We start from the raw sequence: 56,936 nt of genomic DNA, 5'->3' as shown, positions 1-56,936 counted from the left end.
GCAAAGCACAGAAGCTCAACATCACTCTGCCGGGGCACTTGCTCAATCGCATTGATGAGTACGTGTTACATCATCCTGAGGAGAAAAGCCGATCGGGGTTTCTGGCTTCGGCGGCGTTGAAGGTCTTGCAGCAGGGTTAAAAAATTCTTACTGCCCAACCGGCTCTCAGTCGCCGGTTTTTTCATGTCTGACGTTTGGGGAAATTCTCGCTCTGCTGATTGAAAAGTATGAGGAGCAGCATTTTCCGATGCCGCCCTCTGATCCCATTGAAGCCATCAAATTCCGTATGGATCAGCAAGGCTTGACGCCGCGGGATCTCGAGTCCTTTATTGGCACCAGTGGCCATGTTTCGGAAGTATTGAACCGCAAGCGCAAGCTGAGTCTGGCAATGATCAAACGTCTGCACGATGGCTTGCGTATTCCTTAGCAGACCGGTAGGAAGTCCAAAACCCGGCGCACCCGAGGGTGCCATGCGCACAGCCACCATCAAGTGCAGGCGAAGCCTGACTGGAAGGTACATGTGCAACCGTTGGTCAATCCTGGCCGGGCTGCTAAACCCGATCACTGGAAATCAGTGACGCGAACCAAGTTACCGACCGCCCGCCAGCCGCACAAGCAGGCGGATTCTGGCGTACCGGTAGGCAGCGGCGCAAGGATTTGTAGGCATCGGGACGTAACGCGATTCGACTTTAAACAGCCATGGCGCACCACGTGTAAAAGCCTGGAAAACAGAAGGAAATTTCCGACGAGTTCAGGGTGAACGAGTTGAAAGGATGCCAGAGGACGATGATGGTGGCGGTGCAGCGGTGATCGGATTTGCATGCGCCAAGAGGCCCCTCACCCTAGCCCTCTCCCGAGGGAGAGGGAACCGACCGGATTGCTTTCAAGGGATGCGCCGACCTGAGATAACGTGGCGAACTCCAGAAAGTTAGAGGCGTGATTCAGCGAGTCGCAACAATAAACAAACGTGGAAACGGCAACAGCACCGAGCCGTCAGCCAAGGCCGGATAAGCCTTGGCAACCTCCGCCAGATACCGCTGCAGATACTGCGCCCGTTCCTCCTCGGTCAATGGGCTCAGGAATGGAATCAACCCGCTGCCCTTGAACCACTCCACCACCCCCGCCGCACCATCACGAAGTTGGTGATGATAGGTGGTGCGCCACACATCGACCCGCGCGCAGTGCGGGCGCAGCATTGAAAAATACCCACTGGCACTGGCCATGTCGGTACGCTGCCCCGCAGCGTCTGCCAGCTTGCTCGCCCACGGCCCATTGGCGGCGACTTCACGCATCAAGCGGTGGGACGGTTCGTTGAGGTTGTCCGGCATCTGGATCGCCAGGCTGCCACCATCTGAAAGCTTGCTCGCCAAGGCTGGCAGCAACGAAGCGTGATCAGGCACCCATTGCAACACTGCATTGGCGAAGACCACATCGAACGGGCCTTCATCGGTCCACTTGTCGATCTCGGCCACCTCGAACTGCACATCGGGCAAGCGCTTGCGCGCGGCGGCGATCATGTCCGCCGAACTGTCCAGGCCACTGACCCGGGCCTCGGGAAAACGCTGCACCAGCAACTCGGTGGAATTGCCCGGCCCGCAACCGATATCCACCACCGCCCGGGCGTGCGCCGTGGGTATCGCCGCCAACAGATCACGGGCCGGGCGGGTGCGTTCATCTTCGAAAGCGACGTATTGCTGGGCAGACCAACTCATTGCGTTCTCCTGTTGGGGTTTTCTGTCGACTGTCGACACGATACCGCGATCTACGCCGTACGCCTTCCCTACCAAAGTCCTGCACCGAAACTTGTAAACAGAATTTTCAGCGCAACGCCGATGTCTGAATTTCAAGCTCCCAAAACAAGGACTCCCATCATGAAATTCGCAAAAATTGCCCAAAAACTTGCCCTGTGGGCCGGTAGCCCGAAGACGTTCATGGGGGCGTTGATCCTGATCGGGTTGTGGGGGTTGAGCGGGCCGATTTTTGGTTACAACGACACTTGGCAACTGATCATCAATACTTCGACGACGATCATCACGTTCCTGATGGTGTTCCTGATTCAGAACACGCAGAACCGCGACACCGACATTCTGCACTTGAAACTCGATGAGCTGCTGCGGGTGAACAAGGAAGCGCAGAACGCGATGCTCGGGCTGGAGGCGCTGGATCTGAAGCAGCTCGAAGCGCTGCGCCGGCATTATCGCGCGCTGGGTGAGAATCAGGTGTTTGATCTTGAGGGGCTGGGCGACAAGAGCAAGCCAAAGCAGGATTTGAATGAGTGCTGAGCAAGTAAACACACCCTGTGGGAGCGAGCCTGCTCGCGAAGAGGGAGGGTCAGTCAAAACATCATTGACTGACACACCGCTTTCGCGAGCAGGCTCGCTCCCACAGGGCAAGCATCGCTTTTCAACTCAAGATTTCGTTCGCGCTGAACAATACGGCGAAGTTAGCGACTGGCCTGCAACGCGCGGGCCTTCTCCAGATGGCTTTGCAGTTTCGGCAAAGTCTCATCGGCGAACGCTTTAATTTCCGGCACGTCGGTGGTCTGTGCCTGTTGCTCGATCTGGGTGATGGCCTCTTCGGTCGCCTTGACCTGACTGGCAGCGTAAGCCTGATCGAAGGTCGCGCCATCCTTTACTTCTGGCATCAACTCTTTGGCCTTGTCGGCGAGTTCTTCGCGAGGTGCGACCGGCAGGTCGAGCTTCTTGGCGATTTTCGCCAAATGCTGGTTGGCCGTGGTGCGGTCGTTGATGACGACAATGGTGTAATCCTTGACCTCTTTGGATTCGGTCTTGCCGTGGGCCAGACGGCTGGCTTCGATGTCGGCCATGCCTTTGGCGGAGGCATCGTTGATGAATTCGGCAGGCGACTGGGCGAACGCAGTGCTGGCGCACAGGCCCAGCAGAGTCGCAAAACTGGCATTACGTAAACGGGTGGCCATCCGGCTCATGGTCGCGCCCTCCTTCGTTGAAAATTCAAGCGGGCCGTGATTCGCCCGCTGCTCAAATAGTCGCGGCGGACAATTGTCCGCCTCAGTTAAGAAGGCTTTGGCGTTCAAAGGTTTAGAAAATCTGCCGAGGCCGCGACGAACGGTGCGCTCGCTTCAGATGCCCAAGGCCCGATGATTCAGGCGTTTGGCCGCATACATGGCTTGATCGGCATGCCGAAACAGTTGCTGTTCTTCTTCACCGTGTTCAGGGAAACGCGCCACGCCGATGCTCGGTTCGATACGCAGGTCATGGCCGTCGAGGCGCATGGGCTGCGCCAGCACCAAGCGGATTTTTCCGGCGACGCTGTCGGCATCTTCGGCGGCATGCACGCTATGCAACAGCACGACAAATTCATCGCCACCGATACGCGCCACGGTGTCGGTTTCACGCACGCAGCCTTTCAGCCGATTGGCCACGGTTTGCAGGAGCATGTCACCGACGGCATGGCCATGGGTGTCGTTGACCTGTTTGAAGCGATCCAGATCGACATACAGCAGCGCCATGTGTCCGTGCACGGTTCGCGCATGGGCCAGCGCAGCCCTGAGCCGGTCACGCAGCAGTTCGCGGTTGGGCAGTTGCGTCAGTTGATCGTATTGCGCCATGCGCTTGAGCCGCGCATGCAGTTGCTGTCGTTCGATGGCCGTGGCGACTTGTGCGCAGACGTATTGCAGCAGTTCCTTGTCCTGCTCGGTGTAGCGTTCGCCGCCAGCGAGGCTTTTGACGATCAAGGCGCCGATGGTGCCGTTTTTTGAGCTCAGCGGTACGCCGAGCCAGCAAGGCGCGTTCTGCTCCGCCACCAGCGCAGCGAAGTCGGGCGTGGCATCGGCGCTGTCCGGGGTCAGCAACATTGGCTGGCCGCTGCGGATCACTTGCGCGCAAAGCCGTCCGATGACCGTGCCGGGCTGCTCGGGCTGCAATTCGTGATCGTCGACGTGATAGGGAAAACTCAGCTGCGCGCAGTGTTCGTCATACAGCGCCACGGAAAAATTCAGCGCCGGCAGCCATTCGCCAATGAGCAAATGGACCCTTTTGAACAGCGCCAGCAAATCTTCCGCCGCATGCGCCGCCTCGGAAATTGCGTACAACGCCGCTTGCCGCGACTCGGCCTGCTTGCGCTCGGTGATATCGCGGGCGACGGCGATGCGCAGTTGGTCGACCTCCGACCAGCGCGCCGACCAGGAAATATGCGCGACGCTGCCGTCCTTGCGCAGGTAGCGGTTCTCGAAATTGTGCTTCGGGTCGCCGCCCATGATTTCGCCTGCGGCCGCGAGGGTGCGCTGGCGATCGGCCGGGTGCACCAGCTCGATCATCGAGCGGCCGATCAGCTCGTCAGGCGTGTAGCCGAAAATCCGCTCGCAGGCAGCGCTGACAAAAACGAAACGGCCCTGTTTGTCGACCGCGCAAACGGCGTCCAGCAACAGGTCCATGTAGCTCGCCAGCGGCGCAGGGTTAGGGCTTTGCATGGTTCTACGGGATGTCCGCACAGTGCAGCGATTTCAATCGTCCATGATCGTGATTGCGCGTCCCTGCCCATTTCATCAAGTCTTGTTCGGCAGCAGCCCCGGCAGCGCGTGCATCAACGCATTGATGGCGAAGCCGATAAACATCACGCCGCATAAACGGGTGATGAGCAGCTCATGCCGCTGATACACCATGCGCACTCGCTGTGCGCCGACCACGCCGATGAGGATAGCGTAAGCCAGCGCACCGCCGATAAAGCTCAGGGCGATCAGCGCCGGCAGCATCGACCAGTTAAGCAGTTCGGCGCGGCTCGACAGCAGCGCCGTAAAGGTCGCCACCGCCACCGGATAGGCCTTGGGATTGGTCAGGCCGAAGACGATGCCGTGCCAGAACGGCTGCCGCGCCGCGCCTTGCGCCTCGTCGCCGCTACGGCGTTGGGCACGCACCGCACGCCAGCCGAGCCAGAACAGGTACACCGCGCTGAGCACGCCGAGCACATCGAACGCGGTGCTGCCGATTTCCCGCGCACCGACAATCGCCACTAGCGCGGTGCTGCACCAGATCACATCGCCGAGCAGATGCCCACACAGAAACCCCGCCCCGGCCCGCCGGCCATGGGCCGCGCCAATCCCGAACACCGCCAGCACGCCCGGCCCGGGCGTGATCCCGTAGATGAAACCCGAAGCCAGAACGGCCAACAGCAATGATGGAGTCATGAGAAACCTGCAAGCGCCAGAACACGTGGCGCAGAGTCTATATCAACAAGATTGAAGCGGATCAGGGTTCGTCGCGGAAACGCATGCCGGGGTACGGTTTCTGCCGACACGCAGCGAGCCGCGACTGCAAATCGCCGACGTGGACCTTCAGCTTGTGCCCGTCGGGATCGAGGAAGTAGAACGACGCGCCTTCAATAGCCTCTCAGATTTTCGGGAACGAAATATTGCTGTCCGTCATAGCGCAACGTGTTCAGCACCGGCTTTTCGTGAGTGGTCTTCGACTCGCAGGTGCCGGGTGGCCCCTCACCGACCAGGCCCGTGGTGACTGAGCGGACAATGATATCTGCGTAACCATGGGAACTGGTTTTGCCCATCTCAAGCGTACGCACCGTCTCCGAGCGCTCTCCGGCGCAATTGCCATCCCATTCGCCACTGAAGCTGTAGACGATCAAGCGATCCAGCACCGGGCGCAGTTTGTCGCCTTCTTTCACATAAAGCGAAAGCAAGATTTCATCCAGCGGATTAACGCGTGACGAGCCTTTGAAATGAGCGCGAACGCCGAAGGCACGGAGGTCGGGCGTGAGTTTATAACGCGCCGTATCCAGCTCCAGACTCTCCAGCGCGATGGCATCGGAGAGAAACGCCGACTGCTGATGATAGGTCGCCAGCGGCTTGGGGCTGCCAGCGGTAGTGACGGCCAGAGCCAGATCGTATGAACCCACCCTGCCGTCCTGGCCATAGACCGGATCGGGCACGAACGTCGATAGCGCGGTAATCGTCAGCGACGGATAAGCCGGCCAGTCCTTGCACAAAGAAAAGTCCGCTTCGCCACTGACCGCAGGCGGCGTGCAATCGGCCCACGCCTGCCCAGCCACCAACCACCCGCAGAGCGCCGCAGCGCTGATCCATATGGACTTCATTGTCACTTCCCGCTCCTTGAAGATATTTCCAGGCGCGCACTATCCCTTTCTGCATCGGAGGATTCAACAGATCTGGCCAGCGAATCTTCTCATGTGTCTGAAGTCGGAATTCGCGAGCAGGCTCGCTCCCGCAGGAAAGCCGCATTCCAAAGTGGGAGCGAGCCTGCTATCGCCGACGCAGCAAATCTCAATACTTGTCCAGCGTGCGCAACTTCTGCGGCAAGCCCCACAGCAGCAGCGCTGCGGCGATCAGCGCGGCGACGCCGATGACGTACAGCGCCGGGGTGGTGCTGCCGGTGAGGTCCTTGATGCGTCCGACCATGACCGGGCTGACAATCCCACCGAACTGCCCCAGGGTATTGATCACCGCGATCCCGCCTGCCGCGCCGGCACCGGCGCCCGCCAGCAGTTTCGGTGGCAGGGTCCAGAAGCTCGGAATCGAAGCGATGATGCCGGCGCCAAGCAGGCCGAGCGCGACGATCAGGAAGGTCGTGTGGCTGGCAAAGATTCCCGCGCTGAAAAAGCCGATCGCGCCGACGATCACCAGCCCGGCGACAAACTTGCGCCGTTCACCGGTGGCGTCTGACAAGCGCCCGATCACGACCATGCTGATCGCCCCGCAGATATACGGAATGGCGGTCAGCAGGCCGATCATCACCGGGCTTTCGGTGCCGGCGCTGCGGATCAATTGCGGTGCCCAGAAATTCAACCCGTAGGACGCGACCTGAATCAGGAAGTAGATCAAACCCAACGTCAGGAATCCGGGGATTTTCAGCGCCGCGAGCAATGAGCCGCCGCTCTTGTGTGGCTCGTGATGGGCGATGCGACTGGAGAGCAATTTCTTCTCGTCAGCCGTCAGCCAGTGCGCATCCTCGATGCGGTCCTTGAGCTGGGTCAGCACCAAGAAACCGAGGGCGATGCACGGCACGCCTCCGAGCAGGAACAACCAGTGCCAGCCGCGCATCTGCAACACGCCATCGAGGTGTTGCAACACAAGGCCCGAGAACGGCGCGCCGACCAGCCCGGCAAACGCCGAGGCAAGGAACAGCATCGAGGTGATGCGGCCACGGAAGTGCTGCGGAAACCACAGGGTCAGGTAATACAGCACGCCCGGAGCAAACCCGGCTTCCATCGCGCCGATCACGAAGCGCAGCGCATAGAACTGCCATTCGCTGTTGACGAAGACCATCGCCGCCGTCGCCACGCCCCAGGACATCATGATCCGAGCAATCCAGCGCCGTGCGCCGACCTTGTACAGCATCATGTTGCTCGGCACTTCGAACAGCACGTAACCGACCACGAACAGCCCGGCGCCCAAGCCATACGCGGTGTCGCTCAGGCTCAGGTCCGTCTGCAGCTGGAATTTGGCGAAGCTGATGTTGATGCGATCGAAGAAGGCGAACAGGTAGCAGACCATGATCAGCGGCATCAGGCGCCAGGCGACTTTGCTGACCAGGGCTTTTTCGGCGTCGTGATCGACGGACGGATTCACGCCCGCCTCCATTACGTTGAGGCTCATAGATTTTCTCCAGGCGGACTGCCGATGGGCGTCCGATTGTTTTTGTTGTCTGGTTACTGCTGAATGCTTTTGAACTGTGGGAGCGAGCCTGCTCGCGAATGCGCCAGATCAGTCGATACCGATGTTGAATGACACACCGCGTTCGCGAGCAGGCTCGCTCCCACAAGGGTTTTGTATCTTCAGATGGGCATCGGATGCAGATCGCAATTGCGCCCGGCCTTGACAAGTTGGCCGGGGACATCGTGGCCCAACAGCGCCGGCAAGCCGCGCGAAAGTTTCAGCAGCAGCGGCAAATCGATGCCCGTGGGAATGCCGACTTCATCGCACAGATTGACCAGATCTTCGCTGCAGATATTGCCCGACGCGCCCGGTGCGAACGGGCAGCCACCGAGGCCACCCAGCGCCGCATCGAAGCGCCGCGCGCCGGCCTCGTAAGCGGCCAGCACATTGCACAGGCCAAGGCCGCGGGTGTTGTGGAAATGCAAAGTCAGGTCAGCCGGCGAAACCCGTTGCAAAACGCGCCGCACCAAGCGATCGACCTGACGCGGATTGGCCATGCCGGTGGTGTCGGCGAGGCTGATGCCCTGAATGCCGAGTTCCTGATAGGCGTCAACGATCTGCAGCACACGATCCTCATCGATCCGGCCTTCGAACGGACAACCGAACGTGGTGGCGATGCTGCCGTTGAGGCGCACACCTGAGCCGCTGACAAACGCAACAATGTCAGCGAATGCCGCCAGCGACTCTTCGCAACGCATGCGCATGTTGGCGAGGTTGTGGGTCTGGCTGGCGGACATCACCAGGTTCAACTCATCGGCATTCGCCGCCAGTGCCCGTTGTGCGCCTCTCAGATTAGGGATCAACGCGACATAAATTACCCCTGGCTGGCGCTGAATGCCGTTGAACACTTGCTCGCCGTCACGCAGGGCCGGAATGGCTTTGGGCGAGACGAACGAGCCGGCCTCGATGCGGCTGAATCCGGCCTGTGACAACTGATTGATCAGAGCGATCTTGTCAGCGGTTTCCACCCACGTCGGCTCGATCTGCAAACCGTCGCGGGGTGAGACTTCCTGGATGATCAGGGTTTGCGAATAGTCAGTGATCATTGCACCACCCCTTGGTTTTTCAGGCGTTCGATGTCGAGTTCAGTCAGGCCAAGATTGGCGAGAATAGCGTCGGTGTGCTGGCCCAGTTTCGGCCCGGACCAGTTCACTCCGCCGGGGGTCTCCGAGAGTTTGGGGACAATGCCGGGCATCTTCACCGTTGCGCCACCGGGCAACTCGGCATCGAGCAGCATGTCCCGCGCCTGATAGTGCGGATCGGCGACGATGTCAGCCACCGAGTAGATGCGCCCGGCCGGCACTTCGGCAGCTTCGAGAGCAGCCAGTACCTCGTCGATCGGCAGGCTGCTGGTCCAGTGTGTGATGGCCGCATCGAGCAAACCGCTCTGCGCCGCGCGGCCGTCGTTGTGGGCGAACTCTTCTGCCTCGGCCAGATCAGCACGGCCGATGGTGTGCATCAGACGCTTGTAGATCGGGTCGCTATTGCCGGCAATCACCACGTAGGCGCCGTCGGCCGTGAGGTAGGTATTGGAGGGCGCGATACCCGGCAGGGCACCGCCGCTGCGTTCGCGGACATGGCCAAGCATGTCGTATTCCGGGACCAGACTTTCCATGACGTTGAACACGCTTTCGGCCAGCGACACATCGACGATCTGTCCACCGCCCTGCCCGGTCTTGACCCGCAACAGCGACATCAGCGCACCAATAACCGCGTGCAACGAGGCCAGCGAATCGCCGAGGCTGACGCCGACTCGCGCCGGTGGCGAATCGGGATTGCCGGTGGTGTAGCGGATGCCGCCCATGGCCTCGCCAATCGCACCGAAACCGGGCCGGTCACGGTAAGGGCCGGTCTGGCCGTAGCCGGAGATACGCACCAGGGTCAGGTTCGGATTCAGCGCATGTAGCACGTCCCAACCCAGACCGAGTTTTTCCAGCGCACCGGGGCGCAGGTTTTCAATGATCACGTCGGCGTCGCCGGCCAGTTGCTTGACCAGTTCGATGCCTTCAGCGGATTTCAGATTGAGCGCCAGGGATTTCTTGTTGCGCGATTGCAGGTACCACCACAGCGATGTGCCTTCGTGCAGCTTGCGCCATTTGCGCAGCGGGTCGCCCTGACCCATGGCTTCGATCTTGATCACCTCGGCGCCGAACTCGGCAAGCATGCGCGCGGCAAACGGCGCGGCGATCAGGGTGCCGATCTCGATCACTTTGATTGCACTCAAAGGGGCAGTCATCGCGGGTACCTCTTGTTCTTGGAATATGTCGCCAAGGCTAGAGGAACGATGATCGGAGAATCCAGCCGTCTCTCGGCAATGGGCGTTCGCGAAATGCGAATGCTTCAGCGATGTGGTGAATTCGAAGCCGCTTTCGCGGGCAGGCCCGCTCCCACAGGGTTCAAAGTCAGCCGCACAATTTGCATACACGCTGGAAACTGTGGGAGCGGGCTTGCCCGCGAAGAGGCCGGCCCATTCAATAGAGATTCAGGCGCCCTGCCCGCGCAAATGCTCAAACAACATCCGGCTCACCGGCGACAATCCCGCCTCATCGCGCACCACCACAATCAGCGCGCGATCGGACCAGTTGTCGGTCAGCGGCACCGCACGCAAGCCCAGTGCCTGACCAAACAACTCATAGGCTCGCTGCGGCAGAATGCCGATGCCCATGTTCGCCTGGACCATCCGGCACACCGCATCGAATCCCGGCACATGAATGCGGATGCGCAGGACTTTGCCGGCCTGCCGCGCCGCCGCATGGGTACGCATGTTGATCGAACTGGCTGCGTGCAAGCCGACGTAATCGCTGTCGAGAGTTTCATCAAAAGTCACGGATGCGCGCGTAGCCAACGGATGCTCCGGGAGCATCACCACCACCAGTTTGTCCTGGCGGTACAACACGCTGTGCAGGCCTTTGGTGTCGCTGTCGTCGGAGCAGATGCCGAGGTCGGCGACGCCATCGAGCACGCCCTGAATCACCCCGGCGCTGGGGCGTTCTTCAAGGTCGGTCTTGACCTGCGGATGCCGCGCGGAGAAGTCGCGCAAGTCTTCGGGCAGGAACTGAATGATCGCCGAAAGATTGGCCAGCATGCGCACGTAACCCCGCACACCATGGCTGTGCTCACCCAGCTCCAGGCCCATCTTTTCCACATTGAAGAGCATCTGCCGGGCGTGGTGCAGCAGGGTTTCACCGGCCGGCGTGAGGATCATGCCTTTGGCCTGACGCACGAACAAAGCGATGCCCAGCGCCTCCTCCAACTCCATCAGGCGCTTGCTCGCCGCCGACACCGCGATGGCCTCGCGCGCAGCCGCACGGGTCAACGTGCCTTCCTCGTGGACGGCGACGAACAGTTGCAGAGTGATCAGGTCGAGACGGCGGATCAGGCTTTTTTGCAGCATGGTGGGCTCGAAGGCAGGGTTCATCCGAGCCGGCAGGATAGCCCGGTTTTACCGCTGACTGCTCAGTTGCTCATGCTGGCGCGCTGTTTTGTGACAGGCGCGGTCAGCAAGCGAACCAGCTGCGCGCTGTCGTCCCTGCGACCTAAGACCAGGATCGAAGAGCCTTGCAGGCAGGCATCGATGGCTGGCCATGAAATGTCCTTCGCGCCCTCGTCATCAAACGAATCATCCACTGCGCCATCGACCAGAAAGCCTGCCGTCAACAAGCCTCGTGCGCTGCCCGAGGTCTGTCCGACCGCCACAATACGTTTGCCAGCGATGTCATCCAGCGCAAACCCTGCTTGCCAACCTCTCAGGTCGAGTTCATGCGCCGTCGGGCTGAGGACAGGGTTGTTGAACGCGTTATCCATTTGGCCAGCGTAGGTAATACCACTGATGAATCCATGTTGCAGTTTCGTGTCTTGCGTTGACTCGACCGCCGCACCGAGCAAAAGCAGGCGCTGCGTCGTTTGCACAGCGATGTTGGTCACGTGGCTTTCGAGCGTCTTGCCATCCCGTTTAATGTTCAACAGCAACATGCCCTGATCGCCGAACGCTTGTGCAACTTTCCCGTTGTGGTCGAACGCCATGACCAATCCCTGATTGGTTACTTCCGTTTTGCCATGCAGCAGGATCCTCCCACCGTCGAGCTGGATGATCCCGGACAGCGAAATGGCCACGCCTGGCAGCGACAGGGGCAGCCAACCGTTGCTGGCGAACGATAAATCGTCCGAGCCATCGAGATTGAATCGCGTCAACAGGCCACTGCCCTTTTGCGCTGTCACAAACAGCAGCCTGTCCGGCTGCGCAAGCTGCGGATCGGATTTCGCCAGCAGCAGTTGCCCATGGGTCGCCCCAAAAAGTGCCGGAATCCGCATGGGCACAATCCGGTAGCCATTCCTGTCGCCGCCGAACTCGATATCCGGCGAACCGTCGGGCAGAAACCGCGCGATAACTTGCTGGTATTCAAGAGCCTGGTCTTTGACGACGCCAATCACACCGCACATCCAGATCCGCCCGAGCGCATCAACGATCAATGGCCCGCCTTGGGTGAGCGAGCCTGTGCCGAACCGGCCGCTGAGATATCCGCCGGTGCCGAAATCCGGGTCCGGATTGCCATCGGCATCCAGGCGCGCAAGGCCGTAGTACGAATGGCCCGATTGCTCGACGGTAGCGCTGACCATGATTTGCCCCGAAGGCGTGATCGCTACGCCTTTGGCAATGGTCTTGGCAGCTCCGGGAAATTTCAGCGCTCGCAGACCAAACAGAGCGTCCAGTTCCCCGGCTGACTGCGCGGTTGGGGGCAATGGCGCGGTGGATTCCGGCATGTTCGTATTCTCCTGTGGGATCGACATCGATCCCCTCGCTGAGAGCATTCGACCCGAAGAAGCCACGCCGGACAACTGACACAAATGACAGTTTTTTAGAAGAAAACGAAATTGATCACCGTGCAAAAAAGACTGGAGGGCTGGTAGTTCTTACAGGTTCGAATTCAGGCACGTCATGCCAACCTCAGCGTTCAAATCAGCCATGGACGAGAAGAACGATGAGCACTCGCGACGAGCATATGCCACAACCGGCCCCGGCCCCGACCATCACCTACCCCGAGGAGGCCAGCACGACGGGACCTGCGACATTGTTGCTCGGCAGCGGCATGCCCGATGCGCTTGTACAGGTCTGGAACATTGAAAACACCCAGTCGCTCGGTGCAGGGCTGGTCAGCGCAAAGGGACGATGGGCGTTCAGCATCAGCGGCGCCCAGGCTCCAGGCCAGCAGAAGATTCACGCCCACCAGACGTATGCAGGCATCACGTCTGAATGGAGTGACGAGCGCGGATATGAGGTGCGACTGCGGCCCGAAATCGACGTCCCGGGCGTCTTCGTACCGCTTGAGGGAGCGGAGGTAAATGCGCCTCTGTTGTTGTCGGGAGATGTCACACGGGCCGAGGGTTTCGTCAGTGTTTTCGATCTGGACACTGGCCTGGAGATTGCCAGGGCAGCGGTCGAAAGCGACCGGAAATGGCAAACACCGGCTGCACACTCATTGGCAGTCGGGCAGTACCGTATATCCGCCGTTCACAACATCGCCGGCCAGGTTTCAGACTGGGGCCGTGTGCGGACATTTACCGTGGTCGCAGAAGCAAGCGAAGGACTGTTCGACTTCGCTCGCCTTCGCGCCTTCATTCAAAACGCGTTGCGGAAAATTTCCTCGATCTGGCGCTGATCTGCCGCCCGTGGATTGGTCAGTCCGCACGCATCCTTCAAAGCATTGGCGGCGAGCACCGGGATATCGCTGAGTTTCGCGCCCAGCTCACGCAGTCCTCCGGGAATCTCGACGTCTTTGGCAAGGTTGCGAATGGCATTGATCGCCGCCTGCGCGCCCTCCTCTGCGCTGAAACCACGAATATCCGCGCCCATGGCGTGGGCGACGTCCCTGAGTCGGTCAGCGCAGACCAGCGCATTGAAGCTCTGCACATGCGGCAACAGCACGGCATTGCAGACGCCGTGGGGCAAGTCGTAGTAGCCGCCCAGCTGATGCGCCATGGCGTGGACAAATCCGAGCGAGGCGTTGTTGAACGCCATGCCGGCGAGGAACTGCGCGTAAGCCATGTTCTCCCGCGCCGCCAGGTCGCTGCCGTCGCGCACAGCCAGACGCAGGTTGCTGCTGATCAGGCTCATCGCTTTAAGCGCGCAAGCATCGGTGATCGGGTTGGCGGCAGTAGAGACGTAGGCTTCGATGGCGTGGGTCAGTGCATCCATGCCGGTGGCGGCGGTGAGGCCTTTGGGCATCGCGACCATCAGTTCCGGATCGTTGACTGACAGCAGGGGCGTGACGTTGCGGTCGACGATGGCCATTTTCACGTGGCGCGATTCGTCGGTGATGATGCAGAAACGGGTCATTTCGCTGGCAGTGCCGGCGGTGGTGTTGATAGCGACCAGAGGCAATTGCGGCTTGCTCGAGCGGTCGACGCCTTCGTAATCGCCAATCTGCCCGCCATTGGTTGCGCACAGGGCGATGCCCTTGGCGCAATCATGTGGCGAGCCGCCACCCAGCGACACGACGAAATCGCAACGGCTTTCCTTCAACAGCCCCAGACCCGATTCGACATTGGCCGTGGTCGGGTTCGGTCTGGCGCCATCGAAGATCACCGAATCGATGTCCTGCATCGCCAGTTTCTCGGCGATCATTGCGGCCACGCCCGCCTTGGCCAGCCCGGCGTCGGTGACAATCAGCGCCTTGCGAAAACCATAATTGCGAATCGCGACCATGGCTTCGTCGAGGCAGCCGCTGCCCATGATGTTGACCGCCGGAATGAAGAAGGTGCTGCTCATCGTGTGTCTCCTGACTGAAGCCGGATCGACTGCCTCGATTCGGCGGGTGCACACAGGATCGACCGATCGGTCACGAGCAATGTTGATCTGGCTCAATGTCCGCTCGTGATAAAGTCGCCGTCCATCTGCCCTTTGTTTTGAGACCGCCCACGCAATGACCGATTTTCTCGATGTCGACGCCACCCTCGAAAACTGGAATGCCTTGCGCGCCGCGAACGATTTTCAGGGTTTGCTGGTGGGCAATGGCGCCAGCCGCGCGGTATGGGATGACTTCGGCTACGACTCGCTGTTCGAAAACGCCCGTACGGTCGAAGAGAAACCGCTGAGCCCATCGGAACTGGCGGTGTTCGACGCGCTGCAAACCCGCAGCTTCGAACAAGTGCTGGGCGCCCTGAAAACCACCAGCCGGGTCAACAAGGCGTTGGCGGTCAGCTCGGCGGCGCCGCGCAATCGCTATTACGCAATCAAGGAAGCGCTGATCAACACCGTGCACGCGGTGCACATCCCGTGGCGGCTGGTGCAGCCTTCGACACTGACGGTGCTCAATGCTGAACTGGCGCGCTATCGCACGGTGTTCACCACCAACTACGACCTGCTTAATTACTGGGCGCTGCAACACCCCGGCGAGGCCATCGACGATCTGTTCAACGGCGCGGACGCAAGTTTCGATCTGAGCCAGAGCGCCACCGACAAACCGCGCCTGCTCTACCTGCACGGTGGTCTGCATCTGGTGCGCAATCAGGACGGCACCGCACGCAAACTGACCTCGACCGAGGGCACCCTGCTTGGCAGTTTCGCCATCAACAATACGATCAAGACGCTGGACGACGTGCCGCTGTTCGTCACCGAAGGGCCGAGCGCTGACAAGCTCAAGACCATTCGCAGCTCCGATTATCTGTCGTTCTGCTACGAGCAATTACTGGCTCATGGCGACAGCCTGTGCATCTTCGGCCATGCGCTGGGCGAGCAGGATGCGCATCTGGTGCGCGCGTTGCGCCTGGCCCGACCGAGATGCGTGGCGATCTCGATTTACCCGCGCAGCGCCGCATTCATTCAGCATCAGAAACGTCACTACGCCAAGGTGTTCGACGGTACCGGCGTTGAGTTGCGGTTCTTTGATGCCAAGAGCCACGCCCTGGGCGATCCAAAATTGTCGGTACCGGTTGAGGTTTGATATTGGCCGGGCTGACGCCTTCGCGAGCAGGCTCGCTCCCACAATGGAATGCGGTCACCTGTGGGAGCGAGCCTGCTCGCGAAGACGGCCGGTCAGCCAATACAAAAGGTGACTGGAACACCGCTTTCGCGAGCAGGCTCGCTCCCACAGGTTGATGTCGGGTTTCAGAGTACCGGCAGGGTCTTGTCCTTGATGGTTTTCGTCGGGCCGTTGGCCTTGACGCTGGCGATGCCCTTGTCACACGCGCCATCCGATGAATACGACTCGCTGCTGCCGATGATCTGGTGATTGGCCGCCTTGAGATTGAAGTACGGGTGGCCATCCTTGGTCGATTTTTTCTCGTAACGTTCGTCCAGCGGGCTGTTAGCCTGCACCGAGGCAATGCCGCCGTCGGCACCGGCGCGGGTGCTGTAGAGCTCGCTGGTCAGAATCGTTTCGGCGTTCGCTGCTTTCAACACGAACCTGAATTGGCCGTTGCTGCTTTTGCTCACTTCGTACCATCCGGACATGTCTGTTTCTCCTGGGGGCGATTGAGAGATTTCGCGCTTCAGAGTAAAGACCAGCGTCTGCGATCTGTCGCCTGCCTCGACTACAAGGTGATTTTCGTACCGAGCAGACCGAGGAAACCGGCCAGCCATTGCGGATGCGCCGGCCAGGCCGGAGCGGTGGCGAAATTTCCCTGAACATGGCCGTCGGTCACCGGTATGTCGATGTAGGTGCCGCCCGCCAACCGGACTTCCGGGGCACAGGCCGGATACGCGCTGCACTCACGCCCCTCAAGCACACCTGCCGCAGCGAGCAGTTGCGCACCATGGCAGACCGCTGCGATGGGCTTGCCGGCGTTGTCGAACGCGCGCACCAGCTCGAGGACTTTGTCGTTCAGCCGCAGGTATTCCGGCGCACGACCGCCGGGAATCAGCAGCGCGTCGTAATCGGTTTCGCTGGCCTTGGCGAAATCGAAATTGAGCGCGAACAGGTGACCGGGTTTTTCGCTGTAGGTCTGATCACCTTCAAAATCATGAATCGCCGTGCGCACGGTGCTGCCGGCGGACTTGTCCGGGCACACGGCGTGGACCGTGTGGCCGACCATCTGCAGGGCCTGGAACGGCACCATCACTTCGTAGTCTTCGACGTAATCGCCGACCAGCATCAGGATCTTTTTCGCGGCCATGGGAAAACTCCTCGGGGAAAGGTCTGGGGAGTATTCAAGGTAGACCCAAATCGCGCAGAGGGTTAACGATCGACCGCGTTAGCATTCTTCGCGAGCAGGCTCGCTTCCACAGGGTCAGGCCAGATAGCCGTCAGCGCGCAGCAGGGTTTCCAGGCAGTGTTCGCTGATGTGGTAGAACGCCTTGAGCTCTGCGATCTTCGCCAACAACTGCGTCGGATCGACCGGTTCGGCGCGTTTCACCGCGAGAATCATCTTGTTCTTGTTGGTGTGTTCCAGCGAGATGAACTCGAACACCTTGGTCTCGTAACCACAGGCTTCGAGGAACAACGCGCGCAAGCTGTCGGTGACCATTTCCGCCTGCTGGCCGAGGTGCAAGCCGTATTGCAGCATCGGCTTGAGCAGCGCCGGGCTCTGGATCTGCAGGCGGATCTGCTTGTGACAGCACGGTGAGCACATGATGATCGACGCACCCGAGCGGATGCCGGTGTGGATCGCGTAATCGGTGGCAATGTCGCAGGCATGCAGGGCGATCATCACGTCCAGTTCGCTCGGCGCCACCGTGCGCACGTCACCGCACTTGAACACCAGCCCCGGATGCTCAAGCTTGCTCGCTGCGGCGTTACACAGGTTGACCATTTCTTCGCGCAGCTCGACGCCGGTGACTTCGCCCTCGGCCTTGAGCGTATTGCGCAGGTAGTCGTGAATGGCGAACGTCAGGTAGCCCTTGCCCGAGCCGAAATCGGCGACCCGCACCGGTTTGTCCAGCGCCAGCGGCGACGAGGTCAGGGCATGGCTGAACACTTCGATGAACTTGTTGATCTGCTTCCACTTGCGCGACATCGCCGGGATCAGCTCGTGTTGCGCATTGGTCACGCCCAGATCCTTGAGGAACGGGCGGCTCAGTTCGAGAAAGCGGTTTTTCTCGCGGTTGTGCTCGGCGGACGGCGCTTCACGCAATTGCTGAGGCTTGCTCTTGAACAGCGAACTCTTGCCCTTTTTGCTGTATTCCAGCTGCGCTTCGTCGCTCAGCGCCAATAAATGCGCATTTTTGAACGAGGTCGGCAGCAGACCGGCAATCAGCGCAACGCCTTCGCTCAGCGGCAGGTTCTTGGTGATGTCGCGGGTCTTGTAGCGATAAACGAAGGAGAGACACGCCTGCGCCTTGACCGTCACCGGTTTGATGATGACCCGTTGCAGATCCGCCTCTTCACCGACGTATTTGGCCAATACCAGTTTGATGAAACCGCTGTCGTCGAGGCTGGCTTGCAGCAGCTCGATGAACTGGGCGTGGTGATCGGCGGCCGGTTTGGCGGACGGCGCGGAAGAAGCGGAAACAGACATGGACAAACGGCCTCGGACGGGCGGAATCGGGAATGGCGGGTATTTTAGGGGGGATGGGGGTTGGGGACACCCTCTTATTTACCCAACGGTCCAGAAGCCCCTCACCCCAGCCCTCTCCCGGAGGGAGAGGGGCCGACCGAGGTGTCTTGCGCTCGACATCGACCTGAACGACCGAGTCGGCTATGGCTGTCAGGATTTGATTTCGACTCGGCATTTCAGGTCGGCGGAACTCGACAGAACACCCTGGTCGGCTCCCTCTCCCTCTGGGAGAGGGCTGGGGTGAGGGTTTTTCAGCCCAACACCACCAACCGATTCGGCAATTCATTCCTCACCTGCGTCACCGGCACATGCACCTTCAACAACTCGCCACACGCCTCCACGCACGTGACAAACCCTTCCAGCGTGCGCCCCTGCCTGACCTGTTCGGTAAACGCCGCGACAATCGCGTCCCAGTTGCTGTTGTCCAGCCGTTTGGAAATTCCCTCGTCCACCAGAATTTCCACATAGCGCTCAGCCTCGCAGACAAAAATCAGCACGCCGGTGCTGCCCACGGTGTGGTGCAGGTTCTGTTCGAGAAACTGCCGCCGCGCCAGGTTGGAGGCGCGCCAGTGGCGCACACGGCGCGGGACCAGATGCGTGGTGATTTTCGGCAGACGAAACAGCAGGCACAGGACGATGAACATGCCCCATTGCACCAGCAGCAGACTGCGCAGGGTCAGCCAGCCGGTGAGGTAGTGGACGATGCCCGGCAACACCAGCGCCAGCAGGCTGGCCCAGAGCAGCGGGATGTACGCGTAATCGTCGGCACGGGCAGCGAGCACCGTGACCAGTTCGGCGTCGGTGTCGCGCTCGACCCGGGCGATGGCCTCGGCGACTTTGCGTTGTTCGTGTTCAGTCAGTAATGCCATGTCGAAAAGTGCCTGCTCATTATTCTTTTGATCTCACCAGCCGCCGGACGAACCGCCGCCGCCGAAACTGCCCCCGCCACCGCTGAAGCCGCCACCGCCACCGCCGCTGAATCCGCCGCCACCGCCAAAGCCGCCCCCTCCTCCGGAGCCGCCCCGGCCGGCAGGCAGGATACCGAGCATCTGGCAGACAAACACCGTCACGATGAACAACATCACCAGAAACATGAACAGCGCCGGGTGCCGCGAGATGAAATCATCCGCCGGGTCGCCGCTGGATTCATACACGGTCGACGGTTCGTCCAGCGGATTGCCACCGAGCACCACCAGCATCGCCGCAACGCCATCGCTGATGCCTTTGCTGAAGTTGCCGGCCTTGAACGCCGGCGTGATGACCTGATGAATGATCACCGACGACTGCGCATCGGTCAGGCGATCCTCCAGGCCATAGCCGACTTCGATGCGCAGTTTGCGCTCGTCACGGGCGACGATCAGCAAGGCGCCGTTGTTCTTGTCCTTCTGGCCGATGCCCCAGTGCCGACCCAGTTGGACGCCGAAATCCTCGATGGTGGTGCCCTGCAGATCCGGCAGCGTGACCACCACCAATTGCTCGCCGGTGGCCTGCTCGTGCGCCTGCAATTGCTGGCTCAGTTGCGCGCGAATCGATGGCTCGAGCATTTGCGCCTGATCGACCACGCGCCCGCTCAGCGGCGGAAAGGTCAATTCGGCCCGGGCGCTGACGGCGAACAGCCACAGCATCAGCACCAGGCTTAGTTTCAACACACGCATGGGCGACCTCGAGTCAGAATTTCACTTCCGGGGCCTTCTCCGCGCCGGGCGTGGTGGCTTCGAAGGTCTCGCGCATCGGCAGATCGCTGTACATCACGCTGTGCCACAGGCGACCGGGGAAGGTGCGGATCTCGGTGTTGTACTTCTGCACCGCCAGAATGAAATCGCGGCGCGCCACGGCAATGCGGTTTTCCGTGCCTTCAAGTTGCGATTGCAGAGCGAGGAAGTTCTGGTTGGCCTTCAGATCCGGGTAGCGCTCGGAGACCACCATCAAGCGGCTCAATGCGCCGGTCAGTTGATCCTGCGCCTGCTGGAACTGCTTGAGCTTCTCGGGATTGTCGAGGGTGCTGGCATCGACCTGAATCGAGGTGGCCTTGGCTCGCGCTTCAATCACGGCGGTCAGGGTTTCCTGTTCGTGGGCCGCGTAGCCCTTCACGGTTTCCACCAGATTGGGGATCAGGTCGGCACGGCGCTGGTACTGGTTCTGCACTTGGCCCCAGGCGGCTTTGGCCTGTTCGTCGAGGGTCGGGATATTGTTGATGCCGCACGCGGTCAACAGCGTGGCGAACACCAGCAACGTGGCGATCTGTAACCGTGAACGGGAGGTTGAGCTGATATTCATTGCAGTGATGCTCCATGACACATTTGATTTAAAAACCGAACGCTGGGCATTCCCGGCCAGCGGTTGGGGCATAATCGGCGCCGCCACTGGCATGCGACGGGCTAATCGGCTAAAAAGTGCCCTTCGCGTTCACGTTGCCGCTGTCGGCTGCGGTTTTCCGGCTCAGGATTTTGCGCTGGTATCCGAACAACAATAGTCGCTCCCTACATTTTGGCTGGCCGGTGTTGCATCACCGTTTGGGCTCTAGAGAAAAAATTCATGAAGAAGCTGTGTTTGCTGGGTCTGTTCGTCAGCCTGGCCAGTCATCAGGTACTGGCCGCCACGACCCCGGTACCTTTGGAAAACAAGGACGCTTTCATCAGCAACCTGATGAAACAAATGACCCTCGACGAGAAGATCGGCCAGTTGCGCCTGATCAGCATCGGCCCGGAAATGCCCCGCGAGCTGATCCGCAAGGAAATCGCCGGCGGCAACATCGGCGGCACGTTCAACTCGATCACCCGCGCGGAAAACCGTCCGATGCAGGACGCTGCCATGCGCAGCCGCCTGAAGATTCCGATGTTTTTCGCGTACGACGTGATCCACGGTCACCGTACGATTTTCCCGATTCCGCTGGCCCTCGCGTCGAGCTGGGACATGGACGCCATCGGCCAGTCCGGTCGCGTTGCGGCTAAAGAAGCCGCCGCCGACAGCCTCGACATCACCTTCGCGCCGATGGTGGATATCTCCCGCGATCCACGCTGGGGCCGCAGTTCCGAAGGTTTCGGCGAAGACACCTACCTGACCTCGCGCATCGCCAAAGTCATGGTCAAGGCCTATCAGGGCGAGACCCCAAGCGCTGCCGACAGCATCATGGCCAGCGTCAAGCACTTCGCCCTGTACGGCGCGGTCGAGGGCGGTCGCGACTACAACACCGTCGACATGAGCCCGGTGAAGATGTACCAGGATTACCTGCCGCCGTACCGCGCCGCGATCGATGCCGGCGCTGGCGGTGTGATGGTGGCGTTGAACTCGATCAACGGCATTCCGGCCACGGCCAACACCTGGCTGATGAACGACCTGCTGCGCAAGGACTGGGGCTTCAAAGGTCTGGCAGTCAGCGATCACGGCGCGATTTTCGAACTGATCAAGCACGGTGTCGCGCGCGACGGTCGCGAAGCGGCGAAGCTGGCGATCAAGGCCGGCATCGACATGAGCATGAACGACACCCTCTACGGCAAAGAACTGCCGGGGTTGCTCAAGTCTGGTGAGATCGAACAGAAAGACATCGACAACGCTGTGCGCGAAGTCCTCGCGGCCAAGTACGACATGGGCCTGTTCAAGGACCCGTACCTGCGCATCGGCAAGGCCGAGGATGATCCGGCCGACACCTACGCCGAGAGCCGCCTGCACCGCGCCGAGGCCCGCGAAGTGGCACGTCGCAGTCTGGTGCTGCTGAAGAACCACAACGAAACCCTGCCGCTGAAGAAAGACGCGAAAATCGCGCTGGTCGGTCCATTGGCGAAAGCGCCGATCGACATGATGGGCAGCTGGGCCGCCGCCGGGCGCCCGGCGCAATCGGTCACCCTGTTCGACGGCATGAGTTCGGTGATCGGCGACAAGGCCAACCTGATCTACGCCCGTGGCGCCAACATCACGGGCGACAAGAAGGTCCTCGACTACCTGAACTTCCTCAACTTCGACGCCCCGGAAGTGGTCGATGACCCGCGCCCGGCCAGCGTGCTGATCGACGAAGCGGTGAAAGCGGCGAAGGATGCTGACGTGATCGTCGCCGCTGTCGGCGAGTCCCGTGGCATGTCCCACGAATCCTCGAGCCGCACAGACCTGAACATCCCGGAAACCCAGCGCGAATTGATCCGTGCGTTGAAAGCCACTGGCAAACCGCTGGTACTGGTGCTGATGAACGGCCGTCCGCTGACGATTCTCGAAGAGAACCAGTCGGCCGATGCGATTCTGGAAACCTGGTTCAGCGGCACCGAGGGCGGCAACGCCATTGCCGACGTGCTGTTCGGCGACTACAACCCGTCGGGCAAACTGCCGGTGACTTTCCCGCGTTCCGTGGGCCAGATCCCGACCTACTACAACCACCTGAGCATCGGCCGGCCGTTCACTCCGGGCAAACCGGGCAACTACACCTCGCAGTATTTCGATGACACCACCGGCCCGCTGTTTCCGTTCGGTTATGGCTTGAGCTACACCACCTTCGCCCTGAGCGATATGGCGCTGTCATCGACCACCCTGAACGCCAGCGGCAAGCTCGACGCCAGCGTCATGGTCAAGAACACCGGCAAGCGTGACGGCGAAACCGTGGTGCAGTTGTACATCCAGGACGTCACCGGTTCGATGATCCGCCCGGTGAAAGAACTGAAGAACTTCCAGAAGATCATGCTCAAGGCCGGCGAACAGAAAGTCGTGCACTTCACCATCACCGAGGAAGACCTGAAGTTCTACAACGCCCAGCTCAAATACGCAGCCGAGCCTGGCAAGTTCAACGTGCAGATCGGCCTGGATTCGCAGGCGGTGACGCAGCAGAGCTTTGAATTGCTGTAACACCGATCCCACATTGATCGTTCCCACGCTCCGCGTGGGAATGCAGCCCGTGACGCTCCGCATCACTGGACGCGGAGCGTCCCTAGAGGCATTCCCACGCAGAGCGTGGGAACGATCAAATGACACACCGCTTTCGCGAGCAGGCTCGCTACCAGATTGGATTCAGGGTGTATTCAAAATCGTGGTTATCCGCGACGGTCGAGAATATTCACCACCAACCGATCCACCCAGCCCCACACCCGCTGCTTGACCCGCCGCCACAACGGTCGGCGCTGCCACTCCTCCAGACTCACCAGCTGACTCAAGCCGAAGTCCTTCACAAAGCTCGCCTCCACCGCTGCCGTCAACGCCGGGTCCAGCGCCTCCAGGTTCGCCTCCAGATTGAAACGCAGATTCCAGTGATCGAAGTTGCACGAACCGATGCTTACCCATTCGTCCACCAGAACCATTTTCAGGTGCAGGAAGCACGGCTGGTATTCGAAGATCTGCACCCCGGCCTTAAGCAGGCGCGGGTAGTAGCGGTGCCCGGCGTAGCGCACTGACGGGTGATCGGTGCGCGGCCCGGTCAGCAACAGCCGCACATCGACCCCGCGTGCAGCGGCTTTGCGCAGCGAGCGGCGGATTTTCCAGGTAGGCAGAAAGTACGGCGTGGCCATCCAGATGCGTTTTTGCCCGCTGTTCAGCGCGCGAAACAGCGATTGCAGAATGTCCCGGTGCTGGCGGGCGTCAGCGTAGGCCACGCGGCCCATGCCCTCGCCCTTGTCTGGTACGCGGGGCAGACGCGGCAGACCAAAATGCGCGGCCGGACGCCAGGCGCGGCGGTAACGGTTGGCGATCCACTGGCGATCGAACAGCAATTGCCAATCGATCACCAATGGGCCGCTGATCTCGACCATCACTTCGTGCCACTCGCTGACATCATGGCCCGGCGTCCAGAATTCATCGGTCACGCCGGTGCCGCCGACCACTGCCAGGCATTGGTCGACCAGCAGCAACTTGCGGTGGTCACGATAGAAATTGCCGACCCAGCGCCGCCAGCTCAGGCGATTGTAGAAACGCAGCTCGACCCCGGCCTGGGTCAGACGCTGACGCAGATGCAGCGTAAACGCGAGGCTGCCGTAATCATCGAACAGGCAACGCACGCGCACTCCGCGCTCGGCCGCCGCGACCAGCGCCTGGACGATGGCTTCGGCGCAGGCGCCGGCCTCGACCAGATACAGCTCCAGTTCGATCTGTTCTGTAGCTCCAGCGATGTGCTCGAGCATGCGCGGAAAGAACTGCGGGCCGTCGATCAACAGTTCGAAACGGTTGCCGTCACGCCAGGGAAACACCGCACCGCGCATGTCAGCGCGCCGTGAAAATCAGCACCGCACCCACCGGCACCGACAGACTGATCGCCGACAGATCGGCGAGTTTGCGCAGGTTTTCCAGGCCCGGCGCCAGATCGAAATCCTCGGCGTTGATCACCAGCGGCTCCAGTGTCACCACCTGAAAGCGCCGATCATCCAGACGCGTGGCGAGCAACTCGGCCGGGTATTCGTGCTGCTTGCCGTGCAGGCTGACGGTCAGCGGCAGGCGCAATTCCAACTGCGCGCCGGGCGCCAGATCGTTAATCGGGCGCAAGTCGATCTGGGTGGTGATGGTCGCCGAAGGGAATTGCTCGATCTGGAACAGCTCCTTGCGCATGCGCTCATCGCGCAGCGGAATGCCGCTGTTGATCGATTCGAGCTCGACTTCGACCTCGGCGCGACCGTTGGGGTCGACCTTGCCGTGCAGCACCAGAAAGCGCTGCACTTCCGACACGCTGGCATTTTTGGTGCTGACGAACGACAGCCGCGACGACTCGCCGTCCAGGTACCAATTGGCCTGGGCCGGCAGTGCAGCGGCGGTCAACAGCAGACTGGCGAAGGTTGTATAGAGGGAGCGGTTGAACATTGAACACTCGTGGGGGCGATAAACCTGCACGAACCTTAACCGCCCGCCAAGTTATTGCAAGCCCTGTGGGAGCGAGCCTGCTCGCGAATGCAATGCTCCCCGCACAGCATGTATTGCGGCTTGCGACGATTTCGCGAGCAGGCTCGCTCCCACAGGGGAGACCAGATAATTCAGGGATTCAGGCGACAGCCCTGGCGTTCGCTCAGCCACTGCGCGCTGTGGCTGCGGCCCAAGCCGCTGACGGTGATGATTTTGCTCGAAGCGTCATCGGTAAAACCGCTGGTTGGCAGCCATTGCTTCACATAGCTACGGCAATACCCAGCATCGTTGTTCATCACATAACGACACGAGCAATATTCCTTGGCGGTGTAGGCGCTGATGATGTCCGGGAAAGCCCAGAGGTTTTCCCGTTCATACCAACCCCAACCGAGCAGCACGACCAACAGCAACAATAGAAAGCGCTTCATGGCCGCACCGCCTGCAACACGCGTTTGAGCAATTCATTGTGCTGGTAGCTGCCATCTCGATCATCGGCGTAACGCACGATCACCAGTTTCTCGCTGGGCATCACATACAGCGCCTGGCCCCAGTGGCCGAGGGCGGCGAAGGTGTCGGGTGGGGCGTCGGGCCATGGTGATGGTGTGCCATCGACAGGGCGATTGAGCCACCAATGTCCGCCGGGCACGGCTTCGTCCTGCTGCGCCTTGTAGCCAGCAAAGGGCTTGAGATTGAATGCCACCCAATCCTCGGGCAGCAACTGCCGATCGTTCCAGCGCCCGCCCCGCGCCATCAACAGACCGACCCGCGCCAGATCCCGCGCGGTGAGATAGGCATAGGACGAGGCGACAAAGGTACCGCTGGCATCGCTTTCCCACACGGCGTGGCGAATGCCCAACGGTTCGAACAATGCTGTCCACGGGTAATCGGCGTAACGCTCTGGGCCGACCATGGTTTTCAGGGCGGCGGCGAGCAGATTGCTGTCACCGCTGGAATAACGGAAAGCCTGACCCGCTGCGGCGTAGGCGTCGTGGCCCGCAGTGAACGCGGCCATGTCGCGATGGCCGCGGGTGTAGAGCATCGCCACCACCGAAGATTTCAGCGGGGCGTATTCGTAGTCTTCCTGCCAATCCAGACCGGAGGCCCAGTTCAGCAGATGGCCGAGGGTGATCGCCGGGTGTTTTTCCAGCGCCGGGTAGAACTTCAGCGCTGGATCGTCGAGCTTGAACCGGCCTTCGCCATAGGCCACGCCGAGGACAGCGGCCAGCAGGCTTTTGCTGATCGACCAGGTCAGATGCGGTGTCTGTGCAGTGGTCGGAGCGGCGTAGCGTTCGTAGATGATCTGGCCGTCGCGGATGATCAGCAAGGCGTCGGTGCGGATGCCCTGGCGGGTGACGTCGTTGCGGGGCGCGAAGGCGTAGTTTTCCAGTGCCAGGGCAGCCGGGCCGGTGATCTGTGGGGCGATAGGCCATTGCTCGCCGGGCCATTGTTCGGCGCGGACGGTGAGGCTGATCAGCAGCAGGAACAGCGACAGGCCTTTGAACATGGTGGGCGCTCTGGGAATGAACCTGCTGAGCCTAGTCAGGGTTTATGACAAATTTTAGATGTTGGTCGTCCATGAAATTGCCATCGCTGGCAAGCCAGCTCCCACAGGGGTCCCAAGTGAACACACATTTCATGAACACGTTTGAAACCTGTGGGAGCGGGCTTGCCCGCGATGAGGCCAGTCAGGCCAACGCAAGAGCCTTGGCCAAGCGCTTGGCCCGGGCCCCTGCAGCCAATTGCATCACGCCTTGATCACGCTGCCACATCGCTGCCCACGCAGGATCACCCTGCACCAACGCCTGATCTACCTCGGTCTTGAGTGATTCAAACTGCGCAAACAACCCGCCCAGCACGACATGCCCGGCCGGATTGTTCGGCGCTTGCCGGCTGGCCTCGGCGCACCCGGCCAGAAGCGCCAGCAAACGCAATTGCAGGGCCTGCGGCCAGTCGTTGTCCTGGCCGACGCCGTACAACCACGCGGTCATGGCGCTGAGCACGTAGACATCTTCAAGACTGCGAAACGGTTTGACGTAGGCGTCCCAGCCATCGCCGGCGAGCAGTTCGCACAGGGCGCCGTCGAGGTGCAGGCTACCGTGGCTGATGTCCGGCATCAACGGCAACGCCGGCAGTTTTTCCACCTTAACGCCGGGCTCGCCGGGATACACCACCGCCAGACTCAGGCGCGGTGCTTCGTCAAGCTCCTCACTGCGCGCAGCCACCAGTAACCAATCGGCGGCGTCGCCTGCGGTGACGAAATCCTTGCGCCCGCTCAAGCGCAAATCTTTCAGCCGCGTTTGCATATCGGCCGGGCGCAGGCTGCGTTGTTCGGTCGCGCACAAGGCGCCGAGGCTCAGTGGCGCGCTCGGCCACAACATGCGCAGCGCCGCCTGATAACCGACCAGAAACGCCAGCCCCGGCGTGGCCATCCGCCGCCCGCCAGCCACCGCCAATTCGTACGGCGTGACGTTGCCCAGCGCCTGCAACAACGTTGCAAAACCCTCGGCCAGATCAGCAACGGCGGGCAAGCGTTCACGGCGGTGCAACAGATCTGTCCAGGGCATGGGCGCCTCCTTGTGGGCTGTCATATAAGCATCACCGAACGTTCATGGCGATGACACCGGGGCTACATAGCCTGACTTTGCACAACACGGCTGCATAAAGAAAGTCGATCGGCTGCAACCCACGACGGGTTAAAGGCCCGTACGGAGATTCACATGACGCAAATCGCCCGCATCAGCGACACCGGCAATGAACGCCGCCTGCAAGCCGAACGCCTGATCGGCGCCGAAGCCTTGCAGCAAGCCCAGGCCCTGCGCTTCGCCGTCTTCAGCGGCGAGTTCAACGCCAAACTCAAAGGCGCGGAACTGGGTCTGGACATGGATGATTATGATGTTCACTGCAGCCACATCGGCGTGCGTGATCTGAACACCGGGCGCCTGGTAGCGACCACGCGTCTGCTCGATCACACCGCCGCCAGCAGCCTCGGCAAGTTCTACAGCGAAGAAGAATTCAGCCTGCACGGCCTCGCCCATCTGCAAGGCCCGATCCTGGAAATCGGCCGCACCTGCGTCGATCCGGCGTACCGCAACGGCGGCACCATCGCCGTGCTCTGGGGCGAATTGGCCGAAGTGCTCAATCAGGGCGGCTACAGCTATCTGATGGGTTGCGCGAGCATCCCGATGCAGGACGGCGGCATTCAGGCCCACGCGATCATGCAGCGTCTGCGCGAGCGTTATCTGTGCACCGAACACCTGCGCGCCGAGCCGAAAAATCCGCTGCCGACGCTGGATATTCCATCCAACGTCATCGCCGAAATGCCACCGCTGCTCAAGGCCTACATGCGCCTCGGTGCGAAGATCTGCGGCGAGCCATGCTGGGACGAAGACTTCCAGGTGGCCGACGTGTTCATCCTGCTCAAGCGCGACGAACTCTGCCCGCGCTACGCCAAACACTTCAAGGCGGCGGTGTGATGAGCCGGTTGCGGGTGTACGCGCGAATCGCGCGAGTGCTGCTGGTGGTGACACTGGGCCTGACCATGGCCAGCGTGTTCGGCGTGTTCGAACGCATCGGTCTGGCCCACTCGATGGAGCGGCGCCAGCGCTGGTCGCGCTTCTTCATGGCGCGGCTGAGCAATGCCCTGCCGTTTCGCGTGAGGGTCCATGGCGAGCTGCCAAAACAGCCGATGCTGTGGGTCAGCAATCATGTGTCGTGGACCGATATTCCGCTGCTGGGCATGCTCACGCCGCTGTCGTTTCTGTCCAAGGCCGAAGTGCGCACCTGGCCGGTGGCCGGCTGGCTCGCAGCCAAGGCCGGCAGCCTGTTCATCCGCCGTGGGTCGGGCGACAGTCAGTTGATCCGCAAGCAAATGACCCGCCATCTGCAAACCGAACATGCACTGCTGATGTTCCCTGAAGGCACCACCACCGATGGCCGTTCGCTGCGCACTTTTCATGGTCGCCTGCTCTCGGCGGCGATCGATTCCGAAGTGATGCTGCAACCGGTGGCGATCCGTTATCTGCGTGACGGCGAAATCGACACGCTCGCACCGTTCATTGGTGACGATGACCTGCTCTCGCACCTGATGCGCCTGTTCAGCCATGACTGCGGCGACGTCGAAGTGCATCTGCTCAAGCCAATAGAGTGTCAGGGCCGCGAGCGTGCGGCGCTGGCGTTCGAAGCGCAGCAGGCGGTGCAGAAGGTGTTGTTTGGTGAGGTGGCGAAACCTGCCGAACCGCGTCGCGCAGGCGATTTGATCGCCGCCTGAAAACACAAATCCCCTGTGGGAGCGAGCCTGCTCGCGAAGGCGTCGTGCCATTCAGCATCTATATTGGCTGAGACACCGCATTCGCGAGCAGGCTCGCTCCCACATTCAGATCTTCAGCGGATCAGAGTTTTGCGCAAAATCCTGAAGTTGCGGATAAAACAGGCTGAAGTCTTCACTCAACGGCTCATACAACCGCCGCAACTCCGCCATTGCCCCGGCCAATTCCTCCGGCCTGGTCAGGCGCCGCGAGATCCCGCGCAGCACCTGCTCCAGCACATCGAATTCGCGATACGAGCCCAGCCAGTCGTTAGCGACCATGTGCGGGGCGATCTTTGCCAGCCGTTCCGGCAATTGCCGTTCACGGGACAGCACGTGATAGACGTCTGCGGTGAACTGCTCCAGCGGCCGGTCGGCATACAGCGTCCAGTCCCGCGCCAGGCAATGATCGAAAAACACATCGAGGACGATTCCGGCATAGCGCCGCCGCGTTTCGCTGAAGCGTCCCAAAGCAATGTCGACCAGTGGATGGCGATCGGTAAAGACGTCGATGCGCCGATGCAGGGCGATCGCCGCCTCCACTTCCGGGTCGAACTGGCCTTGCAGCCGCCCTTTGACGAAGTCGCCATACAGGCTGCCGAGTAACTGACCGGGGCGCTGGCCGCCGAGATGCAAATGCGCGAGATAGTTCATGGGCGCAGCTTAGCACTGCGCTCGCTCCTCCAGCACCCTCATATCGTTATAACCCGATATAGCGATTTATGCGTTCGTCAGACCGAATTCATATTGGTATATCGCGATCCAACGATTTAAAGTTCGCTCCATCGCGATATATCGCTACTGCCACCACGAGCCCAAGCCATGAACCTCGACCTCGACGAAATAATAAAAGCCCTGGCGCACCCAGTACGGCGAGACATCCTCAACTGGCTGAAAGACCCGAAAGGCGAATTCCCCGAGCAGTTGCACAACCACGAGTACGGCATCTGTGCCGGGCAGATCGATCAGCGTTGCGGCCTGTCGCAATCGACCGTGTCGGCACACCTGGCAACGTTGCAACGGGCCGGTCTGATCAGCAGCCAGAAGGCCGGGCAGTGGCATTTTTTCAAACGTAACGAGGACGTCATCCAGGCGTTTCTCAGCACCCTCAGTAAAGAGCTCTGACCCTTAACGTCAGCCAGCCGACAAGGAAACCTGCATGCCCCTTTCGCTTCTCATCCTCGCCCTGAGCGCCTTCGCCATCGGCACCACCGAGTTCGTCATCATGGGCCTGCTGCCCGACGTGGCGGCGGACCTCGGCGTGTCGATTCCCGGCGCCGGCTGGCTGGTGACCGGTTACGCCCTGGGCGTGGCCATCGGTGCTCCGTTCATGGCGCTGGCCACCGCGAAGCTGCCGCGCAAGGCCGCGCTGGTGGCGTTGATGGGCATCTTTATTGTCGGCAACCTGCTCTGCGCCATCGCCAGCGACTACAACGTGCTGATGTTTGCCCGGGTCGTCACCGCGCTGTGTCACGGCGCGTTCTTCGGCATCGGCTCGGTGGTGGCGGCCAATCTGGTCGCGCCGAACAAACGTGCCTCCGCGGTCGCCCTGATGTTCACCGGTCTGACCCTGGCCAACGTGCTCGGCGTACCGCTGGGCACCGCATTGGGTCAGGAAGCCGGCTGGCGTTCGACCTTCTGGGCGGTGACCGTCATCGGTGTGATCGCGCTGATCGGCCTGATCCGCTTCCTGCCGGCCAAGCGTGACGAAGAGAAACTCGACATGCGCGCCGAACTGGCCGCGCTCAAAGGCGCCGGCATCTGGCTGTCGCTGAGCATGACCGCGCTGTTCGCCGCCTCGGTGTTCACCCTGTTCACCTACGTTGCCCCACTGCTTGGGGAAGTCACCGGTGTGTCGCCACGTGGCGTGACCTGGACGCTGATGCTCATCGGTCTGGGCCTGACGGTCGGCAACATCATCGGCGGCAAACTCGCCGACAAAGGCATGGCCGCCACGCTGATCGGCGTGTTCATCGCCATGGCCGTGGTTTCCACGGTGCTGAGCTGGACCAGCGTCGCGCTGATCCCGACCGAGATCACTCTGTTCCTCTGGGCCACCGCGTGTTTCGCCGCTGTGCCGGCGCTGCAAGTCAACGTGGTGACCTTCGGCAAGGCTGCGCCGAACCTGGTTTCGACCCTGAACATCGGCGCCTTCAACGTTGGCAACGCCCTCGGCGCCTGGGTCGGTGGCAGCGTCATCGCCCACGGCTACGGCCTGACCAGCGTGCCACTGGCCGCCGCCGCGCTGGCCGTACTTGCCCTGCTGGTGACCCTGATTACCTTCCGCCAGAACGGCAATGCCGAGCTGGCGCCTGCTTCCAACTGATCAACTTCCTTAATTAAAGAGAGGCTTTTAGACATGGCGACTATTTTCGACCCGATCAAACTCGGCGACATCGAGCTGAACAACCGCATCATCATGGCCCCGCTGACCCGTTGCCGCGCCGACGAAGGCCGTGTGCCGAACGCGCTGATGGCCGAATACTACGTACAACGCGCCTCGGCCGGCCTGATTCTCAGCGAAGCCACTTCGGTAACGCCGATGGGCGTCGGCTACCCGGATACCCCGGGCATCTGGTCCAACGATCAAGTGCGTGGCTGGGCCAACGTGACCAAAGCGATTCACGGCGCCGGCGGCAAGATCTTCCTGCAACTGTGGCATGTTGGCCGCATTTCTCACCCTTCGTACCTGAACGGTGAAGCACCGGTGGCCCCAAGCGCCATTCAGCCAAAGGGTCATGTCAGCCTGGTGCGCCCACTGGCCGACTACCCAACCCCGCGCGCCCTGGAAACCGCTGAAATCGCCGACATCGTCGACGCCTACCGCACCGGCGCCGAGAACGCCAAGGCCGCCGGTTTCGACGGCGTGGAAATCCACGGCGCCAACGGTTACCTGCTCGACCAGTTCCTGCAAAGCAGCACCAACCAGCGCACCGACCAGTACGGCGGCTCGCTGGAAAACCGTGCACGCCTGCTGCTGGAAGTGACCGACGCCGCGATCGAAGTCTGGGGCGCCGGCCGCGTTGGTGTGCACCTGGCACCGCGTGCCGATTCCCATGACATGGGCGATGACAACCTTGCCGAGACCTTCACCTACGTCGCCCGTGAACTGGGCAAGCGTGGCATCGCGTTCATCTGCTCGCGCGAAAAAGAAGGCGCCGACAGCCTCGGCCCGCAACTGAAAGAAGCGTTCGGTGGCCCATACATTGCCAACGAGAAGTTCACCAAGGAAAGCGCCAACGAGTGGCTGGCCAGCGGCAAGGCAGACGCCGTAGCGTTCGGCGTGCCGTTCATTGCCAACCCGGACCTGCCGGCACGTTTGCAGGCCGATGCGCCGTTGAACGAGCCGCATCCGGAGACTTTCTACGGTAAAGGTCCGGTCGGTTATATCGACTATCCGACCTTGTAATCAGGCTGTAGCGCAGAAATGAAAAAGCCCCGGACTTGTGAGAGTCCGGGGCTTTTTGTTGTTCGGCTTGGGGCTTGTAGCGTGGCACCCGGCGTAGCCCCTCACCCCAGCCCTCTCCCGAGGGAGAGGGAGCCGATTGGTGTGTTTTTCAAACTTTGAGTTCGGCGGGATATTTCAGGTCGGCACGGCTTGAGCAAACAACCCGGTCGGTCCCGCCATTGGGGAGAGGGAGCCGATTTGCAGATCCTTCAGAACCCGAGTTCGGCGGGATATTTCAGGTCAGCGTCACTCGAAAGATCAGCTTGGTCGGTCCCCTCTCCCTCTGGGAGAGGGCTAGGGTGAGGGAAACGCGGCAAAACACGGATTCACAAGAGCTACACAATTTCCCTACAAAATCCACGGCCGGCTACGTTTAAACTCCCCGCCGCAATAATCGGCCATAGCGGCTGATTGACATCCTGCCGGGCAATTGCGCATTTTGTTTCATTTGCGCAGGCTTGGGCTCAGGCGCAGCATGTCCAGCCCGGTGTCGACCCAGCGTTCAGCCTCGGCGTGCAGTTCGAAGCTGTCCGGAGCCAGCAGCCAGCCGTACAGCAGGCCGTCGATGTAGGCATGAATGCTGATCGCCGCGCGGGCCGTGTCGAGGTCTTCCGGCAACTGGCCGCGATTCACCGCATTACGCAGGGTCAGGCCGATGCGCACGTTGCAATCGAGACTGGCCGTCCGGCGCTGCTGGCGCAGATCGCACATTTCATCGGTGAATTCGCACTTATGAAACAGAATTTCGTTGATGCGCCGGGTTTTCGGGTCCAGTGCAACTTGATGAAACAAATGAATCAGCAACTGCCGCATGCAGCCCAGCGGGTCCGGTTCGTCTTCGCTTTCGCTGGCCTTGGCCAGTTCATCCAGCGGTTCGTGCAGGCTGTCGAGCATGGCCTGGACCAGATCGGCCTTGTTGCTGAAATGCCAGTAGATGGCGCCACGCGTCACGCCGGCGAGGGTCGCGATGTCCGCCAGGGTGGTGCGGGCAACCCCCCTTTCATAAAAGGCTTTCTCGGCCGCTTCCAGAATCTGGCTGCGGGTTTCCTGAGCTTCCTCTTTGGTACGACGGACCATGGCAGTAAAACCTCAAACAGGATGTTTCAGGGATGGCTGAATATCCGCTGAATAAAGAGGGGGCGATCTCTCGTGAATCGACTCCCCGGCCTACAATTTCAAACCTTGCGACGACTTTTGTATCAGGGTGGGTACACGGCGCAGGTGTTTACAAACAACCATGAACGTAAGTATATTACTTAGCAAGCTACTTATCCACCCGGTACCCGATTTTTACTCTTTCACACTTCTTGTGCGCTTCTTGCGCGCCTGACCCGAGGATCTTCATGCAATTCAAGCCAGCTGTTACCGCTCTGGTCACTGCCGTCGCCCTGGCATCGCTGCTCAGCGGATGTAAAAAGGAAGAAGCGGCCCCAGCCGCTCCGCCTCCTCAGGTCGGCGTCGTCACCCTGCAACCACAAGCCTTTACCCTGACCTCGGAACTTCCGGGCCGCACCAGTGCGTTCCGCATCGCTGAAGTTCGCCCGCAGGTCAACGGCATTATCCTCAAGCGTCTGTTCAAGGAAGGCGCCGACGTCAAAGCCGGCCAGCAGCTGTATCAGATCGATCCGTCGGTCTATGAAGCTACGCTGAAAAGCGCCGAAGCCGAGCTGCGTTCGACCAAGTCGATTTCCGACCGCTACAAGCAACTGGTCGACGAACAAGCCGTGAGCCGTCAGGAATACGACACCGCACTGGCCAACCGCCTGCAATCGGAAGCATCGTTGCAGAGCGCGCAGATCAACGTGCGCTACACCAAAGTCTACGCGCCGATCTCTGGCCGTATCGGCCGCTCTTCGGTCACCGAAGGCGCACTGGTCAGCAATGGCCAGGCCGATGCAATGGCAGTGATTCAGCAGCTCGACCCGATCTACGTCGACGTGACCCAATCGTCGGTGGAACTGCTGGAGCTGCGCCGCGAGCTGGAAAGCGGCCGTCTGCAGAAGGCCGGCGACAACGCCGCTGCGGTCAAGCTGACCCTGGAAGACGGCAGCCAATACAAGCTCGACGGCAAGCTGGAATTCTCCGAAGTCTCGGTTGACCAGACCACCGGCTCGGTAACCCTGCGCGCAGTGTTCCCGAACCCCGATCACACCCTGCTGCCAGGCATGTTCGTTCACGCCCAGCTGCAAGCCGGCGTCAACAGCGCAGCGATCCTCGCGCCGCAACAAGGCGTGACCCGCGACCTCAAAGGCACCCCGACCGCACTGGTCGTCGGCGCCGATAACAAGGTCGAGCTGCGTCAGCTCAAGGCCAGCCGCACTGTCGGCAGCCAGTGGCTGATCGAAGATGGCCTGAAAGCCGGCGATCGTCTGATCACCGAAGGGCTGCAGTACGTCAAACCGGGCGTCGAGGTCAAAGCGACCGAGGCGACTAACGTCGGCACCAAGAACCCGGCCCCCGCACAGGCAGCTGACAAAGCCGCCGGCGGCAAAGGGGAGTAACCCATGTCAAAATTCTTCATCGACCGTCCGATTTTCGCCTGGGTAATCGCCCTGGTGATCATGCTGGTCGGGGCACTTTCGATCCTGAAATTGCCGATCAACCAATACCCGAGCATTGCGCCACCGGCCATTGCGATCCAGGTGACCTACCCAGGCGCGTCCGCACAAACCGTGCAGGACACCGTGGTGCAGGTCATCGAGCAACAGCTCAACGGTATCGACAACCTGCGTTATGTGTCGTCGGAAAGTAACTCCGACGGCAGCATGACCATCACCGCGACCTTCGAGCAAGGCACCAATTCCGACACCGCGCAGGTCCAGGTCCAGAACAAGCTGAACCTGGCCACCCCGCTGCTGCCGCAGGAAGTGCAGCAACAGGGTATCCGCGTGACCAAGGCAGTGAAGAACTTCCTGCTGGTGATCGGCGTGGTGTCGCGTGACGGCAGCATGACCAAGGACGACCTGTCCAACTACATCGTGTCGAACATGCAGGACCCGATCTCGCGGACCGCCGGTGTCGGTGACTTCCAGGTCTTCGGTGCGCAGTACGCGATGCGTATCTGGCTCGACCCGGCCAAGTTGAACAACTTCAACCTGACCCCGGTCGACGTGAAGAATGCCATTGCTGCGCAGAACGTCCAGGTGTCGTCCGGTCAGCTCGGTGGCTTGCCTGCCGTGCAGGGCCAGCAACTGAACGCGACGATCATCGGCAAGACCCGTCTGCAGACCGCTGAGCAGTTCAAGGAAATCCTGCTCAAGGTCAACAAGGACGGTTCGCAGGTTCGCCTCAAAGACGTGGCTGAAGTCGGCCTCGGCGGTGAGAACTACGCGATCAGTGCCCAGTTCAACGGCAGCCCGGCGTCCGGTCTGGCGGTGAAACTGGCCAACGGTGCCAACGCCCTCGATACCGCCAAAGCGCTGCGCAACACCATCGACAGCCTCAAGCCGTTCTTCCCGCAAGGCATGGAAGTGGTGTTCCCGTACGACACCACTCCGGTGGTGACCGAATCGATCAAAGGCGTGGTGCACACGCTGGTCGAAGCGATCGCGCTGGTGTTCCTGGTGATGTTCCTGTTCCTGCAGAACTTCCGCGCCACCGTCATCACCACGATGACCGTGCCCGTGGTACTGCTCGGTACGTTCGGCATCCTCGCCGCCGCCGGTTTCAGCATCAACACCCTGACCATGTTCGGCATGGTGCTGGCCATCGGTCTGCTGGTGGACGACGCCATCGTCGTGGTGGAAAACGTCGAGCGGGTGATGAGCGAAGAAGGCTTGTCACCGAAGGAAGCGACGAAGAAGTCCATGGGCCAGATCCAGGGCGCACTGGTCGGTATCGCCCTCGTGCTCTCGGCGGTACTGCTGCCGATGGCGTTCTTTAGCGGTTCCACCGGGGTGATCTACAAGCAGTTCTCGATCACCATCGTGTCGGCCATGGCCCTGTCGGTACTGGTTGCCCTGATCTTCACCCCGGCGCTGTGCGCAACCATGCTCAAGCCGATTCCGAAAGGCGAGCACGGCACCCCGAAGAAAGGTTTCTTCGGCTGGTTCAACCGCAATTTCGACCGTGGCGTACGCAGCTACGAGCGCGGCGTCGGCAAAATGCTGACCCGCAAGGCGCCGTATCTGCTGGCGTACCTGTTGATCGTGGTGGGCATGATCTGGCTGTTCACCCGCATCCCGACCGCGTTCCTCCCGGAAGAAGACCAGGGCGTACTGTTCGCTCAGGTGCAGACCCCGGCCGGTTCCAGTGCCCAGCGCACGCAGGTGGTCGTGGATGAAATGCGTGAGTACCTGCTGCGTCCGAACAAGGACGGCGGTGAAGCGGACGCGGTGGCTTCGGTGTTCACCGTGACCGGCTTCAACTTCGCCGGCCGTGGTCAGAGCTCGGGTATGGCGTTCATCATGCTCAAGCCGTGGGGCGAACGTAACGCCGACAACAGCGTGTTCAACCTCGCTGCGCGTGCCCAGCAACACTTTTTCAGCTTCCGCGACGCGATGGTGTTTGCCTTCGCCCCGCCAGCGGTTCTGGAATTGGGTAACGCCACCGGTTTCGACGTGTTCCTGCAGGACCGCGCCGGTATCGGTCACGAAAAACTGATGGAAGCGCGCAACCAGTTCCTCGGCATGGCGGCGCAAAGCAAGGTGCTGACCCAGGTGCGTCCGAACGGCCTGAACGACGAGCCGCAGTTCCAGCTGGAAATCGACGACGAGAAGGCCAGTGCCCTCGGCATCACCATCAGCGACATCAACAACACTCTGTCGATCGCGCTGGGCAGTAGCTACGTCAACGACTTCATCGACCGTGGTCGGGTGAAGAAGGTATATGTGCAGGGCCAGCCGGACTCGCGCATGAGCCCCGAAGACCTGAAGAAGTGGTACGTGCGTAACGCCGAAGGCACCATGGTTCCGTTCTCGGCGTTCGCCAAGGGCGAGTGGGTCTACGGTTCGCCGAAGCTGGCGCGCTACAACGGTGTGGAAGCGGTCGAGGTCCTCGGGGCTCCGGCGCCGGGCTACTCCACCGGTGAAGCGATGGCTGAAGTCGAAGCGATTGCCAAGAAGCTGCCGTCCGGTGTCGGTATCTCCTGGACCGGTCTGTCCTACGAGGAACGTCTGTCCGGCTCGCAAGCGCCAGCGCTGTACGCCCTGTCGCTGCTGATGGTGTTCCTGTGTCTGGCGGCGCTGTATGAAAGCTGGTCGATTCCGATCGCGGTCATGCTCGTGGTACCGCTGGGGATCATCGGTGCACTGATGGCCACCAGCCTGCGCGGTCTGTCCAACGACGTGTACTTCCAGGTGGGCTTGTTGACGACCATCGGTCTGGCGGCTAAAAACGCCATTCTGATCGTCGAATTCGCCAAGGAACTGCATGAACAGGGACGCAGCCTGCGTGAAGCGGCGATTGAAGCCTGCCGCATGCGTCTGCGCCCGATCATCATGACCTCGCTGGCCTTCGTTCTCGGTGTTGTGCCGCTGGCGATTTCCACCGGCGCCGGTTCAGGCAGTCAGCACGCGATCGGTACCGGCGTGATTGGCGGTATGCTCACGGCCACGATCCTGGCGATCTTCTGGGTCCCACTGTTCTTCGTTACTGTGTCGTCCATCGGTCAGCGCAAAAAGACCGACGCGGATGAGACTACTGAAACTCCTAAAGAGGCTGGCCAATGAGCAAGTCGCTACTCTCCATCGCAGTCGCCGCCTTCGTGCTGAGCGGTTGCTCGCTGATACCTGACTATCAGCAGCCTGAGGCTCCGGTCGCAGGCCAGTACCCGCAGGGGCCGGCGTACTCGCCGGCCCAGGCTCCGGCGCAAGCCGCTGCCGAACAGGGCTGGAAGCAGTTTTTCCATGACCCGGCCCTGCAACAGCTGATCCAGGTCGCCCTGGAAAACAACCGCGACCTGCGTGTCGCGGCGCTGAACATCGACGCTTACGCGGCGCAGTACCGCATCCAGCGCGCCGACCTGTTCCCGGCAGTGTCGGCCAATGCCGCCGGCAGCCGCCAGCGTCTGCCGGCCCGTGCCTCGCAGACCGGCGAGTCGATGATCAGCAGTTCGTATTCCGCCACCGTCGGCGTCAGCGCCTACGAACTCGACCTGTTCGGTCGGGTGCGCAGCCTGAGCGAGCAAGCGCTGCAACAGTATTTCGCTACCGAAGAAGCACGCCGCAGCACACAGATCAGTCTGGTCGCCAACGTCGCCAATGCCTACCTGACCTGGCAGGCGGACAAGGAACTGCTCAAGCTGACGCAGGACACCCTCGGTGCCTTCGAAGAAAGCTACAAATTGACCAGCCGCAGCAACGAAGTCGGTGTGGCTTCGGCGCTGGATCTGGCACAGTCGCGTACCTCGGTGGAAAACGCCCGGGCGCAACTGGCGCGTTATACCCGCCAGGTCGCACAGGACGAAAACAGCCTGACCCTGCTGCTCGGCACCGGTATTCCGGCCAATCTGCAAGCAGCCAAACCGCTGTCTGATGATCTGCTCAGCGACGTACCGGCCGGTCTGCCTTCGGACCTGCTGCAACGTCGTCCGGACATTCTGCAGGCCGAGTACAACCTGAAGGCGGCCAACGCCAACATCGGCGCGGCGCGTGCAGCGTTCTTCCCGAGCATCAGCCTGACCGCCAACGCGGGCAGCCTGAGCCCGGATCTGTCCGGTCTGTTCAAGGGTGGCTCGGGGACGTGGCTGTTCCAGCCGCAGATCAACCTGCCGATCTTCAACGCCGGCAGCCTGCGCGCCAGCCTCGACTACGCCAAGATCCAGAAGGACATTGGCGTGGCGAACTACGAGAAGTCGATTCAAACGGCCTTCCAGGAAGTCGCCGACGGCCTCGCCGCCCGCCAGACCTACACCGAGCAGCTGCAAGCGCAGCGTGACTTCGTTCAGGCCAACCAGGATTACTACCGCCTGGCCGAACGTCGCTACCGCATCGGCGTCGACAGCAACCTGACCTTCCTCGATGCCCAGCGTCAGTTGTTCAGCGCACAACAAGCGTTGATCACCGACCGCCTCGCGCAGCTGACCAGTGCGGTCAACCTGTACAAGGCACTGGGCGGTGGCTGGAATGCGCAGACCGCGCAGAACGAAGCGCTGAAAGAAGAAGCGCCGAAGATGAAGCTGTTCTGATCATCGGCTGACTACATCAAGCCCACCTTATTGGTGGGCTTTTTGTTGCCTGTCGCAAAGGTTTCGCGGCCGAACTGGCCTCTTCGCGAGAAGGCTCGCTCCCACAGGGAAACGCATTCCAGTTGTGGGAGCGAGCCTGCTCGCGAAGGGGACCTAACACTCACCACAAATCAGCATGAATCTTGCGTTCGATAACCGCCCAAAACCCGCTTTCAGCAATTGAACCCGAACACACAGGCCCTTCACCATTCGAACCAGAAAACCAATAACAACAAGGTTCGACACCATGCTCCTGCGCCCTGCCCCGCCCGGCTGACCGCCACCGCTGCATCTCAGACCTGCATCACGTTGCCTGCGCCGCACCCGCCGCGACAGCGCAGCCGTTCGCCCTAAAAAAACAAGAGAGACCCAAGTCCATGACAGTTTTCCCTGTGCCCTACGCATTGCCCGCTGTGATCGCCCTGGCCATCGCCGGTCTGGCCCTGCCGGCAAGCGCCGAAGAAGGCGGTTTTGTCGAAGACGCCAAGGTCAACCTTAACCTGCGCAACTTCTACATCAACCGCAACTTCACTAACCCGACCAAGACCCAAGGCAAGGCTGAAGAGTGGACGCAGAGTTTCATCCTCGACGCCAAATCCGGCGTCACCCAAGGCACCGTCGGTTTCGGCATGGACGTACTCGGGCTGTATTCGATCAAGCTCGATGGCGGTAAAGGCACGGGCGGTACGCAGTTGTTGCCGCTGGACCATGACGGGCGCCCGGCGGACAACTTCGGCCGCACCAACGTCGCGTTCAAGGCCAGACTTTCGCAGACCGAGGTCAAGGTCGGCGAGTGGATGCCGGTGCTGCCGATTCTGCGTTCGGACGACGGTCGCTCGCTGCCGCAAACCTTCCGTGGCGGCCAGATAACCTCCAAGGAAATCGCCGGCCTGACCCTCTATGGCGGCCAGTTCCGCGCCAACAGCCCGCGCGACGACAGCAGCATGAGCGACATGTCGATGACCGGCAAAGCCGCGTTCACCTCTGATCGTTTCAACTTCCAGGGCGGCGAATACCTGTTCAACGACAAGCGCACACAGATCGGCCTGTGGAACGCGCAACTCAAGGACATCTACAGCCAGCAGTACCTCAATGTGCTGCACAGTCAGCCGCTCGGCGACTGGACGCTGGGCGCCAACCTCGGCTTTTTCTACGGCAAGGAAGATGGCAGCGCGCGTGCCGGCGATCTGGACAACAAGACCTGGTACGGCATGTTTTCGGCCAAGTACGGCGGCAACACGTTCTACCTCGGCTTGCAGAAATTGACCGGCGACAGCGCGTGGATGCGGGTCAACGGCACCAGTGGCGGCACGCTGGCCAACGACAGCTACAACGCCAGTTATGACAACGCTCAGGAACGCTCCTGGCAGCTGCGCCACGACTACAACTTCGCCGCCATGGGCATCCCCGGCCTGACCCTGATGAACCGCTACATCAGCGGCGACAACGTGCACACCGGGACGATCACCGACGGCAAGGAATGGGGTCGCGAATCGGAACTCGGTTACACGGTGCAGAGCGGCACGTTGAAGGATCTGAACGTCAGATGGCGCAACTCGACCATGCGCCGCGACTTCAGCAACAACGAGTTCGATGAAAATCGCCTGATCGTCAGCTACCCGATCAGCCTTCTCTAACCACACATGCCCCACTGTGGGAGCGAGCCTGCTCGCGAAAGCGCAGCTTCAGTCGACATCTCTGTCGAATATGAAATGGCCTTCGCGAGCAGGCTCGCTCCCACATTTGATTCCCATCACAGATGCATGCCATTGGTCAGGCCATGTAGCGCTTTTGCGGGCGACAGTTACAGTGAGCAAACCTGAAGGACTCAGGTGCTCCAACCCTTCACGCTTCCGTTTCGTAGTCGGTCTCCAGCTGTGCACCAGGTTGTCATCGGAAGACACCATTTGATCACCGGAGGATCACCTCATGATCACGCGCCGCACCACCGATTGGGACGCCAAGGCGTACCAACAGTTTTCCCGTCTCAGACAACGTCCGGTCAACGAATTGCTCGACCGTATCGAACTGCAAACCCCCCAACGCATTTACGATCTGGGCTGCGGCACCGGCATCGCTACGCAGTTGCTGGCCAAGCGTTGGCCGCGTGCGCGATTGCAGGGCATCGACAGCTCGGCGCAGATGCTCGACGAGGCCCGAGGCCTGCCGATCAAGGCCTTGTGGAAACAATCTGATCTGCTGGACTGGCAGCCTGAGCAACCGGCGGATCTGTTGTTCGCCGCCGCTGTGCTGCATTTTCTCGATGACCACGAAACCTTGCTGCCGCGCCTGCTCGGCTATTTGAATCCTGGCGGCTGCCTCGCAGCGCACATGCCGGATTGGCGCGATGCGTTGTGGTATCGGTTGATGCTGCAAACGTTGGAAGACGCCGGCCCCGGGGGCGCACCATTGGGCACGCCGGAACTGCGCCGGCGCATGGCCGTGCGGCCGCTACTGACGCTGGAGGACTACTACCGTCTGCTCGCGCCAATGACCGCGTCGCTGGACATTTGGGAGACCGAACAACTGCAAGTGGTCGACGGCAAATCGCCGGTGTATGACTGGATCAAGGTCTCGGCGTTAAGACCAGTAATGCAGGCGCTGGATTCAGCGCAGCAGGCGCGATTCATCTATCACTACCTGATGCGGGTGCATGAGCATTATCCGCAAGAGGAGGATGGGCGTACGTTGTTTGCGTTCAAGCGGATATTCATTGTCGCCAGGGTTTGAGTGCATGTGCTGATTAACACATCACGGCGTCTGCCGCTTTCGCGAGCAAGCTCGCTCCCACATTTGTTTTGTGATCGACACAACTCCAATGTGGGAGCGAGCTTGCTCGCGAAGGCGTAATTTCGGGCGCCATCAATCCCGGGATTCGACTCCTAGCTCATCCCACACCGACTCCGCCAGATGAAACGTCGCGTTCGCCGCCGGGATGCCGCAGTAAATTGCGCTCTGCATGATCACTTCCTTGATCTCGCCACGGCTGACGCCGTTGTTGGCTGCCGCGCGCAGGTGCAGTTTCAGTTCGCCCTCGCGGTTCATGCCGATCAGCATGGCGATGGTGATCAGGCTGCGGGTATGGCGGGGCAGGCCCGGGCGGGTCCAGATGTCGCCCCAGGCGTGGCGGGTGATCATCTCCTGGAATTCCGAGTTGAACTCGGTCAGCGTGGTCAGGCTGCGATCGACGTGGGCATCGCCCAGCACCGCGCGGCGGACTTGCATGCCTTCGTCGTAACGTTGTTTCTCGTCCACAAATTCTTCCTCACTGAGCCTGCAAAAACGCCAGCACACGGTCGCTGAAAGCGGCACCGGCCTGCACGTTGGACAAATGCGCCGCACGGAACTCGGCGTACTCGGCACCGCGCACGTGGTCGCGGATGAAGTGCCCGCCGGACGGCGGCGTCACCGCATCTTCGCTGCCGGCAATCACCAGCAACGGCACGTTGATCGAAGCCAGTTGTTCACGAAAATCGGCATCGCGCACGGCCGCGCAGTTGGCCGCATAACCTTGTGGATTGGTTGCGGCAAGCATGTCGGTAATCTTCTTCGCCGCCTCGGTATGGGCCGCCGAGAAGTCCGGGGTGAACCAGCGCGCAATCGAGGCATCACGCAGTGCGACCATCGCCGCCGGGCCGTCGCGCAACACGGTTTCGATGCGTGGATTCCATACCGACGGATCGCCGATTTTTGCCGCCGTGTTGCAGACGATCAGTTTGTGCAGACGATGCCCGGCATTGATCCCAAGCCACTGACCGATCAGCCCGCCCATCGACAACCCGCAGAAATGCGCGCGCTCGATATGCAGCGCATCGAGCAGACCGAGCACGTCGCGACCGAGTTGTTCGATGCTGTACGGCCCCTCGGTGACCAGCGATTGCCCATGGCCGCGCGTGTCGAAACGCAGCACGCGGAAATGCTCGGTGAACGCCGGCATTTGCGCGTCCCACATGTGCAGGTCGGTGCCCAGCGAGTTGGACAGCACCAGCACCGGCGCCTCCGCCGGGCCCTCAATTTCATAGTGCAGTTCGCCATCGGCGAGTTGAACGAAAGCCACAGCCCTCTCCTTCAGACAGTCAAAGCGTTGTGTTCAGCCACCGCGCGCTCGACCCAGACTCGCGCCTGGCCAAGGTAATGCGCGGGGTTGAGAAGATCATCGAGTTCAGCGCCACTGAGTTCGGCGGTGACTTGCGGCTCGTCCGCGAGCACCGCACGCAAATGGCGTTGCTCGGCCACTGCACGTTTGCAGCATTGTTCGAGCAGGTGATGCGCGGTGTCGCGGCCGACGCGTTGGGCGAGGACGATGCTCACCGCTTCGGCCAGCACCAGGCCTTGGGTCAATTCGAGGTTGCGGGCCATGCGCGCCGCGTCGACCTCCAGACCGTCGGCCAGCAAGCGCGCCTGTTGCAGCGAACCGGACACCAGGCAGCAGATTTCCGGCAGGGTTTCCCATTCGGCATGCCACAAACCAAGGCTGCGTTCATGTTCCTGCGGCATCGCGCTGAACAGCGTCGACACCAGCCCCGGCACCCGCGTGGCCGCGCCGATCAGCACCGCCGCGCCAACCGGGTTGCGCTTGTGCGGCATGGTCGACGACCCGCCTTTGCCCGGTGCCGCAGGCTCGAATACTTCCGCTGCTTCGGTCTGCATCAACAGGCTGATGTCGCGGCCGAATTTGCCGAGGCTCCCGGCGATCAGGCCAAGCACGGCGCCGAATTCAACGATGCGGTCACGCTGGGTGTGCCACGGTTGCTCGGGCAGGGTCAGTTGCAGCTCTTCGGCCAATGCTTTGGCGATCGGCAACGCCTGTTCACCCAGCGCCGCGAGGGTGCCGGAGGCGCCACCGAATTGCAGCACCAGCAGACGCGGTTTCAGTTGTTGCAGACGCTGACGGCTGCGCGTGACGGCGCCCAGCCATCCGGCGATTTTCATACCGAGGGTCACGGGCGTGGCGTGTTGCAGCCAGGTGCGCCCGGCCAGTGGCGTGGTGGCGAAACGTTGTGCCTGAGTGGCGAGCGAGTCGGCCAGTTGCGCCAGTTGGTCTTCGATCAGCGCCAGCGCCTGGCGCAATTGCAGGACCAGCCCGGAATCCATCACGTCCTGACTGGTCGCGCCCAGATGCACATAGCGCTCGGCTTCGGCATCGCTCGAAGCGATCTGCTTGCCCAAAGCCTTGACCAGTGGGATCGCCGAATTACCGGCCGTGGCAATCGCCTCGCCCAGCGCTGCGAAGTCATACAGACTGGCGTCGCATGCTGCGGCAATCGGTGCCACGGCCGATGAAGGAATCAGCCCGACCCGCGCCTCGGCCCGGGCCAGCGCCGCTTCGAAATCGAGCATCGCCTGCATCCGGCCCTGATCGCAGAACACTTCGCGCATATCGCGGGCGGTGAAGTAGGCATCGAACAATTGATTGCCCGGTCGCTGAGTCATAAACAGTCCTTGCCGGCGCGAGCCTCGCAGCCCGCGCACATGGGTTTACAGATCGTGGTGCAGATACTTCGCCTGCTTGGGCAAACGCAGACTGAACAGGAAGGCCACCGCCATCATCGCCGTGACGTACCAGTAGAAGGCGTTTTCCATGCCGCCGGCCTTGAGGCTCAGGGCCACAAACTCTGCCGAGCCGCCGAAGATTGCATTGGCCACCGCGTAAGCCAGGCCGACACCGAGGGCGCGCACTTCCGGCGGGAACATCTCGGCTTTTACCAGACCGCTGATCGAGGTGTAGAAGCTGACAATCGCCAGCGCCAGGGTGATCAGTACGAAGGCGAGGAACGGGCTGCTGATGCTTTTCAGGCTGAGCAGAATCGGCACGGTGAACAGCGTGCCGAGGGCGCCGAACCAGAGCATCGAATTACGCCGGCCGATCTTGTCGGCGAGCATGCCGAACAACGGCTGCATGCACATATACAGGAACAGCGCGCCGGTCATGATGTAGCTGGCGGTCTTGGCGTGCATCCCGGCGGTGTTCACCAGGTATTTCTGCATGTAGGTGGTGAAGGTGTAGAAAATCAGCGAGCCGCCAGCGGTGTAGCCGAGCACGGTGATGAACGCCGCTTTGTGATCGCGAAACAGTGCAGTGATGCTGCCGGCGTCTTTGTGCGCACGGGTTTCCTTATTGGTGGTTTCCTTCAGCGAACGACGCAGGAACAGCGAAATCAGCGCCGCCACCGCACCGACCACGAACGGAATCCGCCAGCCGTAGGCACGCAGGTCTTCTTCGGTGAGGAATTGCTGCAGGACCACCACCAGCGACACCGCCAGCAGTTGCCCGCCAATCAGCGTCACGTACTGGAACGAGGCGAAGAAACCGCGCTGGCCCTTGAGCGCAACTTCGCTCATGTAGGTCGCGGTGGTGCCGTACTCGCCGCCCACCGACAGACCTTGCAGCAAACGCGCGAACAGCAACAGCACTGGTGCCCAGACGCCGATGTCCTTGTAGGTCGGCAGACAGGCGATCAGCAACGAGCCGAAGCACATCATCAGAATCGAGATGAGCATCGAGTTCTTGCGCCCGTGCTTGTCAGCGACCCGGCCGAAGATCCAGCCACCAATCGGCCGCATCAGGAACCCGGCAGCGAACACGCCAGCGGTGTTGACCAGTTGCACGGTGGGATTATCGGAGGGAAAAAACGCCGGGGCGAAATAGATCGCGCAGAAGGCGTAGACGTAGAAGTCGAACCATTCGACGAGGTTGCCGGACGAAGCGCCGACGATGGCAAAGATGCGCTTGCTGCGCTCTTCGCCGGTGTAGTGGGAGGTGGTGGTTGTCATTGTTTTTTCACTCGATAGGGACAGTCACAGTCTAGACATACTTTGCAACAGTCCCGTTCCACATCGGATCGTCACCCACGTCTGGATCAGCCTTTGTGGCGAGGGGATTTATCCCCGCTAAAGTGCGAGGCACTCGCAAATCAGATACACGCGGTTCATCTGAATACCGCGCCGACTGGTTTTTGGGGCTGCTTCGCAGCCCAGCGGGGATAAATCCTCTCACCACAGGGACTCTGTCCTGCACGGGATTTGGGGTGTTCTCTCAATAATCGAAGAACACCGTCTCGGCATCGGTGCCCTGCAGAACTACATTCCACTGGTACACACCCGACGCATCCGCCTTGGCCAGCAACGTCTGGCGACGCTCCGCCGGCACACATTCCAGCAACGGATCAGCAACGTTCGCCGGTTCGCCCTCGAAATAGATCCGCGTCAGCAAATGCTTGACCAGACCACGGGCAAACACCAGCACCACCAGATGCGGCGCCTGGGTCGAGCCTTTCAACCCCGGCACGGTGCCCGGTTTGATCGTGGTGAAACGGAAGCGCCCTTCGGCGTCCACCGGTACCCGGCCGAAGCCTTCGAAATTCGGGTCGAGCGGTTTGTCCTGATGATCTTCCGGGTGGTCGTACTTGCCGACGGCGTTGGCCTGCCAGACTTCGAGCATGGCGTCGTTGACGACATCGCCATTGCCGTCGACCACCTGGCCGGTGATTGCCACGCGCTCGCCGAGGGTCAGCTCGTTGGCCAGGGTTTCGCGGTTCAGCCACGTCAGGCCGATGTGGTAATACGGCCCGACGGTGTGGGACGTGGTCGCATAGAGCGTCATCTTATTTCTCCATCGGCGTGGCTTCACGGCCGCGCAGCACGATGTCCCAGCGGTAACCGAGGGCGTAGGACGGAATGGTTTTTTCCAGATCGAAACTGGCGATCAGGCGTTCCTTGGCCGAAGTGTCCGGCACGCAGTTGTAGATCGGGTCATACGCCAGCAACGGGTCGCCGGGGAAATACATTTGCGTGACCAGTCGGGTGAGGATGCTCGGCCCGAACAGGGAAAAGTGGATGTGCGCCGGGCGCCAGGCGTTGTGGTGGTTGCCCCACGGATAGGCGCCGGGCTTGATGGTCTGGAACTGGTACCAACCATCGGCATCGGTGACGGTGCGGCCGGTGCCGGTGAAGTTCGGGTCCAGCGGCGCGTCGTGCAGGTCGCGGGCATGGTTGTAGCGGCCGGCGGCATTGGCCTGCCAGATCTCCACCAGAATCCCCGGTACCGGCAGGCCATCTTCGTCGAGCACGCGGCCGTGAATGATGATGCGCTCGCCCAACGGTTCGCCGTCGTGCTGTGCGGTCAGGTCATTGTCCTTCTCGGCAACGTGTTCGGCGCCGATGGTCGGCCCGGTGATTTCCGAGAGTGAATGGGGCAGGTACACCAAAGGCTTGGACGGCGAGCGCAGGTTGGTGGATTGATACGTCGGGTGCAGGTAGTCAGGCTGAGTGCCTGCCTGTGGGCGACGGTAACCAGGCTTGTCAGTCATTTCGCTTTCCTCAGTTCTTGTAAGTGCCGCAGCGCGTCAGACACGTTCGATGGCCAGGGCCAGACCCTGGCCAACACCGACGCACATGGTCGCCAGACCTTTCTTGCCGCCAGTCTTTTCCAGATGATGCAGGGCGGTCAGCACCAGCCGCGCACCGCTCATACCCAACGGATGACCGAGGGCAATCGCGCCGCCATTCGGGTTGACCTGCGGCGCGTCATCCGCCAGCCCCAGTTCACGCAGTACCGCCAGACCTTGGCTGGCAAACGCTTCGTTGAGCTCGATCACGTCGAAATCGCTGACCGCGACGCCAAGGCGCTCGGTCAGTTTGCGCACCGCCGGCACCGGGCCGATGCCCATCACCCGTGGTGCGACGCCGGCGCTGGCCATGCCGAGCACTTTTGCGCGGGCGGTCAGGCCGTGTTTTTTCACCGCTTCGGCTGACGCCAGAATCAGCGCAGCAGCACCATCGTTGACCCCGGAGGCATTGCCGGCGGTGACGGTTTTATCCGCGCCATTGACCGGTTTCAGTTTCGCCAGCGCTTCAATCGTAGTGTCGGCGCGCGGATGTTCGTCCTCGCTGACCACGGTTTCGCCCTTTTTGTGGGCGATGCGCACTTCGACGATTTCTTCAGCGAAGTAACCGGCAGCCTGCGCGGCGGCGGTACGTTGCTGACTGCGCAGAGCAAAGGCGTCCTGATCTGCGCGCGAAACCTTGTAGTCGTCGGCAACGTTGTCAGCAGTCTGCGGCATGGCATCGACGCCGTACTGCGCCTTCATCAGTGGGTTGATGAAACGCCAGCCGATGGTGGTGTCTTCCAGTTTCATGTTGCGCGAGAACGCCGCGTCGGCCTTGCCCATCACGAACGGTGCGCGGGACATCGACTCGACGCCGCCGGCAATCGCCAGCTCCATTTCGCCACTGGCGATGGCGCGGAATGCGGTGCCAATCGCGTCCATGCCCGAAGCGCAGAGACGATTGAGCGTAACGCCCGGCACGCTGTCCGGCAGCCCCGCCAGCAGCAGCGCCATGCGCGCGACGTTGCGGTTGTCTTCGCCGGCCTGGTTGGCGCAGCCGAGAAACACTTCATCGACGGCATTCCAGTCCACCGAAGGATTGCGCTCCATCAGTGCTTTGATCGGCACGGCGGCGAGGTCATCGGCGCGCACGGCGGACAGTGCGCCGCCGAAACGGCCAATAGGGGTGCGAATCGCATCGCAGATATACACGTCACGCATCATGCTTCTCCCGGTGCCTGACCGTGGGCGCCAGCGGTGCGCGCTTCAAGATCACGCAGTGCGGTCAACTCGACTTCGGTCGGCTCAGCGGTGGTTTCAACGGAGTCGGCAAAACGAATCGGCCAACCGGTGGCGGCGACCACTTGCTCGCGGGTCACGCCCGGATGCAGCGCGGTGACCACGAATTCGTGGGTGCCCTCCTCCGGTTCCATGATGCACAGGTCGGTGATGATCCCCACCGGCCCGGCGCCCGGCAGGCCGAGACGTTTACGCGAATCGCCACCTTCGCCGTGACCGACCGAGGTGATGAAGTCGAGCTTGTCGACAAACGACCGCGCCGACTGTTTAAGGATGATCAGCACGCTTTTCGCCGAACCGGCAATCTCCGGCGCGCCACCGGCCCCCGGCAGACGCACTTTCGGCGCGTGGTAGTCGCCGACCACGGTGGTGTTGATGTTGCCGAAACGGTCGACCTGCGCGGCGCCGAGGAAACCGACGTCGATGCGCCCGCCCTGCAGCCAGTAGCGAAAAATTTCACCGGTCGGCACCACCGTGTCGGCGGTCTCGGCCAGCTCACCGTCACCGATGGACAGCGGCAGTACGCTCGGCTTGGCGCCAATCGGGCCGGATTCGTAGATCAGCACCACGTCCGGCGATGAAGTCAGGCGCGCGAGGTTGGCGGCTTTCGATGGCAGGCCGATGCCGACGAAACATACCGAGCCGTTCTTCAGGCGCCGGGCCGCCGCGACGGTCATCATTTCATTGGTGGTGTAAGTCATTACTTGGCCTCCGAAGCAGCGGCCAATTTGGCCTGGAATTCGCTGAAGTCAGCGCAGCCATGGATGTATTCGTTGATCCACGCGGTAAACGTCTCACGGTCGCGAGCGATCGGGTCCCACGCCTGATAGAAACGATTGTCACGCTCGGTGTAACCGTGGGCGTAGGACGGATGCGCGCCACCCGGCACGTGGCAGACCGCGCTCAAGGCCCAGGTCGGCAGCACGCAAGCGTTCATCGGTGCGTTGAGGTCGTCGACGATTTCTTCCACGGTGACGATGCAGCGCTTGGCCGCCAGCGCGGCTTCTTTCTGCACACCGAGAATGCCCCAGAGCAACACGTTGCCTTTGCGGTCGGCTTTCTGCGCGTGAATCACGGTGACGTCCGGGCGTACCGATGGCACTGCCGCCAGCACTTCGCCGGTGAACGGGCAGGTCACGGTTTTGATCAGCGGATTGACCTTCGGCAGGTCGGAGCCGGCGTAGGCACGCAGCACCGCGAACGGCAGGCCGGACGCGCCGGCAACGTAGGCGTTGGCGAGGTCGGCGTGGCTGTGTTCTTCAATTTCCAGCGCGTGCGGCCATTTTTTCTCGACCGCGTCACGCAGGCGGTGCAGCGAGCCCACACCCGGGTTGCCGCCCCAGGAGAAAATCAGTTTGCGCGCGCAACCGGCGCCGATCAGTTGGTCGTAGATCAGGTCAGGCGTCATCCGCACCAGCGTCAGATCTTTCTTGCCTTGACGAATGATTTCATGACCCGCTGCCGTAGGGATCAGGTGAGTGAAGCCTTCGAGGGCGACGGTATCGCCATCGTTGACGAATTGCTTCACCGCGTCGTGCAGCGAAAGGATCTCAGCCATGGAGCGGGCTCCTGTTCTTGTAAGGAATCGCCAGTGATAAAAAGGCGCGAGGTTCAGCGCCGGAGTCACTGAAGATTAAGCTCGGGAAATTCGCCAAACAATCCGATAATCGACTGAGTGTTCGTTTATCGAACGGATTGTTGCCTCCCTAATGATCGTTCCCACGCTCCGCGTGGGAATGCTGCCGGGGACGCTCCGCGTCCCTGTACAGCCGAACGCAGAGCCTCCGTTGAGGCATTCCCACGCGGAGCGTGGGAACGATCATGGGTCTGCCTCAGGTCGCATCCGCATGACTGACCATGCCCTTGATCAGCACCGCCGCCGTCGCCAAACCGGCCGGAATCACCAGTGCGGTCAGCACTTGCTCGAAATTCCAGCCCAGGCCAAGCAAGGTTGCGCCCATCCACGCGCCGAGGATCGCGCCGAAGCGGCCGATGCCGAGCATCCACGACACCCCGGTCGCACGGCCCTGAGTCGGGTAGAAGCGTGCCGCCAATGACGGCATCGCCGATTGCGCGCCGTTGACGCACATGCCCGCCACCAGTACCAGCGTCGCCAGCAAGGTGATGTTGCCCAGGCTTTGTCCCACGGCGTAGGCAAACACCCCGGCCAGCAGGTAGAAAACGCCGATGACCTTGTGCGGATTGAAGCGATCCATCGCCCAGCCCACGCCGACCGCGCTCAACACGCCGCCAAACTGGAACAACGCACCGATGAACGCGGCCTGCTCCATGCTCGCGCCGCTGTCGCGCATCAGCGTCGGCAGCCAACTGGTCAGCAGGTACACAATCACCAGGCCCATGAAATAGGTCAGCCATAACAGCAGCGTGCCGGTGCTGTAAGTGCCGGAGAAGATCACCGCAAAGACATTGCGCGCCTTCACGGTCTTCTGTTCCGGCACGCTGAAGCTCGCAGCCTGGGCAACGGTAACCGGGTCGATCGGCGCGAGGGTCTTGCGTACTTTGTCGGTGCCACGGTTGCGCACCACCAGGTAGCGCGCCGATTCCGGCAGCCAGAACACCAATACCACGGCGAGGATCAGCGGCAGGATCCCGCCGATCATCAGCAGAGCATGCCAGCCGAACGCCGGGATCAGCTTCGCGGAGATGAAACCGCCGCCGGCCATGCCGAGGTTGAAGCCGCAGAACATGCTGGTCACCAGCAGCGACTTCTTGCGCTCGGGTGTGTATTCCGAGAGCAGCGTCGTCGCGTTGGGCATGCCCGCGCCGAGACCGAGACCGGTCAGAAAGCGCAACACCAGCAGTTGTTCGACGTTGGTGCTGTACGCCGAGGCCAGGCTGAAGCCGCCGAACAGAATCACCGCACCGACGAGGACAACCTTGCGCCCGAAGCGGTCAGCCAACGGGCCGGAGCCGAGCGCGCCGAAGACCATACCAATCAGCGCGGCACTCATTACCGGGCCGAGGCTGGCGCGGTCGATGCCCCAGTCTTGCGACAGCGCCGGGGCGATGAAGCCCATGGCGGCGGTGTCGAGGCCGTCGAGAAATACGATCAGGAAACACAGGATCACCACCCGCCACTGATAGCGCGAGATCGGTTGGGCGTTGATGAAGGTCTGCACATCGAGGCAGTTACCCACAGCGGACTGAGGCTGGTTCATTATTTTTATTCCACGCAAAAAACGCAGTCGAACGGCGGCCGGCCAAAGGAAGGCACGGTCACAAGAATAGAAGGTTGTAATCAGGCGTTGCGGTGAACCCGGCAACAACGGGTGGGATACAGACAGTCGGGGAGCGAGCGCATGGTGAGTTGCCTCTTGTCATTATTATGGGGTCGACAGTCCGGCGAGCTCATTCACATCAGCGCCGGATGACGCTGCCGCGACATTAATGATCCGAGGGTTTTAGCGTCAATTCGATAAACGCAACACTGTGCGTTTATCGAACAGCTTCCTCAGGCGAACAACTGCGCACTGAGGTCGCGACTGGCGCTGAGCAGGCCCGGCAAGAAGCGCTGCTCCAGCTCGGCGCGACTGACCCGCCCGGCGTGGGTGCTGACATTCAGCGCGGCGACCACTTGCCCGGAGGCGTCGTACACCGGCACAGCGATCGAGCGCAGGCCCTGTTCCAGTTCCTGATCGACAATGCACCAGCCCTGCTGCCGCACCTGCTGCAAACATTCGAGCAACGCGTCGGGGGTATGAATGGTGCGGCTGGTTTTGGCCACCAGTTCGGCGTGGTCGAGGTATTCGCCCAAGGAGGTGTCGTCCAGCGCGGCCAACAGAATGCGCCCCATCGACGTGCAATAGGCAGGGAGACGCCCGCCGACGGAAAGGTCGACCGAGATCAATCGCTGAGTGGTCGCCGAACGCGCGATATAGAGAATGTCATCGCCCTCTAGCGTCGCCATGTTGCAGGCCTCGTGCAGTTGCTCGCTCATGCGATCCAGATACGGTTGGGCCGAGACCGCCAGCGGTGTCGAGGACAGATAGGCGTGGCCGAGGGTCAGCACTTTCGGCAGCAGCGAATAGGTGCGGCCGTCGGTGGTGGCGTAGCCGAGCTTGATCAGCGTGTGCAGGCAACGGCGCACGGCGGCGCGAGGGATTTCAGTGCGATGACTTATCTGCGCGATGGTCAGGTGGCGTTTGCGTTCCTGAAACGCCTGCACCACGGCCAGACCACGGGCCAGGGACGTCATGAAATCCGGATCACCGGTCAGCGCCTGAATGCGCTTGGCCGGCGAGGCGACAATGGGCGGCGCCACCGAGGTGAAGGAGTTGCGCATTTGATCGTTCATTTCTTGTCCTTGTCCGGCACGCATCGATGCCTAGTCAAACGGCTCGCCGCGCGATGCACAAGCACCGGGGCGCCAACATTGGGCGATTATCGAACCGCCGACCGATAATCGCAATCCAGCCCCCGCTCTCCTCTTCATCCTTGAGGCAGCTTTAGCGATTCTGCTCGCAACTTAGTTGTTCCAGTTAATGGCGCCAAAAACAGAACGCCGGTTCTATAACGCTGTCTTTACACTTAACTAGCGGCAAAAGTTGCCAGCAACAAAACCATCACACATTCAGAACCGTTTTTAACTTGGCAAAGATAGTCATTCCCGAATCGGCCGCTATAATGCACCCTAGTCGCGGCGCTTTAATCAAAAGCCCGCGACTTGCTGAAACGAGGTCCTTCGTCTCAGCTCCGGCCAGCGCCCGGCGCCCATCACACATGCAACGCCAGCGCTCGCTGAAACAGGAAACTGATGCTGCGTCAGTTTTTATCTGGTGCCGTAGCCGCCTGTAACACGGAAGTCTTGATCGCCTCTGCAATGTCTCCGCGCCCGATCGGGCTGTGGATGACTGTCGGGCTCGCTCAATTGACTCGTTGCAGTGTGTTTCACCGGATATTCAATTCAACTCATACAGGTAGCACCGTGACAAAAGACGAACTGCGCGCGGAACTAGAGCGCCAGGAACAACGTTACAAGGAAGTTTACGGCGGGGAAGTCACCACCTACGCCGCTCAGCCGGAACCGGAACGCAAGGCATGGCGCAAGCGCCCTACCGTTCAGGATCAGGTGTTCAAGCAGGAAATCGAAAAGATCGAAAAGGAACTCAAAGCCGAAGAGCCATGAGCCACGGCGGTTGAGCATTCGAAAGTCGGCGTCCGCCTGAGCCACAGCGCGGTGGAAGACGACACCTCGCGCGCCCGCTATCCGCGGGCAGCGGCTGCATCGCTGTTCTGCGGCTTATGAACGAGCGTCCCACAGGTTTCAGAGATATTTCAGACAAGCGTTTGAGCCTTTGCGATGTCTGAAAAAACGGCTCGAAAATCTAGTTTATTCAATAAAATCAAGTAGTTGAAAAACCCTGCGTGCTGCTTGGTTTTCACGCCCTGCAACAAATTAAATCGAAGAAGGGTGTGACCAGTGAGCAGACGGGGCATCGATTTCCTGTCTTTTCTGGCATAATCGCGCCCCCTTACGACCGGGTCAGAAAACCTTCATGATCGATTTATTCAGCGGACTGGATGCTTGGGTGCTTGTGAGCCTCTTGCTCGCCCTGACGTTTGTCCTCGCCTTCGAGTTCATCAATGGATTTCATGACACCGCTAACGCGGTAGCCACTGTTATCTACACCAAAGCCATGCCGCCACACCTGGCGGTGTTCTTTTCCGGTGTGTTCAATTTCCTCGGCGTGCTGCTGGGCGGCGTGGGCGTGGCGTATGCCATCGTCCACTTGCTGCCGGTTGAGCTGCTGATCAATGTGAACACCGGCCATGGCCTGGCGATGGTGTTCTCGTTGCTCGCCGCGGCAATCGCCTGGAACCTGGGCACCTGGTACTTCGGTATCCCGGCTTCCAGCTCGCACACCCTGATCGGCTCGATCCTCGGTGTCGGCCTGGCCAACGCGCTGATCAACGACATTCCGTTGAGAGATGGCGTGAACTGGCAGAAAGCGATCGATATTGGCGCCTCGCTGGTGTTCTCGCCGATGGCCGGCTTCCTCATCGCCGCGCTGGTGCTGATCGGCCTGAAATGGTGGCGCCCGCTGTCGAAGATGCACAAGACACCGGAACAGCGCCGCAAGATCGACGACAAAAAGCACCCACCGTTCTGGAACCGTCTGGTCCTGGTGATCTCGGCAATGGCCGTAAGCTTCGTGCACGGTTCCAACGACGGCCAGAAAGGCATCGGCCTGATCATGCTGGTGCTGATCGGTATCGTCCCGGCGCAGTTCGTACTCGATCTGAACAGCACCACCTACCAGATCGAACGCACCCGCGACGCGACCCTGCACCTGAGCCAGTTCTACCAGCGCAACGCCGATTCGCTGGGTGAGTTCCTGGCCCTGGGCAAGAGCGTGGAAGGCGACCTGCCGGAGAAATTCCGCTGCAACCCGCAGCAGACCGAACCGACCATCACCGCCCTGCTGCACACCCTCAAAGGTGTAGCGGACTACCATTCGCTGTCGTCGGACAGCCGCATCGAAGTGCGTCGCTACCTGCTCTGCCTGGACGACACGGCGAAGAAAGTCGGCAAGCTGCCAGGCCTGGAAGCCCGCGAAAAGGCTGACCTCGACAAGCTGCGCAAAGACCTGACCACCACCACTGAATACGCCCCGTTCTGGGTGATTCTGGCGGTCGCCCTGGCACTGGGCCTGGGCACCATGGTCGGCTGGAAGCGTGTGGTGCTGACCATCGGCGAGAAGATCGGCAAGCAAGGCATGACCTATTCCCAGGGCATGTCGGCGCAGATCACCACCGCCAGTTTGATCGGCATGGCCAATATTTTCAGCCTGCCGGTGTCGACCACTCATGTGTTGTCCTCGGGTGTTGCCGGGACCATGGTTGCCAACAAGAGCGGCCTGCAGGGTGGCACGGTGAAGACTATTCTGCTGGCCTGGGTACTGACCTTGCCAGCGACCGTGGCGCTGTCGGCCGGGTTGTTCTGGTTGGCTTCGAAGGCTTTGGGTAGTTGATCGTTAGCTGTTGATTGGAAAAGGCGTGATTCGTGAGGATCACGCCTTTTTTGTTATTGGGGGTAAGAAGTCTGCCGAAGCGGCAAAAGATCAAAAGCCAAAGCAAAAGCCAGATCAAGAGCCCCTCACCCTAGCCCTCTCCCGGAGGGAGAGGGAACTGACCGAGGTGTTTGAGCGAGTTACGTCGATGTGAAAGTCCGAGTTGAACTCAGGATTTGAAAAGCACACAAATCAGCTCCCTCTCCTCGGGGAGAGGGCTGGGGTGAGGGGCGAATCCAACACAGATCCAAAGCAGATCACACGCTTTTCACCACTCAAAACAATGAGCGCAAGCTCGAGTACCGCTTTTGATCTTGATTCACAGGCGACGTCGGAAGGCTGAGCGGAGGGATTGATCCGGGGGTGGGAGCGCAGCGACCGTCTGGCGCAGCCAGACACAGCGGAAGG

The 56,936-nt window shown here is 61.1% G+C and carries 53 protein-coding genes and 2 pseudogenes (1 of these 55 running past the window's edge); 18 read left to right on the top strand and 37 right to left on the bottom strand.

All coding sequences use genetic code 11. The annotated features are described in order from the left end of the window. Both V8J63_RS16285 and V8J63_RS16280 read left to right on the top strand, forming a co-directional pair. Positions 1–140, top strand: partial view of a type II toxin-antitoxin system HicB family antitoxin gene (locus tag V8J63_RS16285; protein ID WP_024011974.1) — the end only. The gene continues 268 nt to the left of window position 1, outside the view; 140 of the gene's 408 nt are visible here — the last part of the coding sequence; its start codon lies beyond the left edge, outside the window; it ends in the stop codon at positions 138–140. Between the two features lie 59 nt (positions 141–199). Continuing rightward, positions 200–427: pseudogene (locus V8J63_RS16280) on the top strand (transcriptional regulator); the annotation flags it as partial. Between the two features lie 514 nt (positions 428–941). Here the strand turns inward: V8J63_RS16280 and tam are convergent. Continuing rightward, positions 942–1,712, bottom strand: a complete 771-nt coding sequence (tam, locus tag V8J63_RS16275) for a trans-aconitate 2-methyltransferase (RefSeq protein ID WP_125917740.1) — start codon at positions 1,710–1,712, stop codon at positions 942–944. Between the two features lie 159 nt (positions 1,713–1,871). Between tam and V8J63_RS16270 the strand changes: the two genes are divergently transcribed. After that, complete coding sequence (locus V8J63_RS16270) at positions 1,872–2,282, top strand: low affinity iron permease family protein (protein WP_016771301.1); 411 nt, start codon at positions 1,872–1,874, stop codon at positions 2,280–2,282. A 161-nt stretch (positions 2,283–2,443) separates the two neighbouring features. Here V8J63_RS16270 and V8J63_RS16265 read toward each other — a convergent pair whose 3' ends face one another. From V8J63_RS16265 to V8J63_RS16220, 10 genes and pseudogenes are all read right to left on the bottom strand, one after another. Then, entirely contained in the window at positions 2,444–2,947 is a 504-nt protein-coding gene (locus tag V8J63_RS16265) for a DUF4142 domain-containing protein (protein WP_122691681.1), read from the bottom strand. 153 nt (positions 2,948–3,100) lie between these two features. Further along, positions 3,101–4,450 (bottom strand): sensor domain-containing protein, encoded by a 1,350-nt coding sequence (locus V8J63_RS16260; protein ID WP_125925282.1) that lies wholly within the window; start codon positions 4,448–4,450, stop codon positions 3,101–3,103. A gap of 75 nt (positions 4,451–4,525) precedes the next feature. Then, positions 4,526–5,164: a LysE family translocator gene (locus V8J63_RS16255; protein WP_125925281.1), complete on the bottom strand. Its 639-nt coding sequence runs from the start codon at positions 5,162–5,164 to the stop codon at positions 4,526–4,528. A gap of 61 nt (positions 5,165–5,225) precedes the next feature. Beyond that, positions 5,226–5,357: pseudogene (locus tag V8J63_RS16250) on the bottom strand (glutathione transferase); the annotation flags it as partial. Next, complete coding sequence (locus tag V8J63_RS16245) at positions 5,356–6,090, bottom strand: hypothetical protein (protein WP_125925280.1); 735 nt, start codon at positions 6,088–6,090, stop codon at positions 5,356–5,358. The pseudogene V8J63_RS16250 and the gene V8J63_RS16245, both read right to left, overlap by 2 nt. Before the next feature lie 181 nt (positions 6,091–6,271). Further along, positions 6,272–7,603, bottom strand: a complete 1,332-nt coding sequence (locus tag V8J63_RS16240; RefSeq protein WP_016771305.1) for an MFS transporter — start codon at positions 7,601–7,603, stop codon at positions 6,272–6,274. 179 nt (positions 7,604–7,782) lie between these two features. Then, a complete protein-coding gene (locus V8J63_RS16235; RefSeq protein ID WP_130888780.1) occupies positions 7,783–8,709 on the bottom strand; it encodes a hydroxymethylglutaryl-CoA lyase in 927 nt (308 codons plus the stop codon). After that, positions 8,706–9,899 carry a CaiB/BaiF CoA transferase family protein gene (locus V8J63_RS16230; RefSeq protein WP_130888781.1) on the bottom strand — a complete coding sequence of 398 codons (1,194 nt, stop codon included), beginning with the start codon at positions 9,897–9,899 and terminating at the stop codon, positions 8,706–8,708. Before V8J63_RS16230 ends, V8J63_RS16235 begins: the two co-directional genes overlap by 4 nt. A gap of 246 nt (positions 9,900–10,145) precedes the next feature. After that, the gene (locus tag V8J63_RS16225; protein WP_130888782.1) at positions 10,146–11,057 is read right to left on the bottom strand and encodes a LysR family transcriptional regulator; all 912 of its coding nucleotides are present in this window, start codon (positions 11,055–11,057) and stop codon (positions 10,146–10,148) included. Positions 11,058–11,119: 62 nt separating this feature from the next. Beyond that, positions 11,120–12,424: a delta-60 repeat domain-containing protein gene (locus V8J63_RS16220; RefSeq protein WP_336464325.1), complete on the bottom strand. Its 1,305-nt coding sequence runs from the start codon at positions 12,422–12,424 to the stop codon at positions 11,120–11,122. Positions 12,425–12,642: 218 nt separating this feature from the next. Here V8J63_RS16220 and V8J63_RS16215 point away from each other — a divergent pair, with 218 nt between their 5' ends. Then, entirely contained in the window at positions 12,643–13,320 is a 678-nt protein-coding gene (locus V8J63_RS16215; protein WP_177421639.1) for a hypothetical protein, read from the top strand. Here the strand turns inward: V8J63_RS16215 and yiaY are convergent. Beyond that, positions 13,281–14,429: an L-threonine dehydrogenase gene (gene yiaY, locus V8J63_RS16210; protein WP_264364650.1), complete on the bottom strand. Its 1,149-nt coding sequence runs from the start codon at positions 14,427–14,429 to the stop codon at positions 13,281–13,283. The genes V8J63_RS16215 and yiaY overlap by 40 nt on opposite strands. Positions 14,430–14,583: 154 nt before the next feature. On the opposite strand from yiaY, the gene V8J63_RS16205 reads away from it, so the two are divergent. Further along, the gene (locus tag V8J63_RS16205) at positions 14,584–15,603 is read left to right on the top strand and encodes a DUF4917 family protein (protein WP_130888785.1); all 1,020 of its coding nucleotides are present in this window, start codon (positions 14,584–14,586) and stop codon (positions 15,601–15,603) included. A 164-nt stretch (positions 15,604–15,767) separates the two neighbouring features. Here V8J63_RS16205 and V8J63_RS16200 read toward each other — a convergent pair whose 3' ends face one another. The 6 genes from V8J63_RS16200 to V8J63_RS16175 form a co-directional block, all read right to left on the bottom strand. Then, positions 15,768–16,112 carry a YegP family protein gene (locus V8J63_RS16200; RefSeq protein WP_076566339.1) on the bottom strand — a complete coding sequence of 115 codons (345 nt, stop codon included), beginning with the start codon at positions 16,110–16,112 and terminating at the stop codon, positions 15,768–15,770. A gap of 80 nt (positions 16,113–16,192) precedes the next feature. Then, complete coding sequence (locus tag V8J63_RS16195) at positions 16,193–16,774, bottom strand: DJ-1/PfpI family protein (protein WP_130888786.1); 582 nt, start codon at positions 16,772–16,774, stop codon at positions 16,193–16,195. Positions 16,775–16,888: 114 nt separating this feature from the next. Continuing rightward, positions 16,889–18,115 (bottom strand): class I SAM-dependent methyltransferase, encoded by a 1,227-nt coding sequence (locus V8J63_RS16190; RefSeq protein WP_130888787.1) that lies wholly within the window; start codon positions 18,113–18,115, stop codon positions 16,889–16,891. Positions 18,116–18,405: 290 nt separating this feature from the next. Continuing rightward, positions 18,406–19,023: a TPM domain-containing protein gene (locus tag V8J63_RS16185; RefSeq protein ID WP_024011959.1), complete on the bottom strand. Its 618-nt coding sequence runs from the start codon at positions 19,021–19,023 to the stop codon at positions 18,406–18,408. A 33-nt stretch (positions 19,024–19,056) separates the two neighbouring features. Then, positions 19,057–19,809 carry a TPM domain-containing protein gene (locus tag V8J63_RS16180; RefSeq protein ID WP_130901886.1) on the bottom strand — a complete coding sequence of 251 codons (753 nt, stop codon included), beginning with the start codon at positions 19,807–19,809 and terminating at the stop codon, positions 19,057–19,059. Between the two features lie 13 nt (positions 19,810–19,822). After that, positions 19,823–20,431, bottom strand: coding sequence for a LemA family protein (locus tag V8J63_RS16175; RefSeq protein ID WP_024011957.1), 609 nt, complete (start codon positions 20,429–20,431; stop codon positions 19,823–19,825). Between the two features lie 258 nt (positions 20,432–20,689). On the opposite strand from V8J63_RS16175, the gene bglX reads away from it, so the two are divergent. Continuing rightward, the gene (gene bglX / locus V8J63_RS16170) at positions 20,690–22,981 is read left to right on the top strand and encodes a beta-glucosidase BglX (protein ID WP_130887059.1); all 2,292 of its coding nucleotides are present in this window, start codon (positions 20,690–20,692) and stop codon (positions 22,979–22,981) included. A gap of 185 nt (positions 22,982–23,166) precedes the next feature. Here the strand turns inward: bglX and V8J63_RS16165 are convergent, their stop codons facing one another. The 5 genes from V8J63_RS16165 to V8J63_RS16145 all read right to left on the bottom strand — a co-directional run bounded on the left by V8J63_RS16165 (position 23,167) and on the right by V8J63_RS16145 (position 27,519). Beyond that, the gene (locus tag V8J63_RS16165) at positions 23,167–24,324 is read right to left on the bottom strand and encodes a phospholipase D-like domain-containing protein (protein WP_056783426.1); all 1,158 of its coding nucleotides are present in this window, start codon (positions 24,322–24,324) and stop codon (positions 23,167–23,169) included. 1 nt (position 24,325) lies between these two features. After that, positions 24,326–24,916, bottom strand: coding sequence for a YceI family protein (locus V8J63_RS16160; protein ID WP_130887060.1), 591 nt, complete (start codon positions 24,914–24,916; stop codon positions 24,326–24,328). Positions 24,917–25,086: 170 nt separating this feature from the next. Continuing rightward, positions 25,087–25,383, bottom strand: coding sequence for an amidase (locus V8J63_RS16155; RefSeq protein ID WP_130887061.1), 297 nt, complete (start codon positions 25,381–25,383; stop codon positions 25,087–25,089). After that, positions 25,380–26,459 (bottom strand): serine hydrolase domain-containing protein, encoded by a 1,080-nt coding sequence (locus V8J63_RS16150; RefSeq protein ID WP_130887062.1) that lies wholly within the window; start codon positions 26,457–26,459, stop codon positions 25,380–25,382. Before V8J63_RS16150 ends, V8J63_RS16155 begins: the two co-directional genes overlap by 4 nt. A 181-nt stretch (positions 26,460–26,640) precedes the next feature. Then, positions 26,641–27,519, bottom strand: a complete 879-nt coding sequence (locus tag V8J63_RS16145) for an acyl-CoA dehydrogenase family protein (RefSeq protein ID WP_130887063.1) — start codon at positions 27,517–27,519, stop codon at positions 26,641–26,643. Positions 27,520–27,672: 153 nt separating this feature from the next. On the opposite strand from V8J63_RS16145, the gene olsB reads away from it, so the two are divergent. Together olsB and V8J63_RS16135 are read left to right on the top strand one after the other, a co-directional pair. Next, positions 27,673–28,428: an L-ornithine N(alpha)-acyltransferase gene (gene olsB, locus V8J63_RS16140; RefSeq protein ID WP_016771324.1), complete on the top strand. Its 756-nt coding sequence runs from the start codon at positions 27,673–27,675 to the stop codon at positions 28,426–28,428. Continuing rightward, the gene (locus V8J63_RS16135; RefSeq protein ID WP_130887064.1) at positions 28,428–29,222 is read left to right on the top strand and encodes a lysophospholipid acyltransferase family protein; all 795 of its coding nucleotides are present in this window, start codon (positions 28,428–28,430) and stop codon (positions 29,220–29,222) included. Before olsB ends, V8J63_RS16135 begins: the two co-directional genes overlap by 1 nt. 105 nt (positions 29,223–29,327) lie before the next feature. Here the strand turns inward: V8J63_RS16135 and V8J63_RS16130 are convergent, their stop codons facing one another. Then, positions 29,328–29,912 (bottom strand): acyl carrier protein phosphodiesterase, encoded by a 585-nt coding sequence (locus tag V8J63_RS16130; RefSeq protein WP_130887065.1) that lies wholly within the window; start codon positions 29,910–29,912, stop codon positions 29,328–29,330. 168 nt (positions 29,913–30,080) lie between these two features. Here V8J63_RS16130 and V8J63_RS16125 point away from each other — a divergent pair, with 168 nt between their 5' ends. From V8J63_RS16125 to V8J63_RS16115, 3 genes are read left to right on the top strand one after another with little or no spacing between them, the layout of a single operon-like run. Then, a complete protein-coding gene (locus V8J63_RS16125) occupies positions 30,081–30,383 on the top strand; it encodes an ArsR/SmtB family transcription factor (protein ID WP_016771327.1) in 303 nt (100 codons plus the stop codon). Positions 30,384–30,417: 34 nt separating this feature from the next. Then, complete coding sequence (locus V8J63_RS16120; RefSeq protein WP_016771328.1) at positions 30,418–31,584, top strand: MFS transporter; 1,167 nt, start codon at positions 30,418–30,420, stop codon at positions 31,582–31,584. A 33-nt stretch (positions 31,585–31,617) separates the two neighbouring features. Beyond that, positions 31,618–32,667 (top strand): alkene reductase, encoded by a 1,050-nt coding sequence (locus V8J63_RS16115; RefSeq protein WP_016771329.1) that lies wholly within the window; start codon positions 31,618–31,620, stop codon positions 32,665–32,667. A 483-nt stretch (positions 32,668–33,150) separates the two neighbouring features. Here V8J63_RS16115 and emhR read toward each other — a convergent pair whose 3' ends face one another. Beyond that, positions 33,151–33,783 carry an efflux system transcriptional repressor EmhR gene (emhR, locus tag V8J63_RS16110; RefSeq protein ID WP_024011948.1) on the bottom strand — a complete coding sequence of 211 codons (633 nt, stop codon included), beginning with the start codon at positions 33,781–33,783 and terminating at the stop codon, positions 33,151–33,153. A gap of 266 nt (positions 33,784–34,049) precedes the next feature. Between emhR and emhA the strand changes: the two genes are divergently transcribed. The 5 genes from emhA (at position 34,050) to V8J63_RS16085 (ending at position 42,601) form a co-directional block, all read left to right on the top strand. Then, complete coding sequence (gene emhA / locus V8J63_RS16105) at positions 34,050–35,207, top strand: efflux RND transporter periplasmic adaptor subunit EmhA (protein WP_016771331.1); 1,158 nt, start codon at positions 34,050–34,052, stop codon at positions 35,205–35,207. Between the two features lie 3 nt (positions 35,208–35,210). After that, positions 35,211–38,375: an efflux RND transporter permease subunit EmhB gene (gene emhB, locus V8J63_RS16100; RefSeq protein WP_336464324.1), complete on the top strand. Its 3,165-nt coding sequence runs from the start codon at positions 35,211–35,213 to the stop codon at positions 38,373–38,375. Next, a complete protein-coding gene (emhC, locus tag V8J63_RS16095) occupies positions 38,372–39,832 on the top strand; it encodes an efflux RND transporter outer membrane subunit EmhC (RefSeq protein ID WP_024011945.1) in 1,461 nt (486 codons plus the stop codon). The genes emhB and emhC overlap by 4 nt, the downstream gene beginning before the upstream one ends. Before the next feature lie 416 nt (positions 39,833–40,248). Beyond that, positions 40,249–41,508, top strand: a complete 1,260-nt coding sequence (locus V8J63_RS16090; RefSeq protein WP_130887066.1) for an OprD family porin — start codon at positions 40,249–40,251, stop codon at positions 41,506–41,508. Between the two features lie 292 nt (positions 41,509–41,800). Then, entirely contained in the window at positions 41,801–42,601 is an 801-nt protein-coding gene (locus V8J63_RS16085) for a methyltransferase domain-containing protein (RefSeq protein ID WP_125925264.1), read from the top strand. Positions 42,602–42,733: 132 nt separating this feature from the next. On the opposite strand, the gene pcaC is transcribed toward V8J63_RS16085, so the two are convergent. The 11 genes from pcaC to pcaR all read right to left on the bottom strand — a co-directional run bounded on the left by pcaC (position 42,734) and on the right by pcaR (position 53,812). Next, complete coding sequence (gene pcaC, locus V8J63_RS16080) at positions 42,734–43,126, bottom strand: 4-carboxymuconolactone decarboxylase (protein ID WP_024011942.1); 393 nt, start codon at positions 43,124–43,126, stop codon at positions 42,734–42,736. Positions 43,127–43,136: 10 nt separating this feature from the next. Further along, positions 43,137–43,928 (bottom strand): 3-oxoadipate enol-lactonase, encoded by a 792-nt coding sequence (gene pcaD / locus V8J63_RS16075; protein WP_125925263.1) that lies wholly within the window; start codon positions 43,926–43,928, stop codon positions 43,137–43,139. Between the two features lie 11 nt (positions 43,929–43,939). Further along, on the bottom strand, positions 43,940–45,304 hold the full coding sequence (locus V8J63_RS16070) for a 3-carboxy-cis,cis-muconate cycloisomerase (RefSeq protein ID WP_130887067.1): 1,365 nt from the start codon (positions 45,302–45,304) through the stop codon (positions 43,940–43,942). 45 nt (positions 45,305–45,349) lie between these two features. After that, on the bottom strand, positions 45,350–46,645 hold the full coding sequence (locus V8J63_RS16065; RefSeq protein WP_041478914.1) for an MFS family transporter: 1,296 nt from the start codon (positions 46,643–46,645) through the stop codon (positions 45,350–45,352). A gap of 262 nt (positions 46,646–46,907) precedes the next feature. Beyond that, positions 46,908–47,474 carry a protocatechuate 3,4-dioxygenase subunit alpha gene (gene pcaG / locus V8J63_RS16060; protein ID WP_130887068.1) on the bottom strand — a complete coding sequence of 189 codons (567 nt, stop codon included), beginning with the start codon at positions 47,472–47,474 and terminating at the stop codon, positions 46,908–46,910. A gap of 1 nt (position 47,475) precedes the next feature. Beyond that, entirely contained in the window at positions 47,476–48,180 is a 705-nt protein-coding gene (gene pcaH / locus V8J63_RS16055; protein WP_129998851.1) for a protocatechuate 3,4-dioxygenase subunit beta, read from the bottom strand. A 36-nt stretch (positions 48,181–48,216) separates the two neighbouring features. Then, positions 48,217–49,422, bottom strand: a complete 1,206-nt coding sequence (pcaF, locus tag V8J63_RS16050; protein ID WP_177421638.1) for a 3-oxoadipyl-CoA thiolase — start codon at positions 49,420–49,422, stop codon at positions 48,217–48,219. After that, the gene (locus tag V8J63_RS16045) at positions 49,419–50,198 is read right to left on the bottom strand and encodes a CoA-transferase subunit beta (RefSeq protein WP_336464323.1); all 780 of its coding nucleotides are present in this window, start codon (positions 50,196–50,198) and stop codon (positions 49,419–49,421) included. The genes pcaF and V8J63_RS16045 overlap by 4 nt, the downstream gene beginning before the upstream one ends. Next, complete coding sequence (locus V8J63_RS16040) at positions 50,198–51,055, bottom strand: CoA transferase subunit A (RefSeq protein WP_130887070.1); 858 nt, start codon at positions 51,053–51,055, stop codon at positions 50,198–50,200. The genes V8J63_RS16045 and V8J63_RS16040 overlap by 1 nt, the downstream gene beginning before the upstream one ends. 274 nt (positions 51,056–51,329) lie before the next feature. Further along, positions 51,330–52,676, bottom strand: coding sequence for an MFS transporter (locus tag V8J63_RS16035; protein ID WP_130887071.1), 1,347 nt, complete (start codon positions 52,674–52,676; stop codon positions 51,330–51,332). Positions 52,677–52,969: 293 nt separating this feature from the next. Then, positions 52,970–53,812 carry a pca regulon transcriptional regulator PcaR gene (gene pcaR, locus V8J63_RS16030; protein WP_016771343.1) on the bottom strand — a complete coding sequence of 281 codons (843 nt, stop codon included), beginning with the start codon at positions 53,810–53,812 and terminating at the stop codon, positions 52,970–52,972. A 630-nt stretch (positions 53,813–54,442) separates the two neighbouring features. Between pcaR and V8J63_RS16025 the strand changes: the two genes are divergently transcribed. Continuing rightward, a complete protein-coding gene (locus tag V8J63_RS16025; RefSeq protein WP_008080067.1) occupies positions 54,443–54,643 on the top strand; it encodes a hypothetical protein in 201 nt (66 codons plus the stop codon). A 149-nt stretch (positions 54,644–54,792) separates the two neighbouring features. Here V8J63_RS16025 and V8J63_RS16020 read toward each other — a convergent pair whose 3' ends face one another. After that, positions 54,793–54,954, bottom strand: coding sequence for a hypothetical protein (locus V8J63_RS16020; protein WP_177433329.1), 162 nt, complete (start codon positions 54,952–54,954; stop codon positions 54,793–54,795). A gap of 59 nt (positions 54,955–55,013) precedes the next feature. On the opposite strand from V8J63_RS16020, the gene V8J63_RS16015 reads away from it, so the two are divergent. Then, positions 55,014–56,489: an inorganic phosphate transporter gene (locus tag V8J63_RS16015; RefSeq protein ID WP_016771345.1), complete on the top strand. Its 1,476-nt coding sequence runs from the start codon at positions 55,014–55,016 to the stop codon at positions 56,487–56,489. Positions 56,490–56,936: the final 447 nt, after the last annotated feature.

The organism is Pseudomonas sp. CCNWLW23 (assembly GCF_037095675.1).
GTDB lineage: Bacteria > Pseudomonadota > Gammaproteobacteria > Pseudomonadales > Pseudomonadaceae > Aquipseudomonas > Aquipseudomonas atacamensis.
This window is presented reverse-complemented; position numbering and strand designations above follow the sequence as displayed.

Coding starts and splice junctions, on each gene's coding strand:
- tam (WP_125917740.1), bottom strand. CDS start 1,712: ATGAGTTGGTCTGCCCAGCAATACGTCGCTTTCGAAGATGAACGCACC.
- V8J63_RS16270 (WP_016771301.1), top strand. CDS start 1,872: ATGAAATTCGCAAAAATTGCCCAAAAACTTGCCCTGTGGGCCGGTAGC.
- V8J63_RS16265 (WP_122691681.1), bottom strand. CDS start 2,947: ATGAGCCGGATGGCCACCCGTTTACGTAATGCCAGTTTTGCGACTCTG.
- V8J63_RS16260 (WP_125925282.1), bottom strand. CDS start 4,450: ATGCAAAGCCCTAACCCTGCGCCGCTGGCGAGCTACATGGACCTGTTG.
- V8J63_RS16255 (WP_125925281.1), bottom strand. CDS start 5,164: ATGACTCCATCATTGCTGTTGGCCGTTCTGGCTTCGGGTTTCATCTAC.
- V8J63_RS16240 (WP_016771305.1), bottom strand. CDS start 7,603: ATGAGCCTCAACGTAATGGAGGCGGGCGTGAATCCGTCCGTCGATCAC.
- V8J63_RS16235 (WP_130888780.1), bottom strand. CDS start 8,709: ATGATCACTGACTATTCGCAAACCCTGATCATCCAGGAAGTCTCACCC.
- V8J63_RS16230 (WP_130888781.1), bottom strand. CDS start 9,899: ATGACTGCCCCTTTGAGTGCAATCAAAGTGATCGAGATCGGCACCCTG.
- V8J63_RS16225 (WP_130888782.1), bottom strand. CDS start 11,057: ATGCTGCAAAAAAGCCTGATCCGCCGTCTCGACCTGATCACTCTGCAA.
- V8J63_RS16220 (WP_336464325.1), bottom strand. CDS start 12,424: ATGCCGGAATCCACCGCGCCATTGCCCCCAACCGCGCAGTCAGCCGGG.
- V8J63_RS16215 (WP_177421639.1), top strand. CDS start 12,643: ATGAGCACTCGCGACGAGCATATGCCACAACCGGCCCCGGCCCCGACC.
- yiaY (WP_264364650.1), bottom strand. CDS start 14,429: ATGAGCAGCACCTTCTTCATTCCGGCGGTCAACATCATGGGCAGCGGC.
- V8J63_RS16205 (WP_130888785.1), top strand. CDS start 14,584: ATGACCGATTTTCTCGATGTCGACGCCACCCTCGAAAACTGGAATGCC.
- V8J63_RS16200 (WP_076566339.1), bottom strand. CDS start 16,112: ATGTCCGGATGGTACGAAGTGAGCAAAAGCAGCAACGGCCAATTCAGG.
- V8J63_RS16195 (WP_130888786.1), bottom strand. CDS start 16,774: ATGGCCGCGAAAAAGATCCTGATGCTGGTCGGCGATTACGTCGAAGAC.
- V8J63_RS16190 (WP_130888787.1), bottom strand. CDS start 18,115: ATGTCTGTTTCCGCTTCTTCCGCGCCGTCCGCCAAACCGGCCGCCGAT.
- V8J63_RS16185 (WP_024011959.1), bottom strand. CDS start 19,023: ATGGCATTACTGACTGAACACGAACAACGCAAAGTCGCCGAGGCCATC.
- V8J63_RS16180 (WP_130901886.1), bottom strand. CDS start 19,809: ATGCGTGTGTTGAAACTAAGCCTGGTGCTGATGCTGTGGCTGTTCGCC.
- V8J63_RS16175 (WP_024011957.1), bottom strand. CDS start 20,431: ATGAATATCAGCTCAACCTCCCGTTCACGGTTACAGATCGCCACGTTG.
- bglX (WP_130887059.1), top strand. CDS start 20,690: ATGAAGAAGCTGTGTTTGCTGGGTCTGTTCGTCAGCCTGGCCAGTCAT.
- V8J63_RS16165 (WP_056783426.1), bottom strand. CDS start 24,324: ATGCGCGGTGCGGTGTTTCCCTGGCGTGACGGCAACCGTTTCGAACTG.
- V8J63_RS16160 (WP_130887060.1), bottom strand. CDS start 24,916: ATGTTCAACCGCTCCCTCTATACAACCTTCGCCAGTCTGCTGTTGACC.
- V8J63_RS16155 (WP_130887061.1), bottom strand. CDS start 25,383: ATGAAGCGCTTTCTATTGTTGCTGTTGGTCGTGCTGCTCGGTTGGGGT.
- V8J63_RS16150 (WP_130887062.1), bottom strand. CDS start 26,459: ATGTTCAAAGGCCTGTCGCTGTTCCTGCTGCTGATCAGCCTCACCGTC.
- V8J63_RS16145 (WP_130887063.1), bottom strand. CDS start 27,519: ATGCCCTGGACAGATCTGTTGCACCGCCGTGAACGCTTGCCCGCCGTT.
- olsB (WP_016771324.1), top strand. CDS start 27,673: ATGACGCAAATCGCCCGCATCAGCGACACCGGCAATGAACGCCGCCTG.
- V8J63_RS16135 (WP_130887064.1), top strand. CDS start 28,428: ATGAGCCGGTTGCGGGTGTACGCGCGAATCGCGCGAGTGCTGCTGGTG.
- V8J63_RS16130 (WP_130887065.1), bottom strand. CDS start 29,912: ATGAACTATCTCGCGCATTTGCATCTCGGCGGCCAGCGCCCCGGTCAG.
- V8J63_RS16125 (WP_016771327.1), top strand. CDS start 30,081: ATGAACCTCGACCTCGACGAAATAATAAAAGCCCTGGCGCACCCAGTA.
- V8J63_RS16120 (WP_016771328.1), top strand. CDS start 30,418: ATGCCCCTTTCGCTTCTCATCCTCGCCCTGAGCGCCTTCGCCATCGGC.
- V8J63_RS16115 (WP_016771329.1), top strand. CDS start 31,618: ATGGCGACTATTTTCGACCCGATCAAACTCGGCGACATCGAGCTGAAC.
- emhR (WP_024011948.1), bottom strand. CDS start 33,783: ATGGTCCGTCGTACCAAAGAGGAAGCTCAGGAAACCCGCAGCCAGATT.
- emhA (WP_016771331.1), top strand. CDS start 34,050: ATGCAATTCAAGCCAGCTGTTACCGCTCTGGTCACTGCCGTCGCCCTG.
- emhB (WP_336464324.1), top strand. CDS start 35,211: ATGTCAAAATTCTTCATCGACCGTCCGATTTTCGCCTGGGTAATCGCC.
- emhC (WP_024011945.1), top strand. CDS start 38,372: ATGAGCAAGTCGCTACTCTCCATCGCAGTCGCCGCCTTCGTGCTGAGC.
- V8J63_RS16090 (WP_130887066.1), top strand. CDS start 40,249: ATGACAGTTTTCCCTGTGCCCTACGCATTGCCCGCTGTGATCGCCCTG.
- V8J63_RS16085 (WP_125925264.1), top strand. CDS start 41,801: ATGATCACGCGCCGCACCACCGATTGGGACGCCAAGGCGTACCAACAG.
- V8J63_RS16070 (WP_130887067.1), bottom strand. CDS start 45,304: ATGACTCAGCGACCGGGCAATCAATTGTTCGATGCCTACTTCACCGCC.
- V8J63_RS16065 (WP_041478914.1), bottom strand. CDS start 46,645: ATGACAACCACCACCTCCCACTACACCGGCGAAGAGCGCAGCAAGCGC.
- pcaG (WP_130887068.1), bottom strand. CDS start 47,474: ATGACGCTCTATGCGACCACGTCCCACACCGTCGGGCCGTATTACCAC.
- pcaH (WP_129998851.1), bottom strand. CDS start 48,180: ATGACTGACAAGCCTGGTTACCGTCGCCCACAGGCAGGCACTCAGCCT.
- pcaF (WP_177421638.1), bottom strand. CDS start 49,422: ATGATGCGTGACGTGTATATCTGCGATGCGATTCGCACCCCTATTGGC.
- V8J63_RS16045 (WP_336464323.1), bottom strand. CDS start 50,198: ATGACTTACACCACCAATGAAATGATGACCGTCGCGGCGGCCCGGCGC.
- V8J63_RS16040 (WP_130887070.1), bottom strand. CDS start 51,055: ATGGCTGAGATCCTTTCGCTGCACGACGCGGTGAAGCAATTCGTCAAC.
- V8J63_RS16035 (WP_130887071.1), bottom strand. CDS start 52,676: ATGAACCAGCCTCAGTCCGCTGTGGGTAACTGCCTCGATGTGCAGACC.
- pcaR (WP_016771343.1), bottom strand. CDS start 53,812: ATGAACGATCAAATGCGCAACTCCTTCACCTCGGTGGCGCCGCCCATT.
- V8J63_RS16020 (WP_177433329.1), bottom strand. CDS start 54,954: ATGCCCCGTCTGCTCACTGGTCACACCCTTCTTCGATTTAATTTGTTG.
- V8J63_RS16015 (WP_016771345.1), top strand. CDS start 55,014: ATGATCGATTTATTCAGCGGACTGGATGCTTGGGTGCTTGTGAGCCTC.